At 45.0% G+C, this 57,671-nt stretch carries 52 protein-coding genes (1 of these 52 running past the window's edge); 18 read left to right on the forward strand and 34 right to left on the reverse strand.

Features of this window, described 5'->3' with window-relative positions:
* Positions 1–168: 168 nt before the first annotated feature.
* Both ACSQ2E_RS16765 and ACSQ2E_RS16770 read left to right on the forward strand, forming a co-directional pair.
* Entirely contained in the window at positions 169–1,794 is a 1,626-nt protein-coding gene (locus tag ACSQ2E_RS16765; protein WP_435992335.1) for an ABC1 kinase family protein, read from the forward strand.
* Between the two features lie 64 nt (positions 1,795–1,858).
* Complete coding sequence (locus ACSQ2E_RS16770; RefSeq protein WP_435992337.1) at positions 1,859–2,041, forward strand: hypothetical protein; 183 nt, start codon at positions 1,859–1,861, stop codon at positions 2,039–2,041.
* On the opposite strand, the gene ACSQ2E_RS16775 is transcribed toward ACSQ2E_RS16770, so the two are convergent.
* Positions 2,009–2,368: an MGMT family protein gene (locus ACSQ2E_RS16775; RefSeq protein WP_435992339.1), complete on the reverse strand. Its 360-nt coding sequence runs from the start codon at positions 2,366–2,368 to the stop codon at positions 2,009–2,011. The two genes, ACSQ2E_RS16770 and ACSQ2E_RS16775, sit on opposite strands and share 33 nt — an antisense overlap.
* A 162-nt stretch (positions 2,369–2,530) precedes the next feature.
* Here ACSQ2E_RS16775 and ACSQ2E_RS16780 point away from each other — a divergent pair, with 162 nt between their 5' ends.
* Complete coding sequence (locus ACSQ2E_RS16780) at positions 2,531–3,274, forward strand: Cof-type HAD-IIB family hydrolase (RefSeq protein WP_435992341.1); 744 nt, start codon at positions 2,531–2,533, stop codon at positions 3,272–3,274.
* 113 nt (positions 3,275–3,387) lie between these two features.
* Positions 3,388–3,900, forward strand: coding sequence for a CBO0543 family protein (locus tag ACSQ2E_RS16785; RefSeq protein ID WP_435992343.1), 513 nt, complete (start codon positions 3,388–3,390; stop codon positions 3,898–3,900).
* Positions 3,901–4,749: 849 nt separating this feature from the next.
* Here ACSQ2E_RS16785 and ACSQ2E_RS16790 read toward each other — a convergent pair.
* The 3 genes from ACSQ2E_RS16790 to ACSQ2E_RS16800 all read right to left on the reverse strand — a co-directional run bounded on the left by ACSQ2E_RS16790 (position 4,750) and on the right by ACSQ2E_RS16800 (position 10,096).
* Positions 4,750–6,888, reverse strand: a complete 2,139-nt coding sequence (locus ACSQ2E_RS16790; protein WP_435992345.1) for an ATP-dependent Clp protease ATP-binding subunit — start codon at positions 6,886–6,888, stop codon at positions 4,750–4,752.
* Between the two features lie 295 nt (positions 6,889–7,183).
* Positions 7,184–7,612 carry a hypothetical protein gene (locus ACSQ2E_RS16795; RefSeq protein WP_435992347.1) on the reverse strand — a complete coding sequence of 143 codons (429 nt, stop codon included), beginning with the start codon at positions 7,610–7,612 and terminating at the stop codon, positions 7,184–7,186.
* 432 nt (positions 7,613–8,044) lie between these two features.
* The gene (locus ACSQ2E_RS16800) at positions 8,045–10,096 is read right to left on the reverse strand and encodes a catalase (RefSeq protein WP_435992349.1); all 2,052 of its coding nucleotides are present in this window, start codon (positions 10,094–10,096) and stop codon (positions 8,045–8,047) included.
* A gap of 213 nt (positions 10,097–10,309) precedes the next feature.
* Here ACSQ2E_RS16800 and ACSQ2E_RS16805 point away from each other — a divergent pair, with 213 nt between their 5' ends.
* The 4 genes from ACSQ2E_RS16805 (at position 10,310) to ACSQ2E_RS16820 (ending at position 14,532) form a co-directional block, all read left to right on the forward strand.
* Positions 10,310–10,945 (forward strand): DUF4004 family protein, encoded by a 636-nt coding sequence (locus tag ACSQ2E_RS16805; protein ID WP_435992351.1) that lies wholly within the window; start codon positions 10,310–10,312, stop codon positions 10,943–10,945.
* 26 nt (positions 10,946–10,971) lie between these two features.
* Positions 10,972–11,763 (forward strand): polymer-forming cytoskeletal protein, encoded by a 792-nt coding sequence (locus ACSQ2E_RS16810; RefSeq protein WP_435992353.1) that lies wholly within the window; start codon positions 10,972–10,974, stop codon positions 11,761–11,763.
* A gap of 167 nt (positions 11,764–11,930) precedes the next feature.
* Positions 11,931–13,226 carry an ectonucleotide pyrophosphatase/phosphodiesterase gene (locus ACSQ2E_RS16815; RefSeq protein WP_435992355.1) on the forward strand — a complete coding sequence of 432 codons (1,296 nt, stop codon included), beginning with the start codon at positions 11,931–11,933 and terminating at the stop codon, positions 13,224–13,226.
* 31 nt (positions 13,227–13,257) lie between these two features.
* Entirely contained in the window at positions 13,258–14,532 is a 1,275-nt protein-coding gene (locus tag ACSQ2E_RS16820) for an MFS transporter (protein WP_435992357.1), read from the forward strand.
* 50 nt (positions 14,533–14,582) lie between these two features.
* Here the strand turns inward: ACSQ2E_RS16820 and ACSQ2E_RS16825 are convergent, their stop codons facing one another.
* The 5 genes from ACSQ2E_RS16825 to ACSQ2E_RS16845 form a co-directional block, all read right to left on the reverse strand.
* Positions 14,583–15,218, reverse strand: a complete 636-nt coding sequence (locus ACSQ2E_RS16825) for an FMN-dependent NADH-azoreductase (RefSeq protein ID WP_435992359.1) — start codon at positions 15,216–15,218, stop codon at positions 14,583–14,585.
* Positions 15,219–15,337: 119 nt separating this feature from the next.
* The gene (locus ACSQ2E_RS16830) at positions 15,338–15,481 is read right to left on the reverse strand and encodes a hypothetical protein (RefSeq protein ID WP_179886594.1); all 144 of its coding nucleotides are present in this window, start codon (positions 15,479–15,481) and stop codon (positions 15,338–15,340) included.
* Between the two features lie 106 nt (positions 15,482–15,587).
* A complete protein-coding gene (locus tag ACSQ2E_RS16835; protein WP_435992361.1) occupies positions 15,588–16,124 on the reverse strand; it encodes a DUF3189 family protein in 537 nt (178 codons plus the stop codon).
* A 126-nt stretch (positions 16,125–16,250) separates the two neighbouring features.
* Positions 16,251–16,772 carry a ferritin gene (locus ACSQ2E_RS16840; RefSeq protein ID WP_435992363.1) on the reverse strand — a complete coding sequence of 174 codons (522 nt, stop codon included), beginning with the start codon at positions 16,770–16,772 and terminating at the stop codon, positions 16,251–16,253.
* Between the two features lie 82 nt (positions 16,773–16,854).
* Complete coding sequence (locus ACSQ2E_RS16845; RefSeq protein WP_435992365.1) at positions 16,855–17,793, reverse strand: DMT family transporter; 939 nt, start codon at positions 17,791–17,793, stop codon at positions 16,855–16,857.
* Positions 17,794–17,980: 187 nt separating this feature from the next.
* Here ACSQ2E_RS16845 and ACSQ2E_RS16850 point away from each other — a divergent pair, with 187 nt between their 5' ends.
* Positions 17,981–18,319, forward strand: a complete 339-nt coding sequence (locus ACSQ2E_RS16850) for an ASCH domain-containing protein (protein WP_435992367.1) — start codon at positions 17,981–17,983, stop codon at positions 18,317–18,319.
* Between the two features lie 19 nt (positions 18,320–18,338).
* Entirely contained in the window at positions 18,339–18,776 is a 438-nt protein-coding gene (locus ACSQ2E_RS16855) for a hypothetical protein (protein ID WP_435994605.1), read from the forward strand.
* A 74-nt stretch (positions 18,777–18,850) separates the two neighbouring features.
* Here the strand turns inward: ACSQ2E_RS16855 and ACSQ2E_RS16860 are convergent, their stop codons facing one another.
* Complete coding sequence (locus ACSQ2E_RS16860; RefSeq protein ID WP_435992370.1) at positions 18,851–19,258, reverse strand: potassium channel family protein; 408 nt, start codon at positions 19,256–19,258, stop codon at positions 18,851–18,853.
* A gap of 361 nt (positions 19,259–19,619) precedes the next feature.
* Between ACSQ2E_RS16860 and ACSQ2E_RS16865 the strand changes: the two genes are divergently transcribed.
* Complete coding sequence (locus ACSQ2E_RS16865) at positions 19,620–20,348, forward strand: TerC family protein (RefSeq protein WP_435992372.1); 729 nt, start codon at positions 19,620–19,622, stop codon at positions 20,346–20,348.
* 118 nt (positions 20,349–20,466) lie between these two features.
* Here ACSQ2E_RS16865 and ACSQ2E_RS16870 read toward each other — a convergent pair whose 3' ends face one another.
* On the reverse strand, positions 20,467–21,513 hold the full coding sequence (locus ACSQ2E_RS16870; RefSeq protein WP_435992374.1) for an NAD(P)/FAD-dependent oxidoreductase: 1,047 nt from the start codon (positions 21,511–21,513) through the stop codon (positions 20,467–20,469).
* 177 nt (positions 21,514–21,690) lie between these two features.
* On the opposite strand from ACSQ2E_RS16870, the gene ACSQ2E_RS16875 reads away from it, so the two are divergent.
* From ACSQ2E_RS16875 to ACSQ2E_RS16890, 4 genes are all read left to right on the forward strand, one after another.
* Positions 21,691–22,536 carry an ABC transporter ATP-binding protein gene (locus tag ACSQ2E_RS16875; protein ID WP_435992376.1) on the forward strand — a complete coding sequence of 282 codons (846 nt, stop codon included), beginning with the start codon at positions 21,691–21,693 and terminating at the stop codon, positions 22,534–22,536.
* Positions 22,487–23,413 carry an iron-hydroxamate ABC transporter substrate-binding protein gene (locus tag ACSQ2E_RS16880; RefSeq protein ID WP_435992378.1) on the forward strand — a complete coding sequence of 309 codons (927 nt, stop codon included), beginning with the start codon at positions 22,487–22,489 and terminating at the stop codon, positions 23,411–23,413. The genes ACSQ2E_RS16875 and ACSQ2E_RS16880 overlap by 50 nt, the downstream gene beginning before the upstream one ends.
* A gap of 67 nt (positions 23,414–23,480) precedes the next feature.
* Positions 23,481–24,491, forward strand: coding sequence for a FecCD family ABC transporter permease (locus ACSQ2E_RS16885; RefSeq protein ID WP_435992380.1), 1,011 nt, complete (start codon positions 23,481–23,483; stop codon positions 24,489–24,491).
* Positions 24,488–25,516, forward strand: a complete 1,029-nt coding sequence (locus tag ACSQ2E_RS16890; protein ID WP_435992382.1) for a FecCD family ABC transporter permease — start codon at positions 24,488–24,490, stop codon at positions 25,514–25,516. The genes ACSQ2E_RS16885 and ACSQ2E_RS16890 overlap by 4 nt, the downstream gene beginning before the upstream one ends.
* Before the next feature lie 162 nt (positions 25,517–25,678).
* On the opposite strand, the gene ACSQ2E_RS16895 is transcribed toward ACSQ2E_RS16890, so the two are convergent.
* The 11 genes from ACSQ2E_RS16895 to ACSQ2E_RS16945 all read right to left on the reverse strand — a co-directional run bounded on the left by ACSQ2E_RS16895 (position 25,679) and on the right by ACSQ2E_RS16945 (position 37,832).
* On the reverse strand, positions 25,679–26,659 hold the full coding sequence (locus ACSQ2E_RS16895) for a bile acid:sodium symporter family protein (RefSeq protein WP_435992384.1): 981 nt from the start codon (positions 26,657–26,659) through the stop codon (positions 25,679–25,681).
* Entirely contained in the window at positions 26,656–28,053 is a 1,398-nt protein-coding gene (locus tag ACSQ2E_RS16900; protein WP_435992386.1) for an FAD-binding oxidoreductase, read from the reverse strand. The genes ACSQ2E_RS16895 and ACSQ2E_RS16900 overlap by 4 nt, the downstream gene beginning before the upstream one ends.
* Positions 28,054–28,258: 205 nt before the next feature.
* Positions 28,259–29,353: a threonine aldolase family protein gene (locus ACSQ2E_RS16905; RefSeq protein ID WP_435992388.1), complete on the reverse strand. Its 1,095-nt coding sequence runs from the start codon at positions 29,351–29,353 to the stop codon at positions 28,259–28,261.
* A 15-nt stretch (positions 29,354–29,368) separates the two neighbouring features.
* Complete coding sequence (locus ACSQ2E_RS16910) at positions 29,369–30,331, reverse strand: alpha/beta hydrolase (protein ID WP_435992390.1); 963 nt, start codon at positions 30,329–30,331, stop codon at positions 29,369–29,371.
* 149 nt (positions 30,332–30,480) lie between these two features.
* Positions 30,481–31,869: a bifunctional metallophosphatase/5'-nucleotidase gene (locus tag ACSQ2E_RS16915; RefSeq protein ID WP_435992392.1), complete on the reverse strand. Its 1,389-nt coding sequence runs from the start codon at positions 31,867–31,869 to the stop codon at positions 30,481–30,483.
* 127 nt (positions 31,870–31,996) lie between these two features.
* The gene (locus tag ACSQ2E_RS16920; RefSeq protein ID WP_435992394.1) at positions 31,997–32,617 is read right to left on the reverse strand and encodes a class F sortase; all 621 of its coding nucleotides are present in this window, start codon (positions 32,615–32,617) and stop codon (positions 31,997–31,999) included.
* Positions 32,617–33,408: a DUF4397 domain-containing protein gene (locus ACSQ2E_RS16925; protein ID WP_435992396.1), complete on the reverse strand. Its 792-nt coding sequence runs from the start codon at positions 33,406–33,408 to the stop codon at positions 32,617–32,619. The genes ACSQ2E_RS16920 and ACSQ2E_RS16925 overlap by 1 nt, the downstream gene beginning before the upstream one ends.
* Positions 33,409–33,543: 135 nt before the next feature.
* Positions 33,544–34,014 (reverse strand): DinB family protein, encoded by a 471-nt coding sequence (locus tag ACSQ2E_RS16930; RefSeq protein WP_435992398.1) that lies wholly within the window; start codon positions 34,012–34,014, stop codon positions 33,544–33,546.
* A gap of 237 nt (positions 34,015–34,251) precedes the next feature.
* Positions 34,252–35,766, reverse strand: a complete 1,515-nt coding sequence (locus ACSQ2E_RS16935; RefSeq protein ID WP_435992400.1) for a flotillin family protein — start codon at positions 35,764–35,766, stop codon at positions 34,252–34,254.
* 184 nt (positions 35,767–35,950) lie between these two features.
* Positions 35,951–36,955 (reverse strand): hypothetical protein, encoded by a 1,005-nt coding sequence (locus ACSQ2E_RS16940; RefSeq protein WP_435992402.1) that lies wholly within the window; start codon positions 36,953–36,955, stop codon positions 35,951–35,953.
* On the reverse strand, positions 36,948–37,832 hold the full coding sequence (locus ACSQ2E_RS16945; RefSeq protein WP_435992404.1) for an ABC transporter permease subunit: 885 nt from the start codon (positions 37,830–37,832) through the stop codon (positions 36,948–36,950). The genes ACSQ2E_RS16940 and ACSQ2E_RS16945 overlap by 8 nt, the downstream gene beginning before the upstream one ends.
* A 121-nt stretch (positions 37,833–37,953) precedes the next feature.
* Between ACSQ2E_RS16945 and ACSQ2E_RS16950 the strand changes: the two genes are divergently transcribed.
* Together ACSQ2E_RS16950 and ACSQ2E_RS16955 are read left to right on the forward strand one after the other, a co-directional pair.
* Positions 37,954–38,616: a VC0807 family protein gene (locus ACSQ2E_RS16950; protein ID WP_435992406.1), complete on the forward strand. Its 663-nt coding sequence runs from the start codon at positions 37,954–37,956 to the stop codon at positions 38,614–38,616.
* A gap of 202 nt (positions 38,617–38,818) precedes the next feature.
* A complete protein-coding gene (locus tag ACSQ2E_RS16955) occupies positions 38,819–39,004 on the forward strand; it encodes a hypothetical protein (protein ID WP_219167074.1) in 186 nt (61 codons plus the stop codon).
* 16 nt (positions 39,005–39,020) lie between these two features.
* Here the strand turns inward: ACSQ2E_RS16955 and ACSQ2E_RS16960 are convergent, their stop codons facing one another.
* The 10 genes from ACSQ2E_RS16960 to mnmH all read right to left on the reverse strand — a co-directional run bounded on the left by ACSQ2E_RS16960 (position 39,021) and on the right by mnmH (position 54,923).
* Positions 39,021–39,827, reverse strand: a complete 807-nt coding sequence (locus ACSQ2E_RS16960; RefSeq protein WP_435992408.1) for an arylamine N-acetyltransferase family protein — start codon at positions 39,825–39,827, stop codon at positions 39,021–39,023.
* A gap of 129 nt (positions 39,828–39,956) precedes the next feature.
* Positions 39,957–40,910 (reverse strand): PDR/VanB family oxidoreductase, encoded by a 954-nt coding sequence (locus ACSQ2E_RS16965; protein WP_435992410.1) that lies wholly within the window; start codon positions 40,908–40,910, stop codon positions 39,957–39,959.
* Positions 40,910–41,395 (reverse strand): hypothetical protein, encoded by a 486-nt coding sequence (locus ACSQ2E_RS16970; protein ID WP_435992412.1) that lies wholly within the window; start codon positions 41,393–41,395, stop codon positions 40,910–40,912. Before ACSQ2E_RS16970 ends, ACSQ2E_RS16965 begins: the two co-directional genes overlap by 1 nt.
* Positions 41,392–42,330 (reverse strand): heme-dependent oxidative N-demethylase family protein, encoded by a 939-nt coding sequence (locus tag ACSQ2E_RS16975; protein ID WP_435992414.1) that lies wholly within the window; start codon positions 42,328–42,330, stop codon positions 41,392–41,394. Before ACSQ2E_RS16975 ends, ACSQ2E_RS16970 begins: the two co-directional genes overlap by 4 nt.
* A 73-nt stretch (positions 42,331–42,403) precedes the next feature.
* Positions 42,404–44,272 (reverse strand): squalene--hopene cyclase, encoded by a 1,869-nt coding sequence (gene shc, locus ACSQ2E_RS16980; protein ID WP_435992416.1) that lies wholly within the window; start codon positions 44,270–44,272, stop codon positions 42,404–42,406.
* A gap of 111 nt (positions 44,273–44,383) precedes the next feature.
* A complete protein-coding gene (locus tag ACSQ2E_RS16985) occupies positions 44,384–45,100 on the reverse strand; it encodes a DUF2161 domain-containing phosphodiesterase (RefSeq protein ID WP_435992418.1) in 717 nt (238 codons plus the stop codon).
* A gap of 91 nt (positions 45,101–45,191) precedes the next feature.
* A complete protein-coding gene (nagE, locus tag ACSQ2E_RS16990) occupies positions 45,192–46,640 on the reverse strand; it encodes an N-acetylglucosamine-specific PTS transporter subunit IIBC (RefSeq protein ID WP_435992420.1) in 1,449 nt (482 codons plus the stop codon).
* A gap of 600 nt (positions 46,641–47,240) precedes the next feature.
* Positions 47,241–48,728 carry a glutamate synthase subunit beta gene (locus ACSQ2E_RS16995; protein ID WP_435994607.1) on the reverse strand — a complete coding sequence of 496 codons (1,488 nt, stop codon included), beginning with the start codon at positions 48,726–48,728 and terminating at the stop codon, positions 47,241–47,243.
* 17 nt (positions 48,729–48,745) lie between these two features.
* Complete coding sequence (gltB, locus tag ACSQ2E_RS17000) at positions 48,746–53,344, reverse strand: glutamate synthase large subunit (protein ID WP_435992422.1); 4,599 nt, start codon at positions 53,342–53,344, stop codon at positions 48,746–48,748.
* 532 nt (positions 53,345–53,876) lie between these two features.
* Entirely contained in the window at positions 53,877–54,923 is a 1,047-nt protein-coding gene (gene mnmH / locus ACSQ2E_RS17005; RefSeq protein ID WP_435992424.1) for a tRNA 2-selenouridine(34) synthase MnmH, read from the reverse strand.
* Positions 54,924–55,201: 278 nt separating this feature from the next.
* Here mnmH and ACSQ2E_RS17010 point away from each other — a divergent pair, with 278 nt between their 5' ends.
* Entirely contained in the window at positions 55,202–56,752 is a 1,551-nt protein-coding gene (locus ACSQ2E_RS17010; RefSeq protein WP_435992426.1) for a glycoside hydrolase family 10 protein, read from the forward strand.
* A 43-nt stretch (positions 56,753–56,795) separates the two neighbouring features.
* Here ACSQ2E_RS17010 and ACSQ2E_RS17015 read toward each other — a convergent pair whose 3' ends face one another.
* Both ACSQ2E_RS17015 and ACSQ2E_RS17020 read right to left on the reverse strand, forming a co-directional pair.
* Entirely contained in the window at positions 56,796–57,347 is a 552-nt protein-coding gene (locus ACSQ2E_RS17015) for a cysteine dioxygenase (protein WP_435992428.1), read from the reverse strand.
* A gap of 18 nt (positions 57,348–57,365) precedes the next feature.
* Positions 57,366–57,671: the 3' portion of a DMT family transporter gene (locus ACSQ2E_RS17020; protein ID WP_435992430.1), read on the reverse strand. Its footprint extends 618 nt past the window's final position; the window shows 306 of its 924 coding nt (coding positions 619–924); its start codon lies beyond the right edge, outside the window; it ends in the stop codon at positions 57,366–57,368.

Below are 57,671 nucleotides of genomic sequence, written 5' to 3' on the forward strand. Positions count from 1 at the left end.
GAGCATGGGGCTTTTTCATATCTTAATCCATAGACCTTCACCCCTTACTGATAAATTAATTCCACCATAGAAATACAACCTCCATTTTCTGAAAATACAAAACCGAAACTTTCTTATTTCCCACACGTATTACATAATAGAGATAGATATCCGTTTACGGGGGATGAAATGATGAAGTCAGAGAACAAGCTTTGGAGAATGTGGAAGGTATTATCACTCGCCTTATCAATAGTGGTGAGAGTCTACTGGTACCGGCTGAGGGGTAAGTCCCAATGGGAAAAAGAAAAGCTTTGGGAACAGATCGGTAAAGAGTTCAAGGAAACCCTTTTTGAACTGAATGGAGTGTTGATCAAGGTTGGACAACTGTTGAGTATACGAGAGGATCTTCTTCCGAAAGGGTTCATCAATCAAATTCAAGACTTAGTGGATCACGTCCCCCCTTCACCATGGGAGAAAATTGAACAGGTTCTTGAACGGGAATGGGGAGGATCGATTTCTTCAGAGGTAGTAAACATTGACCAAGAAGCCATTGCCTCGGCTTCCATCGGAGAAGTGTACAGAGCAACACTGCTTGATGGTACGCAAGCGGCCATCAAGGTGCAGCGACCGGAGATCCCTTCACTAGTGAAGACGGATTTCCGCACGTTGTCCATCATCATCTGGTTTGCCCGGCATTTTGCTCCCATGCCTAAAGGGTTCATTGATTTTAAGATGCTATATAGAGAATTGAAACAGGTCATCGAGCAGGAGCTCGACTTTTCCAAAGAAATGAGTACCGCCATTTCTTTTAAACAAAGGTTTAAAGATCATGCCAATGTGAAGATCCCGACTATGTACCCTGAGCTATGTACAGATAAAGTATTGGTGATGGAATGGGTCGACGGGGTTCGATTGAATGACAGAGAAGCGATTGATGTGTATGGACTGAATGGCCAGAAGCTTGCACAACAACTATTCCGTCTCTTCCTCCCTCAGTGGCTCGAGCCCGGGATCTTCCATGCGGATCCACATGCAGGGAACATATTACTTCAACCGGATGGTACTTTCGTTTTATTGGATTATGGGATGATTGGGGAAATTTCGAAAAGGGATTCGGCCCATTTTCAAGCTCTTCTCGAAGGGGTTCTTCTCAAGAATTTCCGGAAAGCTTCGGAAGCTCTTGCCGAACTGGGATTCCTGCTTCCAGATGCTAGTCCGAAAACGATTGAGAGTGTGCTAAAGGAATTTGTCACTCTGGATATGGAGCAATTTAAACAGATGGATCTGATAGCAGTAAAGAAGGAAATCAATGAAATGGTGAAATCACTTCCTGTTCAGGTTCCGACCCGCTTTATCTTTTTAGGGCGATCCTTCGCCACCATCGAAGGACTGGTCCACACATTGAATCCGAATGAGGAAACCCTTGATGTCGTTAAGCCAGCTTTTATGGATTGGGTGAAGGATGGGCACACGAACAAATGGGAGCTTCTTATGAAATGGGTCAGCGCGCAGCCTCTTTTTCAGACCGTTCAAAAAGTACGGCAGTTGTTGGATATACCAGAAAAAGCACTGGATCAAAAGGATCATCATCAGTTAAACGGGTTTCAATTCAAACTATTCGAGAGTCAAAAAAAGCAGGCATTTGTCCTTATACTTACAGGCTGCCTCGGGGGATTCTCAGGACTGGCGTTTGGTATGGAGGTTATCTGGCAAGGTAGCTTTGGACTTGCAGGATTCGGTGTTGCCGGATACTGGGTTATTGCTACAAGGCAAAGAAGATGGTTAAAAAAATTGAAGAATGGTCAACTGCATTGAATGTAAAAAGGTAACCCATAACAAGGTTACCTTTTTATGGAAAAATATAGACAGGAGGGATACAATGACAAATCGTAAAGAACCGTTCAATGATGTGACCGACCATATGTCAAAAATTGAAGGGGCACCCATGAACAATCCCGAAATGGGCAGTCTTCCACTCGGGATTCGGATCATCGGTTATGTGATCATTGGGTTCACGGTGCTTATGTCTTTATTTGCCCTTGTTTTCGGATTGTTTGATTGAAACTTCAGTATCAGTTCCACTCTCAGGTTGATGCTGATACTCCCCCAGTTCAATCCGGTTATTTCCTATAAAGTGGACTCCTTCTGCTTCCAGGGACAGCCTTTGAGTCATCAGTTGCTCCTCATCACGAAATCCGACTTCCCCTTTGCTGTTTAGAACCCTGTGCCAGGGGAGTTTATATTTTTCACTCATGGAGTGGAGAATCCTCACGACCTGCCTTGCAGCCCTTGGGCTACCTGCCTGCTCCGCAATTTGTCCGTATGTCATGACCTTTCCCGGAGGAATATTGGCTATGATGTTCACCGCTCGTTCGGTAAACGGCTTCATGCATGTTCACCTCCCCTTCTTCCTCTCAATTATGTATTACCCTTATTGAAATAGGAAGTTAAGAATTTAGGATATCATGTCTTCATCAAGTCGCGTTCCTAGAAGATTCGCTTCCTTTATATTAAACTGTATATGAATGAAAAGAAGGACGTGATAAGAATAATGGATATTAAACTGATTGCACTGGATATGGATGGGACACTTGTCAACCATGAGGGCGAGGTATCACCTGAAAACGAACAAGCCATTCATCGGGCAAAGGAAAAGGGAATTCATGTTGTACTGAGTACAGGACGCTCTCTTTTTACATGCAGGGACATTTCAGATGAGCTTGGTCGTTCATCTTACCTTGTCACCGTTAATGGCGGGGAAATCTACGATCATGAATACAATCTTGTAGACCGCATCCCCCTTGATATTGATCTTGTAAAGCAGCTATGGGCGCTTAAAGAAGAGCATGATGTATATTTCTGGTCTTCCACTTCCCAAGGCTTATACAATAGCAAGAAACCTTTTGACCGGGATATCGAATCTTATAATTGGCTGAAGTTTGGCTTTGATATCCCGGACGATGATGTCCGCAAAGTCATGATGGACGAACTGGTGAAGAATGAAGCACTTGAAATTACGAATTCCTCACTCACCAATATCGAAATCAATCCAGCAGGGGTCAATAAGGCCGCGGCACTGGTGAAGGTGTGTAAATGGCTGGACCTTTCAATGGATCAGGTCATGGCAGTCGGGGACAGTATGAATGATATCGCAATGATCCGTGAAGCAGGATTCGGTGTGGCCATGGGCAACGCTCAGGAAGCAGTGAAAGAAGCAGCGGACTGGGTGACAGGGATCAATACTGATCACGGTGTCGCTCAGGCAATCGATAAAGTATTGAAAGCAATGAGCTAATTAGAATAAAAGTGCCTGATTCTCTACTGAATCAGGCACTTTCTCTTTTCGCAGGGTCTATTCCTTTCCTGTTACGTCTATACTAATGGAAAAAACAAGGATTGTATTCCGATATGTATCTAATACTAGTAGTGGTAGTTTATTTACTTTTCGCAAAGTTCTTTATTGATTGGAAGCGCTGGAAGGACTTTTATCCAACGGTTCAATTTTATATTATTTGTAACCTCACCTATAACTTGATTTTTTATAACCACACCTTATGGGAGTATAAAGCGGTGACGGTAGACTGGCTGAATCACACGTTAATCGAATGCGTTTTCACCTTTTTCATCATTCCAGTGGTGATTATGATCTATCTTCGTTATTTCCCCTATCGGAAAAAGAAGGTTCTTTATGTCTCATGCTGGATCACTTACTTTACTTTCCTGGAGTACCTGTTTCATAAAAAAGGGCTGTTTCTTTATGAAAATGGCTGGAACTTAGGGTGGTCTGCTGTATTTAATATCATCATGTTTTCCATTTTGGGATTGCATCATAAAAAACCGCTGCTTGCACTCATTTTTTCTATTCCCATCATTGGCATCCTATTGTTGATCTTTCATCCGTCTTTCCATGAATTAAAGTGAGGGTGTTTCGATGACTTCCTTTTCCACACCTGTATTTATCGTTTCAATTCTTGGGGTGTATATAACGATGGCCATTTATATCGCCATTTTGAAACGAAAAGAATAAGGCTGGGACATAACTAAATCCATTTCCTTTAAAGACGAACAACTAAAAATTAGTGGGTCACTCGCTACACCGCTTTTGATTTCCGTGCAAGACTTCGCTTTCCTCGGGCGGAAGGCGAGCCTCCTCGTCACTGTCGTTCCTGCGGGGTCTCACCTATTCCGCTTTTCCCGTAGGAGTCTTCGTCTTGCACTCCAATCAAAAGCTAGATCCGGCTATATATACTGAATGCTTTAGCAATAATAATAAAAGGGTCATTCATCAAGGTTTTTGTTATTCGTACACAGACTATAGTTTTCGAATGTTCGATTATTTTGGGTCTGTCGAAGCAAAATGAGTCATTCGCATCAGGTTAGATAGAAAGAGAATTTATATAATAAACGCATACGGTCACTGCAACTAAGAGATAAGAGTTGATGTATGCAATAGGTGAAGCAATTTCGACATTACATTGTTATAGTGAAACCTTACGCTTGGAAGTTGATTGGAGCGGAAGGTGCTCGACTCCTGCGGGAAACGCGGGAAAGTTGAGACCCCGCAGGGCAAAGCCCGAGGAGGCTCAACTCACGCCCCGCGGAAAGCGAGCACCTGGAGCGGAAATCAACCACTACTTACTGCATCCAAAAGTAACAATTACGTATACAGGCAAATGATCAGTCCGAACGATTTCGATTTTCAAAAAGAATTTCGAATGATTATTCGGATTTTCTTTTGACTAAACACTTTTGTCCCAGCCTCTTCTCATTTTATTTCACGATAATCTCATCATTTTCAACTGATACGGTCAGTTCCGTTACGCCTTCTTCATCAAGTAGGAAGTCGGCAATCTTATCTTCCACTCTTTCCTGGATCACGCGACGAAGGGGGCGTGCCCCAAATTCAGGGTGATACCCAAGTTCCACGAGCTTATGCTTCGCTTCTCCGTCGATCGTCACGGTAATCCCCTGCTCCTTAAGCTCAGCCTTCAACTCGTTCAGCATCAGATCAAGAATTTGAAGCAGTTCTTCTTTTTCAAGAGATTCGAATTCAATGATACTATCGAATCGGTTCAGGAACTCCGGCTTAAAGTAGGCACCAAGCGATTGAAGAATATTCGTTTCTTTAATGGCATCCGTGCCTCCGGTATTGAAACCGACGACGGCTTCCTTCTTATCCGTCACCCCAGCGTTACTTGTCATGATGATCACAGTCTCTTTAAAGCTCACCGTTCTTCCCTGGCTATCTGTAAGACGGCCGTCTTCGAGAATTTGCAGGAACATATGCTGAACATCCGGGTGTGCTTTTTCAATTTCATCCAGAAGTATGATAGAGTAAGGATTTCTCCTCACTTTTTCCGTCAGTTGACCGGATTCTTCGTGACCCACATAACCAGGAGGGGATCCGATCAGTTTAGACACAGAGTGTTTCTCCATATACTCACTCATATCAAGTCGGAGCATGGAATCTTTAGATCCAAACAACTCTTCAGCTAATGTCTTCGTTAATTCTGTTTTCCCGACACCTGTCGGTCCGACAAATAGGAATGTTCCGATCGGACGGTGCTTCGCTTTCAAGCCTGCCCGGCTTCGTCGGATGGCTTTCGCCACTTTTTTCACGGCTTCACCCTGTCCGATCACTTTATGAGCGAGGTTTTCTTCAAGGGATTTCATCCTCTTACGATCAACACTTTGAAGCTTTCCTACAGGGATGCCTGTTTTGGTCTCAATGATTGACTGAATCAAGTCCTTTTCTACAAGTGCCTTTGAATCAGCAAATTCCTGGCCAAGCTGTTTCTCCAAGGATGCTTCCTCGTCCCTTAGGATCGCTGCCTGCTCATAGTTTTCTTCTTTCGTTGCCTGCTCTTTCTTCATTCTTACTTCATGTAATTTTTTGTGAATGGCTGTTTTATCCTTGCCTTCAGATAGAAGGTTCACTTTTGAACCTGCCTCATCCATCAGATCAATCGCTTTATCCGGCAGGAATCGGTCCTGTATATAACGATGTGACAATTTTACACAAGCCTCGATGCTCTCATCTGTATATTCCACCCCATGATAGTCTTCATAGCGGTTTTTTAAACCCTTGAGAATTTCGATGGCTTCTTCCGGAGTGGGCTCATTGACCAAAACCTGCTGGAAACGGCGTTCGAGTGCCGCATCTTTTTCGATTTGACGATACTCTTTAAGGGTTGTCGCCCCAATCACCTGCAGGTCACCACGGGCCAACGCCGGTTTTAGAATATTCCCTGCATCCATGGATCCTTCTGCAGAACCTGCCCCCACCAATTGATGGATTTCATCGATGAACAGCATGACGTTCTCACGATTTTGCAATTCACTGATGATGGCTTTCAACCGTTCCTCGAATGATCCCCGTACGCCTGTACCAGCAGTCAAGGAAGCAACATCCATCACATATACTTCTTTGTTTAGTAATTTTGACGGCACATCACCTGCTACGATTTTACGTGCCAATCCTTCCGCAATGGCTGTTTTCCCGACGCCGGGCTCACCGATCAGTACCGGATTGTTTTTATTGCGGCGGTTCAGGATTTCAATCACACGATCCACTTCTTTGTCACGACCGATAACTGGATCAATCAAGCCGGCTTTGGCTGCTCCAGTGACATTACGTCCGAACTGATCGAGGATGCCGTTTCCGCCATTCCCACTTTTCGCTTGAGCTGATGAAGATGGCTGTTGTTGGTTTTGGAATCCGTGATTAGGACTTCCGCCCATGCTCATACCTTTGAACAACTCATCAAACGGGAATCCTCCCTGAATGCCAGAAGGGGTTTGCTGCTTTTGAAAGCAAGCAGAACACATTTTCATACTGGATTTCTTACCATTTTGTTGCGTATACACTTCAATCGTTGCTTGATTGTGCTGACATACTTGGCATTTCATGAAACATGACCTCCTGTTGTCTTGTTATATATAAATGGGTTTGTTAATTGGTTTATGGTTAAGGTCAAATCAAAACTTGACTATGTTTGACTTTGACTTTATTTGACCTTATAAATACAGTATACTTTGACCTTTTTTGACTTTCAATATTTTTGCTTATGGAAATTTTTGATTGGATTCCAATTTCCCGTTGATTGAAGAGTATAGTAGAGCGAAATAGAGAAATCAAATAATTGATTTATTGATATTCCACTCCTGAAAAACACAAAAAAAGCCGGCATGTCAGCCGACTCTATTAATACCAATGCTCCCAGTTGTCTTTGTAGCACTCATGCTTCTTTTTATGGCAAGTGCATTTTTTTATCTTCTTCAGTTCGTCCAGAATTTCTTTTAGAAGATCTTTGATATCTTGATGCTTGTCTTTTTTACAGTCATCATGTTTGTAGGATTCAGATTGTTTTTTATACATACGCTGTTTCACCACCTTTTCAACCATTGGAAGAATATTCACCATGTTTGCCATGGCCCCTAAGTTTCCAAGTGAACCTAGTGCATCAAGAGAACTCTTTCCTTCCGAACCTAACAGTCCTTTAAGATGATCCTCATTCAGTAATGAACTTAACTTATCTTTTGCCGTTTCCAGATCCAGTTTACTTGCATCTTCTTTTGTGTATTGGTTGATTAAATCCATAAGTCCTTCTAGTGGATTATTTTTTTCACTCATCTATTTCCCCTCCATCTTTTTGCAAATTTCAATGTAATGGCATTCCTTGAAGACCCGTCTCCAAGGAATGATCAATCTTTAAATCTTAGCTAATTGCACTAACGGCAAGTAGAACCAAAATGGCGATTCCAACAATCAATGCTGCTAGAGGGTTAATTGCAAGTAGTACTAGAAAAGCTACAATTAACAGAACTAATAGCAAGCTGTAAAAATCAAATTCGTCATGAGAATGACCGGCACCCATCCATAATCACCTCACTTATTCAGTACTTGTAAATCACCTTACATGACTATCTTATGTATGTATTGCTAGTTTCGAATGATATAAACGTCTATTTGCTAGTAAAAAGGGCTATTTAATCCATAAAAAAAAATGCTAGACCTGGAAGCAGGTCTAGCATTTCCCCGTTAATATTTCTACTATTTTTGCCTTTATACTAATTCACGATTCCAATGGCGATGTTCCGCGATGGCTGCGGTGAACTCCTTGGCAAATGACTTCATGTCTTCCCCGGTTACAACCCCTGAACCCTTCACACCTGCTTCTTCCAGCCAGTGTAAACCTTCATGGGTGGCACCGATCGGTTTAAAGTGAGAATACGCTTCTTTTACAAAGTAGGTGGTATCTTGTGAGAATTTCTTATCTACGTTTTCTCCACCTACTACGTATAGGCTGTCGAATAAGACCGATTCTCCCGTTAAGAATGTATGGTCCACTTCAAGCTCTGTACCGTCATCACCTTTGCGCGTCCCCAGCTTGTCACTTATGATTTCAGGCAGAATTCCTTCTTCTTCAAGAGCAGAGAGAACACGGTTTACTTCTTCTCCTTTGAAGCCATTTCCAACGATGACACCCACTTTACGGGTAGCCGGCTTCTTTTTCGTATTTTCCTGACTTAATGCCGGGGATGATTTCGTTACCTTCGATCCTTCTCCTTCAGGTACTTCTATATTGATCGCTTCTGCAAAACCTTTTGCCAGGTCCATACTGACGTTTGCAAACATATCGACGATCTGCTTCTGAACCGATTTGCTTTTCACTTTCCCCAGTTCAAAACTGAAGGCTTGAATGATATGCTCCTTCTCAGGTTTACTCATGCTGTTCCAGAATAGTGTCGCCTGTGAGAAGTGATCCTTGAAGCTTTCACTTCTTGTACGTACTTTCCTGCCTTCCATCTTTTCCTGATAGTGTGTGTACCCGCCTTCTTCCTTCGAAGCAGGAGCCGGTGTATTATGGGCCAGTGAATTGTTATGATAGCTCACCTGCCCTTTATTAATTGTATGGCGGCCATATCCATCACGTTGGTTATTGTGGAAAGGGCACACAGGTCTATTAATCGGAAGCTCGTGGAAGTTCGGTCCTCCAAGACGAATCAATTGTGTATCTGTATAAGAGAATAAGCGTCCCTGCAACAACGGATCATTGGAGAAATCGATTCCAGGCACCACAGATCCAGGATGGAATGCCGCCTGCTCCGTTTCGGCAAACACATTGTCCACATTGCGGTTCAAGGTCATTTTCCCGACGATCTTCACAGGGATTTCCTCTTCAGGCCATAACTTCGTAGGATCAAGGACATCAAAGTCAAAGTTAAACTCATCTTCTTCTTTTATGAGCTGAACACCCAGCTCATACTCCGGATAGTCCCCTCCCTCGATGGATTCGTATAGATCACGGCGGTGGAAATCAGGGTCTTTCCCGTTAATCTTCTGTGCTTCATCCCAAACCAGTGAGTGTGTTCCGAGTACCGGTTTCCAGTGAAATTTCACAAAATGAGCTTTGCCTTCTTCGTTCACAAGGCGGAATGTATGAACACCGAAGCCTTCCATCATACGGAAGCTGCGGGGAATCGCCCGATCGGACATGGCCCACATCACCATATGAGCGGATTCCTGATTGTTCGCGATAAAGTCCCAGAATGTGTCGTGGGCAGAAGCAGCCTGAGGCATTTCATTATGTGGTTCAGGTTTAAGGGCATGAACTAGATCCGGGAATTTGATTGCATCCTGAATGAAGAATACGGGAATATTGTTCCCTACCAAATCATAATTCCCTTCTTCTGTATAAAATTTAGTGGCAAATCCCCGTGCATCGCGCACAGCCTCCGCAGAGCCCCTGGATCCCGCCACTGTGGAAAAGCGTACGAATACAGGTGTCTTCGTCGACGTGTCCTGAAGAAATTTAGCCCTTGTATATTCTTTCATAGAGTCATAGAGTTCGAACTCTCCATGTGCCGCAAATCCGCGTGCATGAACAATCCGTTCAGGGATGCGTTCATGGTCGAAGTGGGTCATCTTCTCACGGAAGTGGAAATCCTCCATTAAAGTAGGTCCACGCTCTCCGGCTTTCAGTGAAAACTCATCCTCTGATACCTTCAGCCCTTGATTAGTTGTAAGATGCTTTCCTTCGTCATCCACTCTATACTGTTCAAGCTGTTCATCTTTACTTTCACCATTCACCTTCGTACGACGATCGTCTCCCATTCTTTCATCCCTCTCATGTTTATTAATGTTTACTATGTAAAACATTCTGGTAATCTAGTACCCTTGATGAGTTGTTCTAAACATTTATTGGAAAGTTCGCGATCCATGATTTTTAAAATTTTTCCATTTCTCTCTTTACTGCGTAACATTGTTCTGTTAAACTAAATCTACAGTAACGTAACAATGTTTTGTTGCGAAAAGAGGTGAACCCTCATGGAAACAGATCTTATTTCTAAAAAGGAAGTACTGGAACTGACCGGAATATCCTACGGACAGCTTTACCGTTGGAAACGAAAGAATATCATCCCTGAAGGCTGGTTCATCAAGAAATCCAGCTACACCGGTCAGGAGACGTTCTTTCCAAGGGAAAAGATGCTTGCACGGATCGATACAATCAAAGAAATGAAAGATGATTACTCCCTGGATGAGCTCTCGGATTTCTTTTCACCCAATCCCGCAAGGATCGAAGTCAGTGAAAAAGAGCTATCGTCCCACAACATCCTTTCAGATCACACCATGGCTTTTTGTACATCGCTATTACCAGTAAAGAACGCTTACGAATTCAAGGATATCTTAAATATGATGATTATCGAAAAGTGCCACAGGTTAGAAATCCCTAAAGAAGCTCAGCAAACCCTTTATCTTTTTCTTCATGAAAAGTTTACACCACTGAAAGAATCTTCCCTTGAACTGATCGGTATCCAAAAAGGTGAGGCGCATATGTGGATGCTCCTGCCCCTCCCTTCAGATTTCCTGGTCGACCATACGGCTCAAGTCGTGGCGAGATTCGATTTACAACAAATGACGGAAGAATTGAAAATCACGTTAACGAATACGAAGGGGATCTGACGTCCCTTTAATTGGAGGAGAAATGCATGAATACAGTGGAAAAGAAAAAGCTTCATGACTTGAAGATCAGCGGGTCCGGAACATCCGGCGGCGGCCAATTTGATGAAGTAAAGATCAGTGGAAGCGGAAAAATCGCAGGTGATATTGACTGCCATGAAATGAGAATATCGGGTTCAGGCACCGTTGCAGGTGATGTAAGAGCAGGCTTGATCAAAACAAGCGGCTCTTCCTCCATCGAAGGAGATACGAAAGCCGAAACGATTACAACAAGCGGGAGTTCCAAATATGAAGGGTCCGTGATGGCATCCGAAATGACGATAAGTGGATCCAGTAAGGTGAACCGGGATCTTATCGTCGAAAAATTCAAGGTGAGCGGATCATGCAAGGTAGGCGGAAAAATCCAGGGCGGATTGATCAGAGCGAGCGGATCTTTAACGGTTGGAGAGGATTGTGAAGTCGAAACCTTCTCATCTTCAGGATCTGTGCACATCGATGGATTGCTGAACGCCGACAACGTCCAGATTGAAATCAACCATGAATCTTCCATTAAAGAAATTGGAGGCGAAAAAATTTCAGTGACTCACCACCATTCAAGCAAACTAATCAAACAGGTAGTAAACTTCTTTCTGCAAAAGGAAGATTACTTATCTTCTGAACTAATTGAAGGTGACGAAGTCTATCTTGAAAATACGAAGGCGAAACTCGTTCGCGGAAAACACGTCGTGATCAGGGAGAATTGTGAAATCGATGCGGTTGAATACTCCGGCACCCTCGATGTACACAAGGACAGCTCCATCAGAAACAAAGTGAAAATCTGATATAACAGTGACAGGGAACGGCGCGACCCTCCCTGTTTTTCCGATTATCCCCACACTGTTTACATCCCCTTAATCCCCACATAATTGAAATTTCATATTTTTATTCTGAATGTTCTGCTATATTAATAGGTATATAGTACAATCCTGCGAGGATATTGGAGGGCTTTATGGAACGTTTGACGGATCATCTCATCATCATCTCTTTCGATTGTTTATCTGCCTTGGACTTTCCCATCCTAAAAGAACTTCCCCACTTCAAGGAGCTGCTTGCACATGGATCTTACTGCAAAGGGGTTGAAACCATCTATCCTTCTGTCACGTATCCCTGTCACGCAACGATTGTAACCGGAAAGTACCCTAATCGTCATGGTGTGGTGAATAACACACTCCTCCAGCCTGGGAGGGAGTCACCGGACTGGCATTGGCACCGGAATTCCATCAAGAGTACTACCCTCTATGATGAGGCCAGGAAGGCGGGGATGACCACGGCGGCCCTCCTTTGGCCGGTGACAGCTAAAGCGGATATAGATTACAATATGCCGGAAATCTTCGCCAATCGACCTTGGCATAATCAAATCCTCGTTTCACTTTTGAATGGCAGTCCCCTCTTCCAACTGCAGATGAATCGTCTTTTTGGCCATATGCGCAAGGGTCTGAATCAACCTGAACTGGATGATTTCGTCCTTGAAGCGACGATTGAAACAATCAAAAGGAAACCAGACTTATTGCTTGTGCACTTTACGGACCTTGATACCAATCGGCATTACCACGGTTTTTCTTCTGAAGAAGCACATGCTGCCCTCCGCCGCCATGATGACAGATTAGGAAGAATCATAGGAGCATTAAGGGAAAACGGAATGTATGATAAGTCGACGATTGTGGCCATAGGTGATCATAGTGCCCTCGATGAATCGAAGGCCGTCCAACTCAACATCCTTCTTAAGGAAAATGGATTCATCACTGTAAACCGCCGCGGGAAGGTGACTGACTGGAAAGCCTATTGCAAAGGGTGTGATGGTTCTGCCTATGTATACACAAAGGATCCCGTTTCGACTCAAGAAGTGAAGTTGCTTTTGGAACGGTTACAACCAGACCCTTCAAAAGGAATCGAATCCGTACTCACAGGAGAAGAAGCTGCCGGGAAAGGGGCCGATGAACACTGTGCGTTTATGCTCGAGGCCCGACTCGGCTATTATTTCAAAGATGCACTGGATGGATCCTTTATTCATACGATCACTCCGGAAGATGTGAAGGATAAGCGTTATACGTACGGCTCCCACGGCTATTCTCCGGAAAAGGAGAACTACTCCACGATCTTCATGGCGGCGGGAAAAGGAATTCGTCCTCACCTCGAGATTCCTTCCATGGGTCTCATTGATGAAGGACCGACATTTGCTAGATTGCTCGGACTCACCTTAGAAGATATTGACGGAAAAACGATTGAAGAAGTATTGGATATCTAAAGAAGATTCTGTTTCCTTAGGGGGAAAAACCATGAAACGTTTTTCAAAAGAAGAAAGTAGCTGGATTTTTTATGATTGGGCCAATTCAGCGTATTCCATCATCATATCTACCGCCGTCTTTCCGCTCTTCTATAAAGCGGCCGCTACAAATGCAGGTGTCAGTGCCGCTAATTCAACGGCCTATTTGGGATACACCATTGCCATTGCGACCTTCATCCTGGCCATGATCGGTCCCATACTTGGTACCATCGCCGATTATGAGGGATATAAGAAGAAGTTCTTTACCTTCTTTTTTGCACTGGGTGTGACATTCACCCTCCTCCTCGCTTTCGTCCCGAGTGATCAATGGCTGCTCCTTTTAGTCTTTTATACAGTTGCAGCAGTCGGCTCAGCCGGTTCGAACGTCTTCTATGATGCCTTTCTGACCGATGTTACGACGGAAGAACGAATGAACCGTGTATCGTCCCGGGGATTCGGATTAGGGTATATCGGAAGCACAATCCCGTTCATCTTAAGCATCGCCATTATCATCTTATCCCAGAATGGGACCCTTCCCATCTCCGTCACCGTCGCCAGTAAGATTGCCTTTGTGATTACCGCTTTATGGTGGGGTCTCTTCTCTATACCGCTATTAAAGAATGTACATCAGCGCTACTTCATCCAACGGGAAAAAAGCCCGGTCGCGAACAGCTTCAAACGTCTTGGCAAAACGATGAAAGAAGTCAGGAAATACCGTGCCCTATTTCTATTCCTGCTTGCTTACTTCTTTTATATTGACGGGGTCGGCACCATCATTACGATGTCCACGGCGTACGGATCGGATCTTGGGATCACCTCCACCAACCTTTTGATCATTCTATTTGTGACCCAGGTGGTGGCTGGACCTTTTGCGATCCTATACGGAAGACTCGCCGAACGATTTACGGGGAAAAAGATGCTGTATGTGGGAATCTCCGTGTATATCATCGTTTGCATATACGCCTATTTCTTAGAGACAACCATGGACTTCTGGATCCTCGCCATGCTCGTCGCTTCCTCCCAAGGAGGCATCCAGGCACTGAGCAGGGCTTATTTTGCAAAGCTGATACCGAAGAAAAATGCCAACGAATTCTTTGGATTTTACAATATTTTCGGTAAGTTTGCATCGATTCTCGGTCCCTTATTAGTTGCAGTCACCGCGCAAATGACCGGTGCGTCCAACAGTGGTGTCTTCAGTCTGGTCATCCTCTTTATCATCGGGATCGTGATACTTGCTTTTGTACCAGAACCGACAGAGGCTGACGTAGAGAAGTCAGCAATCGTATAAAGAAGAAAGAGCCTGAACGCTTATGTTCTGGCTCTTTCTTAAGCATTTCATTAGAAACTATGTGCTGCATCTTTCGCACGGCCAATCGCATCTTCCTTGATCTCCTGTGCTTTATCCGGCATCGCCGCATGTCCCTCTACAAATACACCCTCAAAGGAAGGTACACCGAAAAATTGCATGATAAGATTTAAATAACGATGCCCCATTTCCATGCTTGCTGCCGGTCCTTCAGAGTAAATACCGCCCCGGGCCTGGATATGTATCGCTTTCTTGTCCGTCAATAATCCAACCGGCCCCTGTTCCGTATACTTGAATGATTTCCCTGCCACTGCCACGGAATCGATATATGCTTTCATCACCGGTGGAAATGAAAAATTCCAGAAAGGAGTAACAAATACGTATTTATCAGCCCCGATAAACTGATCGGATAGTTCATTCAAGCGGTTTACCTTCTTCTGCTCTTCCATGGAAAGCTCCTCAAACCCTTTACCTGATTGAAGCTTTCCCCATCCGCTGAAAACATCCGCATCGATATGAGGAATATGCTCCCGGTATAAATCGAGGTGAATCACCTCATCATCCCCGTTCACTTCCTTATACGTATCCATAAAAGCTTTCGCGACCGCCATGCTGTACGATTGGGTATCGTCATGGGGATGCGCGGTGATATATAATACTTTTGCCATACATCATCCATCCTTTCTTCTATTAACTCACAATCGTATTTTGTGAAGATATGGATGGAATTATCCTTTTTTAAACGGTGTAAAAAAGAAATGCTGCCCTTTAGGACAGCACTCGATGCTTACTCTTCTTCACCTGGTACTTCAAACGGGTTTCCACCGATATTTTTTCTCATTTCGTCTGTTAGTTCAAATGGAGTGTTTTCTTGTGTTTCCCCTGCTGCGAAATGGTGACTGCCATCAAAGTGAAATGGTTTACCTTCCAATGCGGACACCTCCGTTTTACTGTAGTATGACCATTATGTACAGGTCCATTCTGTTCTCCAAGAAACAAACCTTTTACCCAGTAGTATTTACTTATTATAATATGCTTTACTTCCAGAATATATCCTTTTTTCCCATTTTATATTGATATTTTTTATTTTCTAATACAACGACCTGTTCAGGGGATGTTGTTGCCACACGCTTTGTTTCCTCCACGAGATGTTGAATGAGGCCATGACATTGCTTCGCCCCTTTCACAAGGAGGGGCACGCCGATCCAATCGATCCCCAGTTCCCTCGAGAAGAACCCTCCCGCTGTCATCGTTGGCGGGACGGTTGGCGAAGTATTGGAAATGATGATCTTTTCCTTTTGTCCATATCGATTCAGCAAAATGCCACTTAAATCTGTTAAGGCAGGTACCACATACTTGGAATTCCTTCGTGCAATCGTATAAACTGGGTTATCTTTTTCGTCCATTCCGTGATAAAAAATATGTCCCGTGTCTTTTTTCGTAAGCTGGTTGAAATAAGGAACCGAAAGGATCTCCTTCTTCGTTAACTCCCCCGGTTTCAATAATTGCAAGTGATAAGCTGCAGCCAAGGACGTGGTATGAGTACCACCGAAATCGTTGTAAATATAAATCATCTGATCACCTAAAAGAGATTCGTTTTCTTCAGTATGAACGGTTGGGGCGGAGAGTATCCCTTTTCATTTTAATTCAATAAAAAAAACCTGCTCCCAAGAATGGGAAAGCAGGAATTCACTGTTGAATTAACCACCCGCAGGAGCGGGACCGGCTGCAGGTGCTGCTGTACGCTGACCAAGTTCCTGGTCCAGTACCAATAGAGCGGCGGGATTATCTCCGGCAAGTTTTAACCGATCAACAATCGTTAGCGCCTGAGCTTCTTCATCAATCTGTTCTCTCAGAAATTCCTGAATGATGACAGCAGTCTGTTGATCAATTTGTGCAGCAAAATTGTACGCTTGTTGATAGGAGTTTGTAACGAATTGCTCATGCTCCAGCACTTTTTGAAACGTTTGAAGAGGGGTGCCATACTCTTTCGGTTGGGCAGGAAGCTGCTGAATATCCACCATTCCCCCCCTGTCTGTCACATAGTCGATAAGCTTCAACATATGTGTGCGCTCCTCATCCGACTGTAGTCTCAGCCAACTTGCCATCCCTGTATAATTCTGATTCGCCATATAGGCAGACATGGCAAGATAAAGGGTAGTCGACACATGCTCGATTCCGATTAAATTATTCACCAGCTTTTGAATTTGCTCATTAAGCATTCCGTTCCTCCTCAAAATGTATTGACCATTTTATTTTATTGAAGGAACCTTAAAATTATGATGGATAAAAAAACAGAACCATCTATACTTGATGTTTCCGTTTTCCATCCAGGAAACGTTTTTGTTTTCTTTTAACCACAAATTCTTCCAGGGTTCCTGAACCACATACGACTCCAAGGACGATGAACACCAGTCCGACCAGGTGAAAGATTGTCACGGTTTCACCAAGAAAAATCGCCGCTCCCAGAAGTGAGAAAAAGGTATTAAGGTTCAGGAAAATCGATGTTTCTGCAGCCCCTATTTTTCCAATCGAATGATTGTAGATCATATGTCCAACTGCTGTCGCCAATATGGCTGAGGCAAAAAACAACACCCAGATTGAGACCGGCGCATCACCTAATTGTTTCAGTCCTCCCGGCTCAGTAATCAGGCTGATGACAAACAGGACGACAGAACCGAACACAAGCATGTATCCCGTCAATAAACGGGGATCCAACGTCTTCGCGGCACGGCTTATGATGATGAAGCTCAATGCCTGAGAAAAAATGGAGATAAAAATGAACAGATCCCCCACCTTCAGTCCACCGATTCCTTCCCCTCCCGACAATACAATGATCGTCACACCGACACTGCCTGAAAGAAACCCGATGATTTTAATCACGGTCGGCCGGTTCCTGAGGATGATCGTCGCCATTAGAGCCGTTAATAATGGCCCTGTTCCAAGAATCAGTCCACCGTTTGTAGACGACGTTCCCGTTAACCCGACGGATAAGAAATAATGGTGACTGACTACATTTAACAGACCACCGGTAATGATGAACAGGAATTCCTTTGCTGTCGGCTTCCTGATTTTTCCCATAAGACCGAGGAGAATAAATACTGTGACACCTGCTGTAAAAATGCGAAGCGAGGTGATCGTGACAGGTGTAAATTCGCTTACAAGCGTTTTTAACGCCGGTACATTAAAGCCCCATATGAGCATGATGAACACAAGGATGATATACGTTTGCCATTTTTTCAATGCTTCGGAGCCTTCTTTCTATGTCGGATATTTCATCCAATCATAGCACCTGAAAGCAATTCCGACTAGAGATAGAAATTCTTTTTAGGAAACGAAAAGAACGGTTTAGAAAGCGCCAAAGATAGACCCAGATATTCTCCCCGACCCAAGACTATGCTATAGTATAGGTCGAAAGGGGTTTTTAAATATGACAAATCAGGAAATGCCACCAAAAACATGTACCATCGAGCGTTTAGTCACAAATGCGGAAGACGTTGAAAAAGTGCTTCAAGGAACGAAAACGGCAACCCGCCGAAATGGAAGATACGCAGATGTCGGGGAAATCATGGAGCTTCAAGGAAAGAAATACATAGTGAACAGCGTCTATTCCCAGTCATTAGGCGAACTGACAGACGATCACGCAAAGCAAGAAGGATATCAATCAGTGGAGGATTATAAAAATGCCATCCTCTCCTTTCATCCAGGAATGCCGTGGCACCCCGGCATGAAAGTATGGGTCCACGAATTTAGTTTAGTGACAGAATAGAGCACTTCACATGGAGCAACTGCTATATAAAACATTGATCTATCTTCATGTCATAAGTGTCGTGGCTTCCATCGGGCCATTTTTCTTACTTCTCGTGACGATGAAAAAATTACGGACCGCGTCTCCGGCCATCCTGCCTTCGTACCTGGATACATTCCGCTACACCGTGCAGCTTTCCAAGCATTCAGGACACGTCCTTGTGGGAACGGGGATTCTCCTCGTTCTTCTTGGACCATGGACATGGACGACACCGTGGATCATCATGACCCTCGTCATCATGTTCTGCTCTCTCTTCTTTTTGGCACGGGCATTTTCGCCGACTCTGCGGAAATTCGGAGAGGTAGATGCGGATAGGGAAAAGCTTGTTGGAAAGTTACATCGGACCGTTTGGACTTATCTCATTCTCCTGTTGGCCATGCTGTGGTTTATGGTGGTGAAACCGGGGATGTGGATGTAAAGTACGTGTACCAGGTACAATCGGGATTGATTGTACCTGGTACACGCTTTTTTATATGATTCGGGTTCTCGGGCTTACTCATTCCCTTTATTACCCTTCGAATCCAATACCTTCATAAAGTAGGCCGTCGGAAGTAACAGTCCGATCGCCGCTTCAAGCAGCGCGAAGAATCTGAGATGCCCCGTCGGGATATAATCCCCGTAACCGACAGCCAGGATCGTCACCCCGCTATAGTAGAGGTAGTTAAGGAATGTGTGCTCCACCGGCTTCCCACTCGGCGAGCTTACCCTGAGCATCGGATTGCCAAATGACAGGGCATAATAGACTACAGCAAATGCCATCATGATACTGAAAAGTACAAAGAACAGCTTTAAAAAAAGCGCTGTGCTGAAATAGCTGTACTTAAAATGCTTATCCTTAAAGAAATAAATTAAGTTGACCAAAATAAATAGAATGGCTCCTAAGGTAACGATGGTTGCCAAAACGTGTGAATCCTCCTCTAGTAAATGTGGTATGTTTCATTTACCACGTTCGGTTGGTTTAAAACTCATGACTTCAAATTCTTATCCGTATCCTTACCCTTATCCCTATCCACAACCTTACCCCCAATCATAATGAAAACGAAAATCCCCGATTCCATTCAGGAGTCGGGGATTCCTTGGTGATAGCACATTAGCTGAATATGCATTAATGTCACATTCTCTCTATTAACCATGAAATTCCTCCCATGGAATAGAGTTAACGGCCAACGTGAATGCTGGAAGTTTTTCTATTAAAAAAATGTGGTATAATAGATTAGTTAGCAAATTATTCATAGATTCGTATACACAAGGAGGAAGCAATATGGATTTCTTATTTCCACTTGGACTTGCCATCTCTACCGGTGCAATCATTGCCCTTTTAAAAATCATAGCCATCGATATCATTTTATCTGGAGATAATGCGATTGTCATTGCAATGGCAACGAGGAGATTACCCAAAGACCTTCAGAACAAAGCCATTTTCTGGGGCACGGCGGGTGCCGTCATCCTGCGTATTTTCTTTGCTGCCATCATCGTCTATTTACTTCAGATTCCTTATGTGCATCTCATAGGAGGAGTCCTGTTACTATGGATTGCCTACCAGGTGCTCGTTGAAGATGAAGAGGAAGCCAATATCAAGTCACACACCGGACTTAGACAGGCCATTATGACCATCATTATCGCAGATGCTGCCATGAGTCTTGATAATGTCGTTGCTGTTGCAGGTGCCGCTCATGGACATATCGGTATGATCGCCCTCGGCGTCTTCATTTCGATCCCGATCATGATATTCGGCTCGAAAGCCATTGTGAAAATCCTTGAAAGATTCCGCTGGATCGCTTACCTTGGGGCTGGGATCCTAGCCTACACAGCAGGGGAAATGATCGTGTCGGATGAGAAGTTCCTGGATCTGATCAACCTTCATCACGGAACCATTACCACCATCATCACAATCGGCTTAATGATTCTGGTCCTGCTCTTAGGCTACCTTGCCAACAAGCGTACCAAATCAAACAGCCAAAGAAAAAACGTCGAACAATACCACGCATAACAAACCCCAAGATGCTTACCTCGGTAAGCATCTTTCTTTGTGAGGGACGGACCTCACTTTCAAGCACTGAAACCTTGTTAAATAAGGAATAACCCCTGTGAAAAGAAGGTCCGTCCCTCTATTTCATCATCTGCTTCACCAGCTCTTTATTCCTTTTTTTGAATACTTCGTTATGGGATGATACCATGGCGAATTCATTTGCGTCGGGTTGAATGAATTGCTTGGCTTTGTTGACCGCGTTTGCTGCATCTTGAAATGCACCTGCTATCAGGTTCACTTTTCCTTCATGTTTCAGGATATCTCCTGCTGCATATAGCCCTTCTAGTGATGATTCGCTCGTAGTCGTGCCTGCAATATAATATTGATCGATCATCTCGATTTCGAGTGAACTATTCTTAAGTAAGGATGTATCGATTTCATATCCATGATTGATGATTACTTCATCGATCGACAGATAGAATACTTCATTTGTTTGGTGATTGATTAACTGTACCTTTTCAATTGAATCATGGTCGGATCCCGCAATTAGCTTAGAAATGGACGTGTTCAACAGGCAAGTGGCTGTACTGTTCATGAGCTGTGCACATTGTGCTTCGTGTCCTTTGAGGGCATCCTTGCGATAGGCAATGTAGACCTTCTCAGCCACCGGCTCCAGTTCATTGGCCCAGTCAATTGCGGAATTCCCTCCACCTGAAATGATGACGGTCTTTCCTTTGAATCGTTTCAAGGATTTCACAGTGTAGTTTAAATTGGAAACTTCAAAACGTTCTGCCCCTTCGATGTCAAGCTTTTGCGGATTGATGATCCCGCTTCCCACAGCGACGATGACCGTTTTTGAGTAATGTTTTTCACCGGAAGAGCCTTCCAGAATAAAGATTCCCTCTTCGTTACGTGTAATCGTTTCAACTTTTTCATTCAGAATGACAGTCGGATCGAATGTCAATCCCTGTTGAACAAGTTGCTCGATCAGTTTTGCTCCCGGAACTGGTATAAGCCCCCCTACATCCCAGATCATCTTCTCAGGATATACATGTATCTTTCCGCCTAAACTTGGCTGAAATTCAATGATCTTTGTTTTCATTTCTCTAAGACCGCTATAAAAGGCTGAGTAAAGGCCAGCCGGCCCTCCCCCGATGACCGTCACATCGAATAGTTCTTTCTCCATTTCCGCTCACTCCTTGAGTAACCAAACTATAATTGATTATCATTCTCAATTACATCCTATCTCTTTTTCATTCACTTGACAACCAAATTTTCTGTTGACATTGGGAAAAAAGGATTATAGTATTGAAATTGCCCGAGAATGAGAATCATTATCAATTTTATAAATGGAGGTCATAAAATGGTACGCCTCTGCACAGACGAATTAAACATTGGTTACGGGGACCGCCTGATTGTGAAAAATTTCAGCGTCGACATCCCGGATAAAAAGATCACCACCATCATCGGATCCAATGGTTGTGGTAAGTCCACCTTGTTGAAAGCGATTACCCGTATCATCCCCCACCACTCCGGCAATGTCCTGTTGGATGGTGAAAACATTTCAAAAGGAAATACAAAAGAATTGGCAAAAAAAATGGCGATTCTCCCTCAAACACCTGAAAGTGCAAGTGGATTGACGGTTGGTGAATTGGTGTCATACGGACGTTTCCCCCATCAAAAAGGAATGGGACGACTGACAAAAAAAGACTACGACATAATCAACTGGTCACTTGAAGTGACAGGGACTCTTGAATTTAAGTACAGAGAAGTCGATGCATTGTCAGGTGGTCAGCGTCAACGCGTATGGATCGCCATGGCTCTTGCCCAGGAAACGGACATCATCTTCCTCGATGAACCTACTACATATTTAGACATGGCCCACCAGCTCGAAGTACTTGAGCTATTACAAAAGCTCAACCTGGAACAGGAACGCACAATCGTAATGGTCCTGCATGATTTAAACCAGGCAGCCAGGTTTGCCGATTATATCGTAGCTTTAAAAGAAGGTGAAATCGTCAAATCCGGAAGTTGCGAAGAAGTCATCACCCATGACGTATTGAAGAAGGTATTCTACATTGATGCCGAAATTGGAAGAGATCCCCGAACAAATAAGCCAATGTGTGTCACATACAATTTACTCAAAGGAGAAGATCAACATGAAAAAATGGCTCATTCCGTTTACTCTGCTGTTGGTGTTACTGGTTAGTGCCTGCAGCAATGGTTCAACAGAAGAAGAAGGTTCAGAATCAAAGGAAAAGGATGGTAAATCAGATACCATCACCTATCAATCAGAAAATGGTCCCGTTGAAGTACCTGCCGACCCAGAGCGCGTTGTGGTTCTATCTTCATTTGCCGGAAACGTAATGGCCCTCGATGTAAACCTTGTCGGTGTGGACTCATGGTCCAAACTGAATCCACGATGGGATAAAGAGCTTAAAGGCGTAGAAGAAGTAACAGATGAAAGTCTTGAAAAGATCATCGAACTGAATCCGGATTTGATCATTGGCTTATCCAATATCAAGAATGTGGATAAATTAAATGAAATCGCTCCTACGGTTACATACACATATGGAAAAGTTGACTACTTAACACAACATATCGAAATTGGAAAACTGTTAAACAAGGAAGAAGAAGCTCAGAAATGGGTAGACGATTTCAAGAAGCGTGCCAAAGCTGCCGGTGATGATATCAAAGCAAAAATCGGTGAAGATACGACTGTTTCAGTCATTGAAAGTTTCAATAAGCAATTATACGTATACGGGAACAACTGGGGACGCGGTACAGAAATCCTTTATCAGGAAATGGATTTAAAAATGCCTGAAAAAGTAAAAGAAGAAGCACTGGAACCAGGATATTTCGCCCTTTCCACTGAAGTGATGCCCGAATTTGCCGGGGACTATCTGATCTTGAGCAAAGATCCTAAAGCAGATAACTCCTTTATGGAAACCGAAACATACAAGAACATCCCGGCAGTGAAGAAGAATCAGGTATTTGAAGTGAATATGATGGAATTTTACTTTAATGATCCTCTCACATTGGATTACCAATTGGACTTCTTCAAAGATAAATTTCTAGGAAATTAATTCTTAAAGGGGGATTCTTATGATAAGAATTCCCCTTTTCTATACTCTAAAAAAGAAAAGATGATGGATGATGATAAATCAAGATCAACGAATTCCATTTATATTCAAATTGATCGGTGCAGCCCTCCTTTTTATAGCCGCCTTTCTCATATCTGTTATATATGGAGCCGCAGAGACAACGGTGAGGGACGTCTTTCATGCCCTGACCTTTTCCGCTGAAGGCGACAAAATAAACATTCTTCAAGAGATCCGATTCCCCCGGGAAGTTGCCGCCATTGTGGTCGGGGCGGCCCTGGCTGTATCAGGTGCCATCATGCAGGGCATGACCCGGAATCCCCTGGCGGATCCGGGTTTGCTTGGACTGACAGCCGGAGCGAATGCTTCATTGGCAGTCGCCCTCGCATTCATCCCCTCCATCAGTTATTTCGGGATCATGATTGCCTGCTTCATAGGTTCAGCCGCAGGGGCCATTATGGTGTTCGGGATCAGCTCCTTAAAAAGGGGCGGTTTCTCCCCCTTTAGAATCGTACTGGCAGGAGCAGCCGTATCTGCCTTTTTATTTGCCATTGCAGAGGGGATAGGCCTCTTTTTCAAGCTGTCAAAAGATGTCTCCATGTGGACAGCAGGTGGGTTGATTGGCACTACCTGGACTCAGCTGCAGGTAATCGTTCCGTTTATTGTGATTGGGATTCTGGTAGCTTTATTTTTCTCCAGACAACTGACGATCTTGAGTTTGAATGAAGAAGTAGCGGTAGGCTTGGGTCAGCGCACCGCGTTTGTCAAAAGTATCCTGTTCATCGTGATCATCCTGCTCGCAGGTGCCGCCGTTGCACTTGTTGGGAATATGGTGTTCATAGGGTTGATGATTCCCCATATGGTCCGGGCGGTTGTCGGGACAGATTACCGTTTCATCATTCCGATCTCGTCCCTGTTTGGGGCTTCATTCATGCTTCTCGCTGACACACTTGGACGCACGATCAATGCTCCATACGAGACGCCCGTGGCAGCGATCGTCGCGATGATGGGACTTCCTTTCTTCCTATTCATCGTGCATAAAGGAGGGAAAGGCTTCTCATGATACATCCTGATTTGATTAAAAAACAACGATGGCTGCTTATAGCTTTCTTCATACTTATTGTCACAACAGCCTTTATCAGCTTCGGCCTGGGCTATTCTTCTGTATCGTATAATAGGCTCCTCCCCACTTTATTAGGTGATGGGTCATTCAAAGAAGAATTCATCCTTTTCTCCATACGTTTACCGAGGATCATCATCACGATTCTCGCAGGGATGGCCCTCGCCTTATCCGGTTCCATTCTGCAGGGGATGACCCGTAATGACCTGGCTGACCCAGGGATCATAGGGATCAATTCGGGGGCAGGTGTTGCGATTGCCATCTTCTTTTTATTCTTCCCCATCGATGCGGGGTCATTTGCTTACCTGCTTCCGGTAGTGGCTTTCGGGGGAGCACTCCTTACAGCCTGCTTGATTTACTTATTTTCATATAGTAAGAGAAACGGGATACAGCCCGTCCGGCTCGTCCTAGTGGGAGTTGGATTCTCCATGGCCTTGTCGGGGCTCATGATCATTCTGATTTCGAGTGCTGAACGGGCAAAAGTAGATTTCATTGCCAAATGGCTGGCGGGGAATATATGGGGTGCCGACTGGCCGTTCATATGGGCAATACTCCCTTGGCTGGTGATCCTCATTCCATATGCACTTTATAAATCCCAGATGCTGAACCTGCTTGGTTTAAGCGAACCAGTTTCCGTAGGGGTCGGCGTCTCGATCAACCGTGAACGGTTTATGATGCTGATCGTAGCAGTCGCCCTGGCAGCCTCCGCCGTTTCCGTCACAGGAGGGATCGCCTTTATCGGTTTGATGGCCCCTCATATGGCAAAAGCGATGGTCGGGCCGCGCAATCAACTGTTCATCCCCATCGCCATATTACTCGGAGGCTGGCTCCTGCTCCTTGCAGACACCATCGGCCGGAACATCCTCCAACCCGACGGAATCCCCGCCGGCATCATGATCGCCCTCATCGGCGCACCTTACTTCATGTACTTGTTACTAAGGAGGGACGGACCTCACTTTTTAAGGTGAAATGTGATAAGGACGGGCTTTGTGCATTAAAAAGGCAGGTCCGTCCCTCTATAAAAAGGCAGATCCCCACTTTCATGTGGGGATCTGCCTTTTTGATTATAAGATATGAGTGAGGTAAGACGCATTTCATCTTTTCAGCATCTCCGAACCTTTCTATTTACTCTACCTCACCGTAGGAGTGACGGATCTTCTACTATATTCCCCCTCCACCTCGACCTCTACGGGCTTCTTACTCCAAAACGTTGCAAGGATCGGTCCTGAAATATTATGCCATACAGCCGCAATGACACTCGGCAGGGCAGCGAGGGGACCAAAGTGGGCAGTGGCAAGGGCCACACCGAGTCCCGAGTTCTGCATTCCCACTTCAATAGAGATCGCACGTCTCGTCCCCTCATCCAGCTTCATCAGGACACCGGTCCCGTATCCCAAGCCCAATCCAAATAGATTATGAAGGATCACAGCCGTGAAAATAATGGCCCCGGAAGAGGCGATATTTTCAACATTTGCAGAGACGACGGCTGAAACGATGATGATGATCGCGAGAACTGAAATAAGCGGGATGACGTTCAGGCTCTTTTCCACGGTACCCGGGAATAGCTTTCGTATCACTAACCCAAAAGTGATCGGCAGGATGATTACCTGCACGATTGAAAGAAACATGGCGACGGGATCGACGGGCAGCCACTGACCAGCAAGACCCAGAAGGATCAGGGGCGTTGCAATGGGCGCCAAAAGCGTCGACAGGGAGGTCATGGCCACGGATAACGCCAGATTTCCTTTAGCCAGATAGACCATGACGTTGGATGCCGTCCCACCGGGAACTGAGCCTAATAATACCAAACCGGCAGCCAGTTCAGCCGGCAGGCCAAGTATGTAAGCAATCAAAAAAGCACCCAGCGGCATAATGAGAAATTGTGCCAGGACCCCTGTGATGACAGGAAGAGGTTTTTTTAGTACCAGTTGAAAATCAACAGGCTTCAAAGTGAGCCCCATGCCAAACATCACGACACCCAATAGAATCGTAATATACGCTCCTAAAGGTAGAAATGGCGCAGGAATAAAATAAGCGACAGCCGCTACCAGGATGACCCATACCGCAAAGTACTTCCCTGCCAGATTACTGATGGTTTCAAGTAGTCTCATTTTGAGTCCTCCTCCTTTTTATGTACTAGTTTGTGAGGGTTGAAGATTCCATCGGGATCAAGTGCCAGTTTGATTTTCTCCATGACCTTCAGAGCTCCCCCGTGTTCCCGTTCTTGATATTTCATCTTCCCTACACCTACTCCATGTTCCCCTGTACATGTTCCATTCCGTTCAAGGGCGTATTCCACAATCAGTTCGTTATAGATGCCGGCCCGCTTCACCTCGTCCGGGTCATTCAAATCAATCATGAGTGAGGTATGGTAATTTCCATCTCCCACATGTCCGAGAATTCCACCGATGAGCTCTAGTTCTTCAAGTTTTCCCCTGGCGTGCTGAACGGCTCCCGATAATTCAGAAATAGGCAAACAGACATCCGTCACCATGAGTTTCCTTCCCGGATGCCCATGTACATAAGCATAGGCAAGATTATGCCTCGCTTCCCACAATTTATTCCGTGCTGCCGTATCTTCTTCAAAGACAATATCTTCACACCGATGGTCTGCAACGATTTCTTTCGTGAATTCAACGTCCTGATTCAGGCCGGCTTCATTGCCATGAAACTCAAGGAACAGAGTCGGTTTTTCCATATAGTCCGTATCACTGAACCGGTTCACTTGAATCATGGACGGCTCATCTACAAGCTCACACCTGGCAATCGGGATTCCCGCCTGAAGGATCGAAACAACGGCTTCCACCGCATCATCAACATGATTGAACGAAGCACGTGCTGCAACGGTATATTCAGGGATGCCATATACGCGGAGGGTTAATTCGGTGATGCATCCCAGCGTCCCCTCTGACCCTACGAACAAGCTATTCAAGTGATATCCGGAGGAGGATTTCTGTGCCATATTCCCGGTGTGGATCACCTCCCCATCAGGGAGCACCACTTCCAGATCACGCACCTGATCACGCATGACACCATATTTAACAGATGTCGTCCCACTGGCATTCGTCGCAGCCATTCCTCCGAGAGTCGCATCTGCTCCGGGATCCACCGAGAAGAATAGACCATATTTCTTTAACTCTTTGTTCAGCTGGGTGCGCGTCACACCGGGTTGAACCTTGACGAGGAAATCCTTCTCCCTTACTTCAAGAATCCCATTCATCTCGGAAAAATCGATCGTGATCCCTTTATCATACGGGATGACGTGCCCTTCAAGACTGGTTCCAAGTCCAAATGGAATGATTGGTATATGGTGAGCAGATGCCAGTTTCACGACAGCACTCACCTCCTCACTGCTACGGGGAAACACCACCACATCCGGCGGGCTTGGGGAATGATAGGACTCATCTTTCCCATGCTGATTCAAAACCGTTTCATTCATCGTCACCTGCCCACTGCCAACAACCTCCCTTAACTCATCAACCAAACGACTATTCTTCACACTCATCAGCCCTCTCCCCTTCCATAAAAAAGTATAATGTAACGAATTATACCTAATAATCAGAATATTTCAATAGTCAATTAGGATTCCTTTTGAGGGACGGACCTCCAAAAGGGGCGCTTTTTCAGACAAATCCTTATCACCACGCGATTTCGGTGAGGTCCGTCCCTCAAAAAAAAGTGGCATCGGAATAGTTCCGATACCACTTTTTCTATTTATTTTCTTGTTTTAGTTTTTCATTTAAGAGGGCGAACATTTTTTCCAATTTATCTTTTGGTACGGTTTTGTATTGATCTCCAATACTCGCTTCGAATGCGCACTCATTTTCACTTACTTCTTTCACGTAACCGGTTAAGCCGATCCCCGTTTCTTCATACACTTCAATCAGAATGGCTTCGATTTGCTGTTGAGGATAGTGGAAGAAGACGTGAAACATATTCGAAACAGGCGTTTCAGGGAGGGTCCTGATTCCCTCGCAACTATTGAAATAAGCAGCCAGCTCCTTCGCGCCTTCATAATACTGATTCATCTTATCGATACGTTGATCGAAATAGTAGTCGGCACTGAGAATGTATGGATAAAGACTGATCAGATCACCGCCATGGCGCCTTTTCCACACTTTGGATTCGTCAGTGAATGCCTCGTCGCCTGCAAGGATCGCACCTGCAATTCCTCCGAACCCCTTATAAAACGAAATATAGACACTATCAAACAACTCACAGATTTCTGCAGCCGTCTTCTCGTAATAAGGGAGCACTTCATATAGTCGCGCCCCGTCCAGATGGACCTTGATCCCCTTATCCCGGCAATATTGAGAAATCGCTTCAAGAGTTTCATATTCAGGCAGCTGCCCCCCTATTTCCCGTTGAGGAAGCTCCAATAATAAGCATGCTATCTCCTCTTCTATACCGACAACGTCCTCGAGACCAATAACCCGGTCCTTATCCGCCAATAAAATGGGCTTGATCCCGTGTAATTTCTTCAAGCCATCCTCTTCATGTATTTCCAGATGGCATAAAGGGTGGTACGCCACTCTATGCACCTCTTTTTGATCACACCAAATACGAAGGGCAATCTGCTGGGCCATTGTCCCACTCGGAAAGAACACGGCCTGTTCTTTTCCAAGACTATCCGCCATCTTCTTTTGGAAGTCTTCTATTATTTTTCCAGACCCATAAATATCACTATCTAAATCACCATCGAACCCCTCAAGTGCCTCCTTCAGGACATGAAAATCCCTCTTCCCATGACCCTGTAAAGGATGTAGAGCATTTTTATACGCTTCAAATAACATTTTTTCCCCCATCACGATTCACCCCTTCTATGATTTCATCGCTTCGGCAATGAACCCCTTGATCCGTTTCTTATATTCTTCTTCTTCGACTGTGAACCCTTCTGTATGTCCCGCCCCCGGTACGATCCATATTTCTTTCAGACCGTGCGCCGCCTCATACAAGCGTTGGGCCATCTCCGTCGGAACCAACTCATCCTTATCGCCATGAATGATGAATAGGGGCAGATGGTTCTTCTTCACCTGCTCCAATGCGGATGCTTCCTTGAATGAATAACCTGCTCTCACCTTTGTCACCACACCCGTGATATCCATAATCGGAAATGCAGGTAAATGATAAAGATATTTCAACTGATGGGCAAGCTCCTCGTCCACTGAAGTATATCCACTGTCTGCAATGATTCCCTTCACCTCTTCCGGAAGGTCTTCACCACTCGTCATCAACACGGTGGCGGCCCCCATTGAAAAGCCATGGAGAAAGATGGTGTTCTGTCCTTTTTCGTTGATCAAAAGATCGATCCACTTTTTCATATCCAGCCGATCGTCCCATCCATATCCGATATAGTCCCCTTCACTCTTACCATGTCCCCGTGCATCGGGCTTCAGGATATTGTATCCCTCTTCATAATAGAATCTGGTGATCTCCGGCATCTGCTCGCTGTTTCCCTTATATCCATGAGCAAGGATCACCGTCTTCCCATTTGGGGATTCGTTCTCGAGATATTTGGCTCTAAGTGTCAACCCATCTTCCGATTCAACCTCCACCGTTTGAAAGTCCCGCTTACTTGTCCAGTTTCTTAATTCTTCCAACCTCTCTTGTTCTTCCTCCAGGGCACTGACTGCTTCAACCGCTTCTTCCGTCCCGCCGTATAACTCCACTGCTTCATTGCTGCGATTGATGGCTACATCATAAAAGTAGTTGCCGGCGACAGTCAGACCAATGAGTAGAAACAACAACAAACTGCTGACAATCCACACGATCCTCTTTTTCATGGCACGTTCTCCTTCATACAAGTAGTTATCTCTATTTTACTGGAAGGCTGCCTAAGTTTCACAGAAAAAAGACCTGCTCACATGTTCAGTCCATACCTCATTCGTTTCAATAAATAACGCCCAGGTTCACTGAGCGTCTCCGTGGAAGTCTAAGCCATGACATTACTGCTTTCCCGCCACCTGTTCATCTGTGCTTTTTCAATGAACCCGGCGCGTTCACCGTACATCCTGATCACATCACGGATCTCCTCAGGTAGGTACTTTTCATTTCGGCCATGACCGAGGGATTCATAGCCGGATCCCCGCAGTAGATAATCTGATGAGGCAACAGAATACCATTTCTCATCCTCTAATGGCGTTCCGCCGATAAGGATTTCAGAGATTCGCTGCCCTTCATGAATAATTTCTGCACCAGACACATGAAGCCTGCCAACAAATTTCCCCCTGAAGCCCGGACCTCTTCCATCAGCCAAGCATACCTGGGCATCCAGGGATTCCTCGATCGCCTTCCGGATATGCTTTCCCTGGATTTCGAATGACGTCGGATTCAATGGAGATGGACAGATTTCGATGAGCTTCTTATGACTGATATTCTGAAAAGCCCCGGCGTTCACGATACCACTATTGATCAATCCGAAATCGCATTTCAGCATGTCCTGCAGCCCGTCGGCAATCAAATTCGTCATCGGATTCTCTTCCATGACATCATGCCAAAGGGGGCGGTGGAGTGTGTAAAGCGGTTTGCTTAACACTTCAATCGCGATTGCCTTATTTTTCTTCAGAATATCTGTCACCTCACGATCCACTGAAGAGGACTTAGTCGAAATCGTTTCACCACGTATCAGTTCAACTCCCTCATTTGTTACATCCACTTCGACAAGACCCACGTACTCCCCATAGCAGCCTGCACTGTTCAAGATGGTACCATTCACACTCTTTGCCCGTTCATATAGCTGATGATCATGGGCTGAAAGAATGATATCCACCTCCTCCAGCTCATTCGCAAGTTCCTCGTCGGCTACTGTACCCACATGATTCAGAAGAATACAGACGTCATATGTTCCACGGTGGCGAACGAGTTCCTTCTTGATTGCATTCTTATAATCCATAATATGTACCCCTAGACCGTCATTGAAACCCTGAAGGTCAGGGGAGGCACCCGTAATAAAAATTCTCACCCCGTTCTTTTCCAGAATGACGCTTGATTTCACTCCGCTGATGGACGCCTTGTCTTTTCTGTACAGATTATTGCTGATAAAAGGGATGGGACTATTCCCGGCCATATGTTCAAGGGTATCGAAGCCGTTGAACATTTCATTGTTACCGATGGTCAATGCATCATAGCCGACACTATTAAGCAGTTCAATCGCAGCCATCCCCTTTGTTCCCTGAAGCTCGATGCTCTTGAAATCGGCAAAATCTCCTCCGTCCAGCACAATCGTATTCTCATCTCTACACTCTTTGATCAGTGTAGCCGCTCTCCCAAATGCATCAAAATGACTGTGTACATCATTTGTATGTAATATCTTCAGTTTCATCTTAACCTCCACAAATGTTTGTCAGAAAACTCTCTCTATTAATAGTATAGGAAATCCGGAGGGTGTAAAGGCTTTTTATGGAAAAAAAGAGAGCTTATCTTCCATGAGATGGAGGTAAGCTCTACACTTAAGATTCGTTTATTTGATCATCAACCAGCTCTGTATAGACAACTAGGCGTTCTACGTAGTTATGAATGTCATGATCAAAATAACCTGTGCATGTGATCAGATTCAGCATCCTTTTCTCAGTCGGACCAAAAATTTTTCGAAGCGGTGCATCATCTTTATCATAGGCGACCTTTTCCCTGACCACGAATGTAAGGGTTTTTCCAGATTCCCCTTCCAGATGGATCTCATCACCAGGCTCAAGCGTCTTCAGTTCAAAAAAAACAGCCGGCTTTTTCTCATCATCTACATGCCCTGCAAGAACGGCATTCCCCTTTTCGCCAGGTTGAAAGCCCGGCTCAAACCATGCTACATCCTTCCCGTTCTTCGGAAGCTCCATATCCCCGTTATTATCAAGCCCGAACTCCTTGATCGGCGCCTCAAGTTCAAGCTTAGGGATCGACAGGACAGATGGTTTGATCTTGTTCTCTTCTTCTACGGATTCTACAATAGGAGTTTTGGCTTTAACAGGTTGTTCAACGGTGGATGATTGAACGCCATTCTCCGGAGCGGTTTGAGGCTCTTCGGCAGCACATGCCGCCAGAAGAGCCATAAGAGGAAAAATCAGTAATCGTTTTTTCATTATTTTTGCAGTTGTCTGCGTGTGACAAATAGTAGAGCCGCTCCACCTAATACCACTGATGCAAGTACAATTGGAAGATTCGAAGATTGTTCAGTCGCCGCTCCGCCCATTCCTGTTTCAGGCATGCTTCCAGGCATCATTGTATAATCCTTCAATACAAGCACTTCTAATTGATCAGCCGTGTTAATGGCAAATACGCTGTACACCGTGTTTTCTTCAAGCATCGTACCGGACAGATCCAGCACTTGATCTCCTTCAGGTGTTCTGATCTCTAAATCATATGTTCCCGGATCCAATTCCTTGTAATCTGTGATGGCTTTGAATTCCGCACCACTGAATAATGCATCTCCTCCTAGAGGACCAACATCAACGGTTGGTGCATCCGGAGAAAGGTGTCCAACGCGCACCTTGGTCATCCCTTCTGTCACATCCATCGAGTCTTGTGCCACGACTAGCTCCAGGTTTTCCAAAGTGTTGGCTGCCGCTACAGTGTAAGCCATCCCTGCTTCAACTGTTAGATCTTGAGAAATGACCGGATCTTCGCTTCCCATAGTCCCGGCAGCATAAATTTCCACTTTATGGTCTCCGGCAGGAAGATTCATGTAATCTGTCGCTGCTTTAAATTCTGCACCTTCCACCACGGCATTTCCGTCAACATATACATCGACAGCCGGGGCATCCGGTGACGCATGTACGATACGAACCATCGCGTCATTTTCTGCTGCAAATGCACCTCCTGCCAGTGATAGGAAAAGCATAGCAGTTACAAAAATCGCAAAAATCTTTTTCATTTCATCCACTCCTTTTGTTTTGTACAAGTTTTGTAGTTTACTTGTACATTAAATGTATAATTAGATGAAAAAGATTTCAACTTTGAACTGCGCTACTCAGCACATTCACTTTTCCACTTACAAATAAGTGACTCCTCATTCAAACATCGGTATCTGTGGATCCTTACCATAACAATGGACAAGCATAGAATGAAGCTGTCCTCGGTGGTGATAAAGATGAGCTGCAACCTCCACCAGCCACTCGAATCTCGGGTACGTCACTCCCCAATAGGACGAGGTCTCTTCCAACAGCATTTCTTCCGTCCATACCGCCACCCGCTCTTTCAAATAGTGAAAATTGTGCTGTAGTTCCTTTCTCATTTCAGCGAGGGTATGCATAGATTTACTCCCATAAAAAGAATCCATTTCTTCTTGGCTGGCTCCCCCGGCGATAAGATCATCCGCCCTGCATATGAGAGAAATATGCGAAAGCAGCTCTCCTATGGAATGCTTGGAAGGAGTGGGTCTTTTTATTAGGTCTTCCTCTTTTAGGCCGTCCATGATTTTAATGATGGACTCAACGGCTACTTCGATTTGGTGCAGGGTACTTCGGCAATATATATTCATATTCATTCTCCTCATGACCTTTTACCTTTTATTATACAAGGAGATATCAATTGATACATTCCATTCGATGGATAAGAATTTTGCCTGTTAATTTCAGCAGATATTTTGACTGTTTAATTTGATTGATCGTTTGACAGTTGAATTCCCCGCTGTTTTCAGCAACTGAAATCCACTTCCAACACTAAAAGGTGCCAGGCACAGAATCTTCATTCCGTGCCTGGCACCTTTTCTAATTGCTTATTTACTTCCCTGCCCCGCTTCTTCAAACTCTTTTACTTCCACTTCGTTTGAAGCTGCGGCTTCCTTGTCTCCCGACTTTGAAATAGCAGGCTGGTAACGTGTCGGTTGCGTCCTGTTCGCATACGACTTCAGTAATTCACCCACATCGATTCCTGTCATTTCACGTAATGGCTCCTGCATGTCGAGCATCGTTCTGGTGATACTTTTACCAAAGGAAGGAACCCCTTGGCCATTACCGGAATCGATGATCTTAACCGAATCAATATTGTTAAGAGGCTGAGCGATTTTCTCTGCGAACACCGGCAGCATTTCGATGAGTTTCTCCGTGATGATGACGTCTCCGTGTTTCTCCATGGCTTCTGCAAGGAGTTTACGGGATTCAGCTTCGGCTTTACCGCGTTCACGGATGACATCTGCTTCAGCAGACCCTTCTTCCCTGCGGATCTTCGCTTTTGCTTCCCCGTCGATTTCAGATTTTCGGGCTTCCGCTTCCGCTTTACGGGTCGTTTCGTAATAATCTGCATCGGCTTTCGTTTTACGGACTTTGGATTCTTCCGCTTCGAGTTTAACCGCACGTTCCCGCTCAAGGAATTGAAGGGTCAGCTCTTCTTCTTTTACTTCCTTGGCAAGTTTCGCTTTTTCAAGCTCATAGGACTGTTCGGACTTCGCTCTTGCGCGTTCGGTTTCTTCTTTGAAGGCAGCATCTTTGATGTCTTTTTCCTTTTTCGATTCTGCAATAGTAATTTGGCGTTTATATTCCTCTTCTTTCGCTTCCTGGTCGGTTTGGGCACGGTGAATACGTGTTTCACGTTCTGTGTTCGCCTCAGCGATTTCAGCTTGTTTCCGCACCTCTGCGATACGCGGGCGACCAAGATTTTCTAAGTATCCATTTTGTTCATCAGCATCCCGGATATCCGTCAATCCGAGTGACGTGATTTTAAAGCCCATCAGATCAAGCTGTTTCTGGGCGATTTCCGACACGTCGGCATTGAATTTTTCCCGGTTGCTGTTTATGTCTTCAACGGTCATTTTTGAAAGAATCGCGCGGAGGTTACTACCCAGCACCTCGATGATTTCATCTTCAATTTCTTTTTGATCCTTCCCGAGGAACTGCTCGGCATAGTTGGCGATTCCATTCAAGGTATCGGCAACCTTCACCATGGCCACTGCATCGGCCACGATCGGAACTCCTCCGTTTGTGTACACGCGTGGAGTGGAAAGCTTCAATTGGAACGAGGTAAGGTTTACGGGAGTAGACGTTTGGAAACGTCTTAATCTGTATCCTCCACCACGGATGATTTTCATGGAACGGCCTTCCTGATCGGAGAAAATATTCGATTCCTTCTCCGGATCCCCCAGTTTCGGTCCGGTAATAATCAGTGCCTGGTTGGATTTCGCAGTACGATATCGGAACCTCATCCAGAAGTAATATGCGATCCCCACAATTGCTGCTATAACAAGAACAGGAATCAGGAAAACGAAAAATCCAATTACACTCAATGATCCTAGCATTCTGACAACCCCTTTCAACATTTTGTTTAAACCAGGATGCTGCCTGATTTAATTTTAAATAAAAGTGCTAGCTGCACTACTATATACGGATCTGATGAGGAAAAAGTTTCAATAAATTAGGTGAATCTCCTTTTTTATATAAGAAATCCTATTCCATTCTTCTTTTCTACACCCTCATTTCCTTCTACTGTTTCAATGTAAAAAGATCCTTCGTTACCACGACAGCTCCTTCGTGATTGGATGCCTCTGCTTTTTTCTTCACCCTGCTCCCTTCCCCTTCAATCAACGATCTCCGAAGAGTGGCACTGATCGAGTTCACACATAGGATCAAGATGGCGAATAACGTCAAAGGAACGACTACAAGCATGGGACGCAGGAATATCTGCTGGATATTGATGGCGATCGTCGCAGCCCATTCGTTCGTTTCAGAGAAATAAACCGGAATGGTTTCCATGATGCCGAAGTTTGCGATTTTCAATCCTCCGAGGCACATATGGAGGATACCAAGCTGGATGAGCAGGGCAAGCGTCTGGGAAACCTGTTCTGAAAACAATACGATCGAGTGCCTTCTGAACTGGGGCAGCAGATGCTGTTTGAACAGGTGGAACCTCCCTGCACCAATCGAGCGTGACACCTGGATGAATTCATTTCCCATAAAAAGCTTCATCTCTTCTCCCAAATAGATTCCGAGAGACGGGACTGTCACAGCCGCAATCGCAATCACTTGAATGAAGAAGTACCGGTTGGAAGGGAGGATCTCTGAATGAAAGGCCCCTTCGAGTGGAACCAGAAGCGCAAATACGATGATGACAAGGGGAATATATTGAAACGACTCCCCCAGCCCTTTAATGAATCTCCCCACAAATGCGGGGAGGAATGTGTATAGTACAGCAAAGAAAAAGCCCAGTACCATTCGCAATAACGCAATGGCCAGCGCAGCAAAGATGGTATATTTCGCGCCGGCTAGTAATAGCAGCAGAAAGTTTCTCCCGAGTTTATCACTTCCAAGGGGAGGCATTTCCCCAGGGGTGAACGGCGGGGCCGCTATCACTCTACCATTTTCGTCCGAGAGATAGTCCACCACCTCATCATAACCAGGGTTCATCACTGGAACCAGGAAACTGACGGCAATGAAACCGACCAGTATCAGGATCGGCAGTGCCAATCGTTTAGCCATCCAGCTATTCATTCTGTTCCCCACCTTTCAACCATTTTGATAGAATCGTAGACCCTATTGTGAACACGATGAAGAACGGAACAAAAACGAGAAGCATCCCAAGGAAGAATGCAGTAGGTGAACTGGTCGCCGTACGCAGCAACGTCTGCATGAATCCATTGATGTTAAAGAGAAGTTCAATAATCAATAGGTTTGAAAGCATCAATAAAAAAATCGGCTTCAAATGAAAGAAGAAGTGAACCCATACATTCCTGAAAAGATGATGCCAAACCGTATAAGCCCTTCTGAATCCTTTTGAATAAGAAAATTCGACATACGGTTTAGTTTCTTCTTCCTTGAGTTGAAACAAAAACTGTTTCAGCAAAAACACAACTGGCAGAACCGATAAACAAAGAATCGGCAAAAAGTAAATGCGATCTTCACCGAGGGCATAAATATCGAACACGAGCAAATTCGTCTTTTTAAATAACCAGATGATGAAAAGCTGAAATAGAACGACTATGAATACATCCGGCAGGGCATCCAGGACATTGACGATTTTAATAGAGAAACGATATGCTTTCCGTGGCAATAACATAAAGGTATAACTTATGAGTACAGCCAGGCAAATCGCTAAGGAGAAAGAACTGAAAAGAATGAGAAAAGAGTAATAATACGTTTGCGAAAAAACTTCTGTGATACTGTATTGCTTATTCCCGTCGCCCCAATAAATATAAATCGACGATGGATGCATGATGTCAATCCAAGTTTGTTTCAGTCTGTCTCCATATGCTGCCAGATTAATCAAAAGCTCTGTATCATATGCAAGCAGCGAGCCGATTCCACTAAGTAAATACAACCCCAACACGACAACTAAAAAATGAAAGGGAATTTCAAACACCCTTTTCATACTATCCCTCCACGAAATTACCAAATTGATACATTTTTTCTATATTTATGTTACAATACTGTAATATAATTGTAAACACTATTCTGAAAACATATGGATATAAAAAGGAAGAGTGATAGAAGTGAAGAAAAATATTGTACTATTGGATCTGATGATTTATGTAGCGCTCCCATTATTTGTGTGGAATATCATGAGGGATTACACCGGAGATTATTACGCCATGCTCCTTTCTTCTGTTCCAGGAATCATTTATTCCATCTATCGATTCATCGAAATGAAGAAAGTGAATACATTCGGCTTGTTCATTTTGGTTACGTTGATAATTGGTACCTTGATTGACGTACTGGCGGGTTCCTCACTTCAGCTTCTGTGGAATAACGTCTATTACGGTGCTACACTCAGCTTCTTTTTCTTTCTAACGATGAGCATCGGGAAACCACTCCCCCTTTATTTTGGGCTGGATTTCGCGGAGCTTCAAGGATATGACCGTACCTTCAGTAAGCGGCTTTTTTATAAAAAGCCTTTATATAGGATCTTTCAGTGGATCACCTTATGCTTTGCCATGAGGAGCGGGCTCCTTGCCATTGTGAAAGCATGGCTCATTCTGGAATATGGTGTGGAGGCATTTGATAAAGGCATCATCCTCCGCCAGGCGTTCAGCTGGATTATAACCGGGATCACCGTTGCCGGATTCTTCTATATCGGAAAGATCATCAATGGATCCCCTCAGTTGATTAAAGAAGTACAGGATGAACTTGAAGAAGAAAAGACGGATGCCGTATAGCGTTCTGGATGTTCCTGCCTTCAAACTTCCGTCTTATAATTGAAGAGACTGGAACATTGGGCTATAGAGGTACGGATCACGTTAATTAAACAAGAGGAATGAGCCCAGACTCATCCCTCTTTCCTTTCATCTCTCCCTAACAATTTTTGGGTTCAACTTCTCATTTCTCCTACATATAATAGCCCGAGAGGAGGAATATCAGATGGATCGTTTTATTCTTTTGTTAGTAGCAGGGATTCTTTCCGGTTTCGCATTGTTGAAAGTTCCTTTAGCAGGTACGTTCTTAGCAAGTGTATCCCCCGTAACGGACATTATCGGCATTCTAGCTATACTCATATTCTCACTTTTCCTAATCTATAAAGGTATCATGGCGATACTCGGGAAGTGAATGGAGAGACCCGGATCTATTTCGGGTCTTTTTTATCTGCTTGAGAAAACCAAAGATTCAAAAGTTCCTGGTACTCCTCTGAATTTATTTCACTTTTCTTTACGTTCCCTTTCTCCCATTGAGTAAAGGAAGTATCTGTCAGGGTCACACTTCCGTCATCCGTTCGCTTTGTCAGTAACAGATGTTTATTAAAGGGTGAATCCGGATGTTCTTCCACTGTGACACGGACGTCGTCAAGGAAACGAACATCCTTAATTGTTCGTTTGGAATCAAATGCATACCCTGTTCTCCAATCGGTGTCTTTATGCTTCAATTTCATTTCTAATCTATAATCCCCATAAGCTGTTTTACCTGCCCGTATTCTGAATTCCCCATTGGCGGAAGAGACCGTTTCCCCCGATAATGGTACGGGTTTCATCGGGATATTCCCTCCGAAGCCCCCATCCAGAATATAGTATTGTTTTTCGTGACACACCTTAACGGCAACATGTGTCCTTCCAATGCGCCCGAACGTTCCTAAAGCATGATCATAGACCGCTCCCTGTATTAAGGAAGCTTCGAATCCGCTTTCTATCAGGAATAAATATAGGAGTGAATTTAGTTCATAACATAGACCTCCCTCATTCATGAGGAGCATTTTATTCAACAGATTATCTTTGGTCAGTTTACGGGACCTTCCTTCAACAATGCATACATTCTCAAATGGTATATGATTCGCCATTTTTTCTAATATGATATCCAGATCCTGAAAGGTTACGGGATCTGCACTTGAATACTGAATCCTTTTGCGGAATAGCTTGTCTAGATTGTTGATGGAGGGCACATCCTTTCTTGGAGTTTAGTCTTTAAAGTTTACCTGCTTCTCATTGTCGTATTCAAGGTAAGACTTTATCGCCTGAAATTCTTCTTGGGATTCAGGGAATAAAACGTCTTTATTCCGGTCAAAAAAACACTAAAGTTGAATCCGCAATTTCTCCGCTCTTGCCCTGGAAACACACGTTAATATCGAATGGTGTTCCCTCCTCTCACTTTCACTCAAGAAAGAATCAGCGTGATCGACTTCACCCTCCAATACCTTCAACTCACAGGTTCCGCATCGACCGACCCGGCAGGAATATGGCGCATGGACCCCTGCCTTGAGAAGGGCATCTAATAAAGTCCTGTCCTTTGGCACTTTAATGGTGAGGCCGTTTTCTACTTCCACCAAAAAATCCTGACGTTTCATTGTCTGCCGTGGAGCAAAACGTTCAAAGTGAATGCTTGATCGGGGATATCCTATTGTCAGGGCACATGCAGTAAATTCATCGATAAAAGAAGTTGGACCGCAGAAATATACATGAGTTCCGATACTGTGCTCCCAGAGGCTTTGATCACTCAATCTCCTTTCGCTTGAAAAATAAAAACGACTCTCACCAGGATACACTTTCTTTATATATGTAAAAAACGGGCAGACTTCCTCTGACTTTGCAGCATAATGGAGTTCAAAGGAGCGATCCTCTTCTTTCAGTTCTGCCATCATGGAAAGGAAAGGAGTGATGCCAATTCCCGCTGCATAAAAAACATGATGCTTCGCTCTAAAGCTCAATGGAAAATGATTCTGTGGATGACGGATGCGTAGCGTGTCTCCTACTTTCATTTTCTCATGCCAATATCGGGATCCTCCATTGGACTGTTCATTTAAACGAATGGCTATGTGATAGGCATCCCTTTGTCCTCGTGGGTTCGTAAGGGAATAGGACCGGGCGATTGTCTCACTCCCCGACTCGATATACGTGGTGATGTGGGAACCCCCGCTAAAAGGAGGGAGAAGTTCATTACCGGCTGGAGTTAGTGAAAAACGTTTGACATAAGGCGTTTCCTGATGGATCGATTGGACAGTGACGTTTATGGTTTTAGCATGATTCACTACTGATCACTCCCTGTTTCTGTACATGCTGCATACCCGAGATAGGCTTCATGTAATGGAGAATAGTGAGCGGAAACGGATAACTTCATGTCACAATGAGGACAAGTAGTAATTTGATTGATTGGGTCGCCTTTAACTTCCATTTTCTGATGGCATTTAAAACAGAATACATGGATGAACCTGACTCCGTGACCGATATATTGTGTCTCTTCTGCTGAAAAACCATGGCCCTCTGCAAATTTTTTAAAATATGAGAGCTTGTTCCATACCATCGCTATGTATAGATAGCTCCCCATTTTCTGATCTTCCAGCCAATGAGAAATATCCATTTCTTCCTTTTCATCCAACAGCACCGATTCATTAAGATAATCATCCTTTTTTACTTTTTGGATGATAGGTGACAGTCGCTTCATTCCTTCTTCATCACCAAGAAATAAATACATTCGTTTACCCGGTACGTACAAAGGTTGCAGGAGTGACTTCACATTTCCACCTTCTTTTCCTTCAAGTACCCGATGACCTCTTTTTTAAATAAGCTAAGCCCTTTATAATCGGCAATATGGTCGGGAAGCTCATGGAGAATATGATAAAACTCATTCGTCCATTCAGGATTCTTCGCAAATTCTTCAAGTGGAAGTAGATGGGTATGGATTGTAAAGAGCAGCCCATTCGAACCTGGCAAACGGAATAGCTTCTGCACCTCTACACGAAAATGAACGTATTCCCCGACATTTTCCTTTGAAACGTTTCTTCTTCCTTTTCCCCACTCATCAAAGGTTTCCAAGGAAGTATCCAGACGATCTCCCGCCATTAACGACCAGTTCCGTCTAACCCAGGGATCTCCCGCTTCCATCCTCATCAAGAACGTCAGGATCCGCTGATCCAATCCCTCTTCCTTAAACCCTGGAATCGGCCCATGTATCTCCTCAAAGCTCATTCCGATATTAAATGCAAGGGACCAGTTGGCCGGGAAACATAACTGTCCGGCATCCATATATAAATCCCCATCCCGCTGCATCATAAATATCAGATCCTCCTGTACATGACGACCGATGAAATCAAGGGGTTCCAAGGATAAAGTGGTTTCATCCCCAAGTGTAAACGTTGTGTGCTCCTTTAAGATGTGATTGTGAAACGTCCATTCCCCTTTATTTCTTTCCAGGGAAAACCGCTGGGGATAATAGGTTGTGAGATGTTGAATGACCATCTCTACTATTTCCCATTGAGCCTTCATGGTATGTGACAGGGACTGAAAACACCTCTCCGGATGTTGGGTTAGCAGTTTTCGTTTCAGCTTGATCTCCTCTGAATACGAAGCGGTAACCTCTACACAACTTGGCTCTTCCAATGGAACCGAATTATTAGAATAACGATACACATCCCCCTTAAAAGGATACGGAAAAGAATCCACCTTCATCATACAATCACCTTTTTTAGAAAATTCTTACTTTTATCTTATCGTATAGAGGGACGGACCTCAAGAGGTCCGTCCCTCACCCGAATTTCTCTTTGTACCGGCTGAGTGTGATCAGGGGCCATATCCATTGGTAACTATGGTAGTGTATATAGAAGTTTCCTGGAAGACCGACTCCTGTTGGGTATGTTTTGGATGCCTCGTCTTCTGCACCGTTCTTTAATTCGAGAAGCGCCGTGATACCCAGATCGATAGAAGGTGTCGGCTTGTCTTCGATACAGATGAGCGCCTCCAGTGCCCATGCCGTTTGTGAAGAGGTACTGAAGGGAAGGGGTACGAATGTCTTTTCCTGATCGCTGTAGCAGGACTCCCCCCAGCCCCCGTCTTTTTTTTGAATGCTTTCAAGCCATGTTTTTGCTTTTTGTATATGTTTATCAGACGAAGATACCCCCACGGCTTTCATTCCCGTGATGGCCGCCCATGTTCCATAGATGTAGCAGACACCCCAGCGACCGTACCAGGAACCATCATCTTGTTGCATGAGTTTCAGCCACTCAACACCCTTTTTTACCTGTGGATGTTCCGTGGTCAACCCTGCCCGGCTGCCGAGAAGTTCAAGGGCTCTCCCCGATAAATCTGGAGTGGAAGGATCGATGGCTGCTGCCTCAGACCCGTCGATTGGAATAGACGTAAGGATAGGTTTCGTCTTGTTTTTCTCAAAAGCCGGCCAGCCTCCGTCCCGGTTTTGCATACCGAGCACCCATTCAATCCCACGATCCCATGACTGCCTGATAGGGGGCTTCCCTGCAGCTGAATACGTAATGGCCCTGAGAGCAGCCGTTGTATCGTCCACATCAGGGTGTATGCTGTTGCTCTCTGAAAATCCCCACCCACCTGGCTTCACTCCCGTCTCTATTGCCCAGTCCCCATATTTGAAGTGCTGCTTCTTCAGAAGATAATCCACTGATTTTTGTATGACATCTTCATTTGCATCCAACCCCGCTTCCTGAAGGGCATGACTGATCAAAGCTGTGTCCCATACAGTAGAAGGAGAGTTTTGAATATGGATGCCTTTCTTCGTTTCGCATGCCATTTCCTTTAACCCCTGTAATGCCTTTACTATGATCGGGTCATTTTTCTTATAACCCAGTGCCAACATGGCATAAATCATATAAAACGTTGTGCTGAAATAACTGAGATAGGTCCCGTCACGCTCCACCCGCTGCAGCATGTACTCCAGGGCAAACTGCCTTGCCTGCTGATGAAGTTGGGAGGGGAGGCCTGCTAGTGCCTGTATGCCTTCACTAATTTTTGAAAATAATCTCCATTCCCTTTCGCTGTAACTCTCTTCATTTACAGCAAGGGACAAATCCTGTATTTGGGGTATACTGTTTGATTTGATCGTGAATCGCGAATCTTTCAGTAACATCATCGGCGCCAGGTGGCCCCTAGCATAGCTGCTCACGTTCCAAAAATTCAGGGGAAATGTCTTCGGAAGCAACAGGAATTCAATGGGGACCGGCAGGAGATGCTTCCAATCATATTGACCATGCACGGCCAGCATGAATTTCGTCATGGAATGGGCCTTGTGAAACCCGCCATTTTTCTCAATGAACCGTTTGATCTTTAGGAGTCTCTTATCCTCTTCCCCTACCATTCCACTGAACCTCAGGGCAAAATATGCTTCAATGGTTGAAGACAGATTCCCTTCCCGCTCATCCTCAAAGAGCTTCCACGTCCCCTCCCTTGACTGGCATTTCCAGAGCCGGTCCACCAGCTGTCCAATTAGTTCATTCTCATCCTCCGCAAGCGTTCGTAGAAGGATGATCATATACGCATCGGTCATCACGCCATTTTCAAAACAAAAGGACCATCGTCCATTTCCCCTTTGCATCTTCTGTAGATCACTTATCATATTCCGGATCGTACTCTCTATCTTCTTTTTCATCATTCGTCCTCCCGGATACCTCACTCTTTTGTTATGTATATGTGAAGGAGGCGGGTACTAGTAGTAGGAAGCAAAGAAGAGCCTGCCACCGGTTCCCCGTGAGGCAGGCTCTTACTGATTTTCTTCTATTTTCCGTGAATAATAGCTTACAAGTTCGGGATATTCCTGAAGCCCTTTTCTGCCGTGGTCCGTAAGTTGATACACACCACGTTTCACCCTCTCGAACCAACGGTAATAATTCTTCTGGAGGATGGACGGCGTTTTGTCCCCCGTCCCTAGCTTGGCCAGGTTCCTCGGGGACATGGGTCCGTGCGCTTCCAGGCAGCAGGCGATGTGAATGCAACTCTCTTTATAAGCCGTCATTATTTTCGTTTTATTGCTGCCCCCTACATTGTAATCTGCACTGCGGCCTTCGATTTCTTTCACCAGGGATGCTCGCTTCTTTTTACTATTTCTCATAACCTTTTTTCGGTCAAAAGGTTCCGGGTGAATGACAAAATCAAGCTTGGGCGTTTTTGTCGTAAAGGAAACCGTGATCAGACCAAGCTCCAGACGCCTGACCAAATGACGTACATCGTTCCACCGCTTCGACCGAGGGCGCTTCGGTTTCGGAATTGCAATGTACACAAGATCCGTCAGTCGCTGACGCTTCGTTGCCTGGATCAAGAGCTCGACATTCAAGGAAAGCTTCAGCTCCACGATCACAAGCTCTCCTTCTTTCATCGCCGTCAGGTCACAGTCATTCACTTCACCGTTCACCTGATATCCCTGTTTATGAAAATGTTTCTGGATCGGCTGATATAAATCCGATTCTTTCAGTTTCGTCATGGGTAAAAAAACCTTTCGGGAAAAAATTCTATAAGATAAAGTATAGACTATTGGAGAGATATTTGCAGTTAGGGAAGAAAAGAGATTGTGGCTATCCCCTGATCCTCTCAATCTCATCCGCCACAAACTGGACCGACGTCCCCACAATCACTTGAATACTATTATCCCCAACCACATGTATACCTGGAACCCCAGTCGCTTTAATCCGGTCCTGATCCACAGCACCCATGTCCTTCACTTCCACTCTCAATCGGGTAATACAGTTATCCACGGATAATACATTATCATCCCCGCCGAGTCCGGAGTAGATTTCCTCCGCCATCACAGCAAACTTTTCGTCTTGGGTGAGCACTGCTGCATTTTCCCCCACTGCTTCTTCGCTGTCTTCTTCCCGACCAGGTGTCATAAGATTGAATTTCGCAATCATAAAACGGAATAAGAAATAATAAAGGAAAGCAAATACCACACCTTGAATCAGTAGCATATACGGCAGATTGGCCAATGGAAGCCTTGAGCTCAGAACAAAATCAACGAAGCCTGCACTGAATCCGAAGCCTGCCGTCCAGTGAAAGAAAGATGCGATCGCAAGGGATACCCCTGTCAGCACTGCATGTGCTACATAAAGGGCAGGTGCCACGAACATAAAGGCAAATTCAAGAGGCTCTGTCACTCCGGTGAAAAAGGAGGCGAAACCTGCTGCAAGCATCAGTGACGCAACCTGTTTTTTCTTACCTGGTTTCGCTGCATGATAAATGGCGAGACCGGCTGCCGGAAGACCGAACATCATCACCGGAAAGAATCCCGCCTGATACATCCCCGTCACACCTTTTTCCCCAGTGCCTGACCAGAAGTTCCCGATATCATTGATTCCAGCAACATCGAACCAGAACACGGAATTCAGCGCATGATGCAACCCTGTGGGAATCAATAAGCGATTAAAGAATCCATATAAACCTGCACCTGTAAATCCCAGCCCGCTGATTTCCTTACCGAATGACACAAGAGCTGTGTAAATGACCGGCCAGACAAACAGCATCACCCCTGAAACAACCAGCATAGCAATGGCCGACATGATCGGTACCAATCGTTTTCCGCTGAAAAATGCAAGAGCGTCCGGCAGTCTCACATGACTGAAGCGATTGTACATACTTGCCGCAACTATACCCGACAGAATCCCGACAAATTGATTTCCAATCTTATCGAAAGCCGGATTCACTGCCTCTTTTTCAATCCCCTGTAACAACGCAACGGAATCCGTCGACAGTAATGTGGTAATGACGAGATAAGCGACCAATCCGCTCAGTGCCGCCGATCCATCCTTCGCTTTTGCCATCCCGAGTGCGACCCCAACAGCAAACAGAATCGCCATATTATCAATGATTGATGCCCCCGCCTTGATCAGGAAAGCGGCAATCGGACTATCCGCCCCCCATCCGGACGGGTCGATCCAATACCCGATCCCCATCAAAATCGCCGCAGCCGGCAATACGGCAACAGGAAGCATCAACGAACGACCAATGCGTTGCAGATATTTCATCATTTTGTTATCCCCCTATCAGTCTGTTTTTAAAGATTCCTTGTCTCTTTAATGAGGACAAAGCCCTTCTATAAAAAATATTCCGGCATCCAGTTATTTAGAAGTGGATGCCGGTGTGTATTCAGGTAGATTGATAGGATTATTTTAAATGATTGTAGATGAGGGACGGACCTTGAAGGGGGATTATGTAGTATTGCGACTGGTGATTTCCATAAAATAGAAAAATACGCAATTACTACTTAAAACGACGCAATTAAGACAGAAATGACGCAATAAATTTAATAATGACGCAATCACCTGCTGAAATGACGCAATTATCTCTATAACCTCTTTTGAAAGCTTCTCCAGGACCGTCTAAATCAGAAATTATAGACCTTTTTATAAATTTCAATGCACGTTTAAACCAATATAATTGATACTTCAACATATTCCCTTAGAAAATAGCTACCTCCTTCTCTTTTAAACGAATTTCAGAACCACATCCTCGCAAACAACTATATTTCTTCCATTAAAAAGGCATCCAATGCCCGACAGAGGTCCGTCCCTCAAACAACAAAAACCCCCATCAGGCATCCAGCCCGACGGAGGTCCGTCCCTCTAAAATTAAGGTAATTCAGTTGTGCCCATGAGGTAGCGGTCGCATTCGCGGGCTGCTTCTCGGCCTTCGTTGATGGCCCAGACGATGAGGCTCTGTCCACGACGCATGTCTCCTGCAGCGAAGACTCCATCGACATTGGTCATGTAGTTTCCGTACTCCGCTTTCACCGTGGAGTTACTGTTTGTTTCGACTTCAAGCTCTTTTATGAGGTCTTGCTCTGGTCCTCTGAAGCCAATGGCAAGAAGGACAAGATCTGCCGGCCATACTTTTTCCGTTCCCGGAATTTCATCACGAACCTTGTTTCCTTCTTCATCATAGCGGAGTTTTACGTTAACAGTATGAACTTCCTTGATATGGCCATGTTCATCACCGACAAACTTCTTCGTCATGACAGCGTACGCACGGGGATCATCTCCAAGTACTTCGGCCGCTTCTTTTTGACCGTACTCCACCCGGTGGATGACCGGGTATTGTGGCCAAGGATTGCCCACTTCATCACGCATCGCACCTTTTTTATCATAGATATCAAATTGAGTCAGGCTTTTGCAATTATGTCTAACGGAAGTGGCCAGGCAGTCTGTACCCGTGTCACCTCCACCGATGACGATAACGTTTTTTCCTTCGGCAGAAATATAGTTACCATCTTCCAATTTCGAATCCAATAAGCTTTTCGTATTCGAATGAAGGAAATCCATTGCATAATGAACGCCTTTCAAATCACGTCCATCCACTTGGATGTCACGGTGAACAGCTGCTCCACCGCATAGGATGACGGCGTCAAAGTTTTTTCGAAGATTTTCGACCGTGTAGTCTTTCCCGACCTCCGTGTTCGTGACAAATTCAATGCCTTCTTCCTCTAAAATATCGACACGGCGCTTCACGACCGAGTATGGAAGTTTCATTTCAGGAATCCCATACGTCAAGAGTCCGCCTACCCGATCATTTTTTTCAAAAACAGTGACAAGGTGGCCGGCTTTATTCAGCTGTGCGGCTGATGCCAATCCTGCAGGGCCTGACCCGACGACGGCCACGCGTTTACCGGTGCGGAACTCAGGCTGCTCAGGGATGACCCAGCCTTCTTCAAAGCCTTTTTCGATGATCGATCGTTCCACTGTCCTGATCGCCACAGGAGGCTCATTGATCCCGAGCACACATGCCCCTTCACATGGTGCAGGACAGGCGAAGCCGGTGAATTCAGGAAAGTTATTCATCTGATGCTCCCGTTTCAAGGCTTCCTTCCACTGTCCCTGATACACAAGGTCATTCCACTCCGGTATCAGGTGATACACGGGACAGCCAGATGTCGACCCGTTGATCTCCATTCCGGACTGACAAGTGGGAACGCCGCAGTCCATGCAGCGTGCCCCTTGTTTCTTGATTTCTTCTTCCGTAAGAGGAGTGGTGTAATCGTTCCAATCTTTCGTTCTTTCAGCTGGATGCCTCTCAGCCGTTGTCTGTCTGGTATATTCCATGAATCCGGTTGGTTTTCCCATCATATCCCCCTCCCTCTTTATTTCGCGGGTTCCAATACTTTTTTCTCTTCTTTCGTACCTTCTTCAAATGCGGTCATTTCCGCATCAAATTTCTCTAATCCACTATTTTCAAGCTCACTGATCCGTTCTCTCATCTTGAGATAGGATTTAGGAATCACGCGCACAAATTTGGACACGTAAGAATCCCAGTTCGCCAATATTTTCTTTCCATTATTGCTGCTTGTATACTGAACGTATCGCTCGATCATATCGTAGACGTCCTGCATCTCTTCCGGATCAAATAATGGTTGAACGAGGACAAGTTCCTGATTACATCTTGAACGGAAGGTTTCATCTTCGTCCAGGACATAAGCGACTCCACCCGACATGCCGGCGGCGAAATTCCGTCCCGTCAAACCAAGGACGACGACCTTTCCTCCCGTCATGTATTCACAACCGTGATCCCCGACGCTCTCAACGACTACCTGGGCTCCACTGTTACGGACACAGAAACGCTCTCCTGCCACGCCGTAAATATACGCTTCTCCACCAGACGCCCCGTAGAAAGAAACGTTTCCGATGATCGTGTTCCGCTCAGGGATGAATGTAGCGGTCGGATCCGGATGGACGATGATTTTCCCACCTGATAATCCTTTTCCGACAAAATCGTTGGAATCCCCGACAAGTCTCAATGTCAATCCTTTAGGAATATAAGCTCCGAAGCTTTGACCTGCAGAACCCTTGAATGTCAGACGGATCGTATCCTCCGGTAAACCTTCCGCACCGTACCGCTTGGTGATTTCACTGCCGAGCATCGTCCCGGTCACACGGTGAATATTCCGGATCGCCGTCGTCCATTCAACCGGCTCCCCTGTTTCAATCGTATTGCGGCAGCGTGGAATCAGCTCTTGGAAGTCCAATGTTTTCTCAAGCTCATGATCCTGCTTACGCGTCGCATATCTGCCGACTTTCTCAGGTACATCCGGTTGATAGAGAAGGGCTGACAAGTCGATCCCTTTGCCTTTCCAATGATCGATTGCTTCGTTCGCTTCGAGGATATCGGTTCGTCCAATCATTTCATTGATCGTTCTGAAGCCAAGTTGAGCCATGAGCTCCCTTGTTTCCTGAGCAACGAAACGCATGAAGTTCGCCACATGTTCCGGGTCCCCGGTGTATTTTTTTCGAAGCTCAGGATCTTGTGTCGCAATTCCGACAGGGCATGTATTCATATGACAGACACGCATCATGACACAGCCAAGGACCACAAGTGGCGCAGTTGAAAATCCGTATTCTTCTGCTCCAAGAAGGGATGCGACGACCACATCACGGCCTGTCATCATCTTGCCGTCCGTCTCAACGACAATCCTGTCACGGAGTCGATTTAACAGTAAGGTCTGATGGGCTTCGGCAAGACCGATTTCCCATGGCAGTCCCGTATGTTTCAGACTGGTTCTTGGTGCCGCACCGGTCCCGCCGTCATATCCACTGATCAACACAACGTCGGCTCTGCCTTTTGCCACACCCGCTGCAATCGTTCCAACACCTACGGCGGATACCAGCTTGACGCTGATCCGGGCCTGCGGGTTCGCATTTTTCAAGTTATAAATAAGCTCGGCAAGATCTTCAATCGAGTAGATATCATGATGAGGTGGAGGCGATATCAACTCTACCCCCGGTGTCGATCCCCTTACTTCAGCAACCCAAGGATAGACCTTTTTACCGGGGAGATGTCCTCCTTCACCAGGTTTGGCCCCTTGAGCAACCTTGATTTGAATCTCATCGGCATTCACAAGGTAGTGACTCGTCACGCCGAAGCGGCCTGATGCTACTTGTTTGATCGAACTGCGCCTTGAATCCCCATTCTCATCTGGAATGAAACGGCTAGGGTGTTCCCCACCTTCTCCTGAATTGCTCCGTCCGCCGATTTTATTCATGGCGATCGCCAATGCTTCATGAGCTTCCTGACTGATGGAACCGAATGACATGGCACCGGTCTTGAAGCGCCGGCAGATTTCTTCGACTGATTCCACCTCTTCAATCGGCACCGGCTTCGTTTCTTTAAACGAAAGTAGGCCGCGAAGGGATTGGAGATTCTGTTTTTCATCTGTCAGCATATTTGAATATTTCTTGAACAGCTCATAATTATTCGTGCGGCATGCATGCTGGAGAGTGTGGATCGTACTTGGATTGTAGGGATGATCTTCTCCATTTTTACGATATTGGAATTCGTCACCGGATTCCAAGGTCCTCTGGTTATCTTTCCGGTCATTGAATGCTTTTCGGTGTCGTAAGAGAACTTCTTTTTCAATGATATCCATTCCGATTCCGCCGAGTCTTGAGGCGGTACGGGTGAAATATTTATCGATGACATCCTTATGAATGCCGACTGCTTCAAAGATTTGGGCACCACGATAACTTTGAATCGTTGAAATCCCCATTTTCGATAGGACTTTGATGACCCCATCTGTTCCCGATCTCACAAAACGCTGCACCGCTTTTTCATAAGTCGTATCTTGAAGCTCGCCTTTTTCAATTAAATCACGCAGCGTTTCATAGGCCAGATACGGATTGATGGCTTCTGCACCATATCCAAGCAGGGTTGCAAAGTGATGCACCTCCCGCGGTTCCCCTGATTCCAGGAGGATACTGACGGTTGTACGCGTCCCCTGACGGATTAAATGATGATGCAGCCCGGAAACGGCAAGGAGTGACGGAATGGCCGCCTTTTCCTTCACCACCCCACGGTCGGATAGAATGAGGAGTGTCGCACCGTCTGCAACGGCCTGGTCAGCTTTTTCGTAAAGTTCATCCAGGGTCCGTTCAAGCTGGTCTTCTTCTTCGGACACATCAAATAAAATCGATAATGTGACTGCCTTAAAGCCTTTTTCTTTCTGATGACGAAGCTTTTCAAGCTCTTCCCCTGTAATGATCGGTGTCTTCAAATGGATATGCCTGCAGCTTTCAGGACCAGGGTTCACCAGGTTTCCTTCCGCTCCGATTGTTGTACCGACAGATGTGATGATCTGTTCCCGGATCGCATCGATCGGTGGGTTTGTCACTTGGGCAAATAATTGTTTGAAATAGTTATATAGAAGCTGAGGCTTCTTCGATAAAACGGCAAGCGGTGAATCATATCCCATGGAACCGACCGGATCTTTACCATCGGTTACCATCGGCTTGATGATTTTATTCAATTCCTCCGTCGTGTAACCGAATGCCTGCTGCTGAAGGAGCACCTCATCTGAATCCAATCGTGCCACTTGCTGGGGCGCTTCTGGAAGATCGTCAAGTTCAAACTTATTATTATCGAGCCAGTGTCTGTACGGATGCTCGGACGCGACACGGAGCTTGATCTCTTCATCCGGGATGATCCGCCCTTTTTCCAGATCGACGAGAAGCATCTTTCCAGGCTGGAGGCGATCTTTGTACACAATGTCATCGGCAAAAATATCAAGGGCCCCCACTTCGGATCCAAGAACGATCATGCCGCCTTTTGTCACATAGTAACGGGCAGGTCGCAGTCCGTTTCGGTCGAGGCACGCTCCGATTTGCTTTCCATCGGTGAACACCAGGGCTGCAGGTCCATCCCACGGCTCCATCAGACAACTGTGATATTCATAAAAATCCTTCTTCTTAGGATGAATCGTATTGTCGTTTTCCCATGGCTCAGGCACCATCATCATAGCCGTATGGGCAAGAGATCTACCTGATAGATGAAGGAATTCAAAGCAGTTATCGAACATGGAAGAATCACTGCCTGTCTCATCGATGACAGGTAGGATTTTTTTCAGATCCTCTTCTTTAAAAGCACTTGATTGGCACAGTTTCTCACGTGCGCGCATCCAGTTCACGTTTCCTCGCAATGTATTGAATTCTCCATTATGAATCGTATATCGATTTGGGTGAGATCGTTGCCAGCTCGGGAAAGTGTTTGTACTAAAGCGGGAATGTACAAGAGCTAAAGCTGACCGGAACTCAGGATGGTTGAGGTCAATATAAAAGGAATCGAGCTGTTCCGGGATGAGCATCCCTTTGTACACGATGGTCGTGGAAGACAAACTGCAAAGGTATACATCCTCAAGCCCCTCAATAGTTGCAACTTCTTGTTCAATCCTTTTCCTGATCACATACAGCTTCCGCTCGAAATCCATCGGGGACTCTATGTCTTCCGATACGCCAATGAAGACTTGGCGGATGAATGGTTTAGACTTCGATGCTACTTTCCCTACAAAGGAATCATTGAGTGGAACAGGTCTCCAACCAAGTGTCTTCTGGCCCTCTTCATCAATGATGCGTTCGAATATATCTTTACTCTTCATGCGTTTCTCATAATTTTCAGGGAGGAACACCATCCCGATTCCATATTCTCCTTTACGGGGAAGGATGATGTCTTCTTTCTCACACTGTTTCTTGAAGAAATGATGGGGGATTTGAGTGAGGATACCTGCGCCGTCACCAGTACTCGTATCGGCAGATTGTCCTCCGCGATGTTCTAGATTACATAAAATATTAATGGCATTCTGAACGATGTTATGACTTTTCGTCCCATCGATATTTGCAATCATACCAATTCCACATGCTTCATGTTCTTGCGCAGGATCATACATGCCTTGCGCTACAGGAAGATTCGTTTTCATCCAATGTCCTCCTCTACTAAACTTGTATATTTTTTGAATAATTAACCGGTTAATTAAATTTTCTTAATTTTCGTTAGTATATCATGAAATTTAGAAAAAACGAAAAATTAAGTTAATGGTAAACGTGTAAATTTTCCAAATATATATGTAATGAACAGGCAGAACGTTGATTTATCCATAATACTTTTAACTCAATATTCAGAATCTTTAAAAGCTTGATACAAACATAAAGAAATCGCTTACAATAATTCGTGTCCCTAAGCATATTTCAGCAAATTCCCACATGAATTTTCATGCAAAAACATCACTAAAAAATTTTTTTATCAACAAAATTTTTTCAACCTATCGGGTCTTTGCGAGGGTGGACGGACCTCTATGTATTCAAACGGACCAGCCTTTTCTTTCATTTGCTTAAATCCTTCTTCTTTTCCCTCATGGTGACCTTTTCAAACCAAAAGAAAGAGGGACGGACCTTCGAAAATTCGAAGGTCCGTCCCTCTTTCTTCTTAAATAAAACTCATGGGCAAAGGGCTCAGTGATTGGAAACCAAGGGGCTTTTCTCAGGAAGGAGCTTCTTGATTTCTTGGTATGCTTCTTCGATTGAATTCACCTTAACCGTGGTCTTTCGATCCTCGGGATATCGATTCCACATATGCAAGTACCTCGGGTCATAATAGTATTCGATGAGCAGTTCCAATATCCGCTCATAATTTCTCTCTTGCAGCTCAAGCTCAGCCTCGATTTCATTTGCAATCGGACTGTGAATCCGCCTCTTGATGGACCTGAACCCTTTCACAAACTCTTCATGGTGTTCGTGGAGGCGGTACTCTTCTAGGATATGTTTGACCCTCTCTTTCATAGGCATTTGGATGAAAATATGAAATGCCTCTTCCTTCTCCTGAATAAGAAAATCAGGCAGAAGAACCTTTCCAATCCGCTTACTTTCTGCTTCAAATAAAAGAAAAGGAGAGTCCTGCTTCTCCATCAGTTCCCGAAGGAGGAGCGAATCGAAAGTTTTCTGGTTGTTGGCCGTGAGTCCGATCTCTCCAAAGGTGGACCCTCTATGGTTGGCGAGGCCTTCAATATCAAGAACCGGATATCCTTCTTCTTGAAGCTTCTTCAAAATCGCGGTTTTCCCGGTGCCTGTCCCACCATTCAGTACAAAAGAAGCAGGCTTCATTTCAATATTCTCAAGCCCCTTCAGCACCCAGTGGCGATAGGCCCTGACGCCGCCCAGGATACGGGAAGTCCTGATCCCCATCAGGTCAAGGAAAGTAGCGGCCGCTTTGCTTCGCATACCACCCCGCCAGCAAAACACGACGATTTCACCCTCAAGTTTCTTGAACTCATTAATATATCGGGGAAGCTTACTTGAAAAAATCTCCAGACCCCGGTCCGTTGCCACTTCCTTACTCACCTGCTTATATAATGTCCCTACTTCTGCTCTTTCTTCATCATCAAATACCGGAATATTCAGGCTGCCCGGAATCGTCATTTCCCTGTATTCAGAAGGAGACCTTACGTCCACGAATGTATACTTATCTAAATCGCATTGATCGATCGGTAGATCTTTGAACATGTCATCCTCTCCCTTTTTATATTTCACTTCTATTTTACACCACTTCCGTATTCATTCTTTCCCTTTTTATTCTTTTTAGAACGATTCACCTGGTCCTTTACTCCCGTTTACCGGCTGAATATTCAGTTTATTCACCTCATTGGTACTATATACCAGAGTAATAGAACCCCTTATAATGAAAATAGAAATAATATTTCATGTTTTTATTAAATTTCATGAAGTATTATTTTAATAAAATGAAATCGGTTTCTTACTAACCGTAAGAGAGGAGTAGAGAAATGAAAGCAGTAAAGTACATGATTATGGCCGTGATGTTGTTCTCACTGGCACTTCCCTTTTCTACCGGGAAAGCGAAGGCATCCGGCACGTCTGAACCGAAGCATGAGATGCGGGCTGCGTGGATTGCGACAGTGACGAATATCGACATGGAGCCTGGAATGGACAAGCAGGAATTTACGGATTGGGTGGTGAACACCCTGGACGAATTGAAAGAATTGAACTTCAATACGGTGATTTATCAAGTCAAGCCGACTGCCGATGCCTTGTATCCTTCTGAACTCGCTCCATGGTCCCAGTATATTACGGGTGATGAGCAGGGAACCGATCCAGGCTATGACCCACTTGCCATCATGTTAGATGAATCACATAAACGAGGAATCGAAGTACACGCATGGGTGAACCCTTACCGGATCACGATGCCGAATCAAACGATCGAGTCTCTCGCAGATGATAACGTTGCCAAGCTTCACCCCGAGTGGGTACTGAAATATGGAAAACAATACTATCTCAATCCCGGAATTCCCGAAGTACAAGATTACTTGATTGATACAGTTAAAGAACTAGTAAGCAACTACGACATAGAAGCCGTTCATATGGATGATTATTTCTATCCATATAAAATTGCAGGAGAAAGCTTCCCAGATCAAGATACATACGAGAAATATGGCAGCACATTTGCCAATATCGATGATTGGAGACGGAACAACGTCGATGAACTGGTCGCTGATATCAACACTGAAATCAAAGGAATCAAAGACTATGTCCAATTTGGGATTTCCCCATTTGGCGTGTGGAGAAATATCGCCGATGATCCGACTGGAAGCGAAACAGAGGCGGGACAAACGAATTTCGATGACCTGTATGCCGACACCCGCCAATGGATCAAGGATGGAAGCATCGACTACATCACCCCGCAAATCTATTGGTCCAGGAAACTCGCCGTCGCCAACTACTCCGTCCTACTCGATTGGTGGAGCCGGGAAGTGAATGAGTATTCCTATGAACATCCGGTCAATCTGTACATCGGAATGGCCGATTATAAGGTCGGGGACAACTTTGACCAGGAATGGTTCAATCCTTATGAACTGCCGGGGCAAATCATGGACAACCGGGCTAACGGAACGGCCCTCGGCCAAATGCATTTCTCCTTAAGACAAATTTTCGAAAATCCACTTGGGTACGCTGACATCTTACGTAATGAAGTATATACGGAGAAGGCTTTGACGCCTGCCACACCTTGGAACAATGATGACCTTCCGAAGAAACCGAACAACGTGAAGGCTGATAAGCAGAAAGACGGTATCACGTTGACCATCGATGATAAAAATCATTCAGACGCCAGAAAATTTGTCATCTATCGCTTTGACGGCGTGAAAGAAGGAGACTACACGAACTCTGCAAATATTGTGGATGTCGTGTACTCTCAAGAAGGCGTTACGACGTATAAAGACACTTCTGCTGCAGAAGGTGGAATGTACACTTATGGAGTTACCTCCGTATCTCCGACAGGTGTGGAAAGTAAAGACGCGAAAACAGTGAGAGTACGATAATCATAGAAAGAAGCGTTTCCCCGTAATGGAGAAACGCTTCTTCTTATTTTATCTGTATTTCCCTTACCTTTTCCCTCATATGATCCGGCCACCATGCCCCGCATTCATCGGATACCACACAGGCCGCACACTTCTCCAAATCGTACACCATCATCCCTTGAATGGGCGGTGAATAGAGGTGGAGAGTCACAAGATTCCCTGCACTCCCCTTTTTCATTTTATGAACCCCTTTCTTCGGTGCAAAAAAGAAGGAGCCTTCCCTATATTCCCGGTCAAATAACTCCTGAGGAAGCTGGTTATCCTTCACTTCAAAGATCGTGTTGACGGAAGTCCCATTCATCACCTGGATCCATCCCTTCGAATCCCCGTGATCGTGTGGGGCACATTCCATGTCGGACCAATTCATGACGAGGAGCTCCACTGCTTCATTTTGATAAAGGAGCTTTCGATAATAAGGTTTTCCTTCCGGAGACTCCAGATACGGCTGTAAATCCTCAAAACGTATATTCAGAGACTGCAAGACTTCCTTCAGTTCTTTCGTTGAAGGATGAGACAATTCATCCAATCGCTTCTTTATCCGTTCCTTTATGGACACTTCGGATCCCCCCTGATGTTATCGTTTCCTCCATAGAAACCGATGAAGGACAGAAACCATCTGGCCATTGACAATGACAACTCCTATTATAATTATGACTCCACCCAGTATGCTTATGAGAAAAATTTTCTCATGCAGAAGAAGAAGCGCCGCAACGAGGGTCGTGACAGGCTCCAAATAGAGAAACATCGATACCTTGGACGCATCCAATACTTCCAATGCCTTCGCCCAGTACCAATACGCGATCCCCGAAACGAATACACCAAGGAACATCAAGTGTGCCCACTCTACATTTGATAGTTGGGAAATGCCTTCCCAGCCGCG

Origin of the sequence: Rossellomorea sp. LjRoot5 (genome assembly GCF_964253455.1) — a bacterium.
Lineage (GTDB): Bacteria > Bacillota > Bacilli > Bacillales > Bacillaceae_B > Rossellomorea.

What these genes read in the sequence shown, in the direction of transcription:
- ACSQ2E_RS16870 (WP_435992374.1), bottom strand. Translation starts at nt 21,513, where the DNA reads ATGGAGAAAGAACTATTCGATGTGACGGTCATCGGGGGAGGGCCGGCT.
- ACSQ2E_RS16975 (WP_435992414.1), bottom strand. Translation starts at nt 42,330, where the DNA reads ATGATGAAGGTGGATTCTTTTCCGTATCCTTTTAAGGGGGATGTGTAT.
- ACSQ2E_RS16955 (WP_219167074.1), top strand. Translation starts at nt 38,819, where the DNA reads ATGGATCGTTTTATTCTTTTGTTAGTAGCAGGGATTCTTTCCGGTTTC.
- ACSQ2E_RS16790 (WP_435992345.1), bottom strand. Translation starts at nt 6,888, where the DNA reads ATGAAATGCCAAGTATGTCAGCACAATCAAGCAACGATTGAAGTGTAT.
- ACSQ2E_RS16885 (WP_435992380.1), top strand. Translation starts at nt 23,481, where the DNA reads ATGATGATAAATCAAGATCAACGAATTCCATTTATATTCAAATTGATC.
- gltB (WP_435992422.1), bottom strand. Translation starts at nt 53,344, where the DNA reads ATGAAAACGAATCTTCCTGTAGCGCAAGGCATGTATGATCCTGCGCAA.
- ACSQ2E_RS16840 (WP_435992363.1), bottom strand. Translation starts at nt 16,772, where the DNA reads ATGCTTAATGAGCAAATTCAAAAGCTGGTGAATAATTTAATCGGAATC.
- ACSQ2E_RS16995 (WP_435994607.1), bottom strand. Translation starts at nt 48,728, where the DNA reads ATGGGAAAACCAACCGGATTCATGGAATATACCAGACAGACAACGGCT.
- ACSQ2E_RS16800 (WP_435992349.1), bottom strand. Translation starts at nt 10,096, where the DNA reads ATGGGAGACGATCGTCGTACGAAGGTGAATGGTGAAAGTAAAGATGAA.
- nagE (WP_435992420.1), bottom strand. Translation starts at nt 46,640, where the DNA reads ATGATGAAATATCTGCAACGCATTGGTCGTTCGTTGATGCTTCCTGTT.
- ACSQ2E_RS16780 (WP_435992341.1), top strand. Translation starts at nt 2,531, where the DNA reads ATGGATATTAAACTGATTGCACTGGATATGGATGGGACACTTGTCAAC.
- ACSQ2E_RS16940 (WP_435992402.1), bottom strand. Translation starts at nt 36,955, where the DNA reads ATGAATAGCTGGATGGCTAAACGATTGGCACTGCCGATCCTGATACTG.
- ACSQ2E_RS16900 (WP_435992386.1), bottom strand. Translation starts at nt 28,053, where the DNA reads ATGAGTGTGAAGAATAGTCGTTTGGTTGATGAGTTAAGGGAGGTTGTT.
- ACSQ2E_RS16930 (WP_435992398.1), bottom strand. Translation starts at nt 34,014, where the DNA reads ATGAATATATATTGCCGAAGTACCCTGCACCAAATCGAAGTAGCCGTT.
- shc (WP_435992416.1), bottom strand. Translation starts at nt 44,272, where the DNA reads ATGAAAAAGAAGATAGAGAGTACGATCCGGAATATGATAAGTGATCTA.
- ACSQ2E_RS16850 (WP_435992367.1), top strand. Translation starts at nt 17,981, where the DNA reads ATGACAAATCAGGAAATGCCACCAAAAACATGTACCATCGAGCGTTTA.
- ACSQ2E_RS16920 (WP_435992394.1), bottom strand. Translation starts at nt 32,617, where the DNA reads ATGAAAAAACGATTACTGATTTTTCCTCTTATGGCTCTTCTGGCGGCA.
- ACSQ2E_RS16820 (WP_435992357.1), top strand. Translation starts at nt 13,258, where the DNA reads ATGAAACGTTTTTCAAAAGAAGAAAGTAGCTGGATTTTTTATGATTGG.
- ACSQ2E_RS16815 (WP_435992355.1), top strand. Translation starts at nt 11,931, where the DNA reads ATGGAACGTTTGACGGATCATCTCATCATCATCTCTTTCGATTGTTTA.
- ACSQ2E_RS16875 (WP_435992376.1), top strand. Translation starts at nt 21,691, where the DNA reads ATGGTACGCCTCTGCACAGACGAATTAAACATTGGTTACGGGGACCGC.
- ACSQ2E_RS16765 (WP_435992335.1), top strand. Translation starts at nt 169, where the DNA reads ATGATGAAGTCAGAGAACAAGCTTTGGAGAATGTGGAAGGTATTATCA.
- ACSQ2E_RS16825 (WP_435992359.1), bottom strand. Translation starts at nt 15,218, where the DNA reads ATGGCAAAAGTATTATATATCACCGCGCATCCCCATGACGATACCCAA.
- ACSQ2E_RS16835 (WP_435992361.1), bottom strand. Translation starts at nt 16,124, where the DNA reads ATGATTTATATTTACAACGATTTCGGTGGTACTCATACCACGTCCTTG.
- ACSQ2E_RS17010 (WP_435992426.1), top strand. Translation starts at nt 55,202, where the DNA reads ATGAAAGCAGTAAAGTACATGATTATGGCCGTGATGTTGTTCTCACTG.
- ACSQ2E_RS16910 (WP_435992390.1), bottom strand. Translation starts at nt 30,331, where the DNA reads ATGAAAAAGAGGATCGTGTGGATTGTCAGCAGTTTGTTGTTGTTTCTA.
- ACSQ2E_RS16880 (WP_435992378.1), top strand. Translation starts at nt 22,487, where the DNA reads ATGAAAAAATGGCTCATTCCGTTTACTCTGCTGTTGGTGTTACTGGTT.
- ACSQ2E_RS16785 (WP_435992343.1), top strand. Translation starts at nt 3,388, where the DNA reads ATGTATCTAATACTAGTAGTGGTAGTTTATTTACTTTTCGCAAAGTTC.
- ACSQ2E_RS16915 (WP_435992392.1), bottom strand. Translation starts at nt 31,869, where the DNA reads ATGAAACTGAAGATATTACATACAAATGATGTACACAGTCATTTTGAT.
- mnmH (WP_435992424.1), bottom strand. Translation starts at nt 54,923, where the DNA reads ATGTTCAAAGATCTACCGATCGATCAATGCGATTTAGATAAGTATACA.
- ACSQ2E_RS16805 (WP_435992351.1), top strand. Translation starts at nt 10,310, where the DNA reads ATGGAAACAGATCTTATTTCTAAAAAGGAAGTACTGGAACTGACCGGA.
- ACSQ2E_RS16895 (WP_435992384.1), bottom strand. Translation starts at nt 26,659, where the DNA reads ATGAGACTACTTGAAACCATCAGTAATCTGGCAGGGAAGTACTTTGCG.
- ACSQ2E_RS16905 (WP_435992388.1), bottom strand. Translation starts at nt 29,353, where the DNA reads ATGGGGGAAAAAATGTTATTTGAAGCGTATAAAAATGCTCTACATCCT.
- ACSQ2E_RS16865 (WP_435992372.1), top strand. Translation starts at nt 19,620, where the DNA reads ATGGATTTCTTATTTCCACTTGGACTTGCCATCTCTACCGGTGCAATC.
- ACSQ2E_RS16985 (WP_435992418.1), bottom strand. Translation starts at nt 45,100, where the DNA reads ATGACGAAACTGAAAGAATCGGATTTATATCAGCCGATCCAGAAACAT.
- ACSQ2E_RS16925 (WP_435992396.1), bottom strand. Translation starts at nt 33,408, where the DNA reads ATGAAAAAGATTTTTGCGATTTTTGTAACTGCTATGCTTTTCCTATCA.
- ACSQ2E_RS16795 (WP_435992347.1), bottom strand. Translation starts at nt 7,612, where the DNA reads ATGAGTGAAAAAAATAATCCACTAGAAGGACTTATGGATTTAATCAAC.
- ACSQ2E_RS16770 (WP_435992337.1), top strand. Translation starts at nt 1,859, where the DNA reads ATGACAAATCGTAAAGAACCGTTCAATGATGTGACCGACCATATGTCA.
- ACSQ2E_RS16890 (WP_435992382.1), top strand. Translation starts at nt 24,488, where the DNA reads ATGATACATCCTGATTTGATTAAAAAACAACGATGGCTGCTTATAGCT.
- ACSQ2E_RS16775 (WP_435992339.1), bottom strand. Translation starts at nt 2,368, where the DNA reads ATGAAGCCGTTTACCGAACGAGCGGTGAACATCATAGCCAATATTCCT.
- ACSQ2E_RS16945 (WP_435992404.1), bottom strand. Translation starts at nt 37,832, where the DNA reads ATGAAAAGGGTGTTTGAAATTCCCTTTCATTTTTTAGTTGTCGTGTTG.
- ACSQ2E_RS16810 (WP_435992353.1), top strand. Translation starts at nt 10,972, where the DNA reads ATGAATACAGTGGAAAAGAAAAAGCTTCATGACTTGAAGATCAGCGGG.
- ACSQ2E_RS16935 (WP_435992400.1), bottom strand. Translation starts at nt 35,766, where the DNA reads ATGCTAGGATCATTGAGTGTAATTGGATTTTTCGTTTTCCTGATTCCT.